The following is a 55,207-nucleotide window of genomic DNA, read 5'->3' as shown; positions in this document are numbered from 1 at the left end:
TAACGCAGGCGCGCCTCAGATCCGTCGATGCGCAATGTGCAGTTCCTGAACACCTGCAGCACAGGCTGGCCGCCGCCGACCGGAGCCAGTGTGAGGCCCAAGTCCCGCAACGGCTTCATCACAGCGACGGTGCGAGAGCCATCTGGGTCCGGCCCCCTGAGAGCCGCCCATGCCTCGAACAACCCCATCGCGCTCTCCCAGCCCGGCCCTGGGGTGAAGTGCGCCAGAAAGAACGGCTGGTCGCAGCCGTACTCACTCAGCTCGCCGAGCAAGATGTCCCCCTGCAAGAGCTGCCACTGCGTCACTACGTGCCCCCGATCAAAGGCGCCCAGTCTCGGTCGCCCCGTCACCGCTTCGGCGCTTCGCGGTCCCGGCTTTCGAGCTCTGCCAGGTGCGCCAGCGCCGGAAGCGCCGCCACCAGGGCCTCGACCTCGTCGTCGGCGAGGTCGTCGATCAGCCGCGCGAACGCATCGACGCCCGACTGGTGCCGCGTCTGGACGTACGACGCGCCGGCCTCGGTCAGACACACCAGTGTGACCCGCTTGTCGGAGGCGTCGCCCCTCCGCTCGACGAGTCCGGACTCCTCCAGTACCCGGACCAGCACGGTCATCGCGGGCTGGGTGACACCCTCGATCGCGGCCAGATCGGTGATGCGTCGCGGGCCGGTCCTGTGCAGGGTGGCCAGGGTGGCGGCGGACGTGATGCTCATGTCGCGCGGAAGGCGTCTCACGGTCGTGGTGGCCAGCCCGTAGAGGGCCGACCCGATCGCGGTGGAAGCGCTACGGGTGGTGCCTTGACGGCGGCTCATGCGTGAAGCATACAATATTTATATGAATGCTTTATCTATCTCTGGCCCCGAACGCGGTGCCCCGGCCCCGCACCCGGCGCACCATGCGGCGGTCGCCGTCGGCACCATGGCGGACGCCGTGCGCCGCGCCCTGGCCGAGGACCGCGCCGAGGACGACATCACCACCCGCTGGGCGGTGCCGGACGGCATCCACGCCCGGGCGCGCGTCGTCGCCCGCCAAGACGGCGTGATCGCCGGCACGGCGATCCCCGCCGAGGTGTACCGGCAGCTCGGCAGCGACGTCGTCGTCACCGAGCACGTTCGGGACGGCGACCGCGTCCAGACCGGGCAGGACCTGCTCACGCTGGCAGGACCCGCACGAGAGATCATCACCGGCGAGCGGACGGCTCTGAACTTCCTGCAACGCATGTCCGGCATCGCCACCACCGCCGCAGCCTTCGCGGAGGCGGTGGCCGGGCTTCCGGTACGGATCCTGGACACCCGCAAGACAGCGCCCGGGCTTCGAGCGTTCGACAAGGCCGCGGTCGCCGCCGGCGGAGCGGACAACCACCGGCTCGACCTCGCGGCGATGGTCCTGCTCAAGGAGAACCACATCGCCGCGGCGGGCGGCGTGAGCGCCGCGATCGCGGCAGTGCGCGCGTGCAACACGCGGGGCGTCGCCGTCGAGGTGGAGGTCGAGTCGACCGTCCAGGCCATCGAGGCGCTGCGCGCGGGAGTCGAGTGGATCATGCTGGACAACATGTCCATCGAGGACATGCGGCACATCGTGGCACTGCGAGGGCCGGAAGGGCCCCGACTTGAGGCGTCCGGATCCATCACGCTGGACACGGTCAGAGCCGTCGCGGAGACCGGAGTCGACGCGATATCCGTCGGTGCCATCACTCACAGCGCGCCGGCGTTCGACCTCAGTCTGCTGCTGACGCCGACGGCACCGGCGGATGGCGGACACCCGGCAAGGGTCGGATGAGGCCGGGGCTCCGCCAGCGTGGACGGGCTGGATCGCCTGCCATGGCCGGCGGCGGGCGCGTCCTGTCCCGCGACGGTCGGGTCGTCGCCCACGAAGCCGGAATCAGGACGTGGTGAAGGTGTGGTCGGCCGGGTCCGGCGGGAGTCGTCGTCCAACCCCCGGGCCGATGTCCTGGCCGGATGTCACGGTGGTCGATGCGTGCGTGCGGCGCGACGGCCGGGGCGGCAGTCCCACGGCCGTCACCGACGACGACCCCGCGGCGACGGACGCGGACCGGCGTGCGGTCGCTGCTGCGGCCGGCACCTCGCACGCGGCGTTCCTCGGCCCGGAGCGGAGGCCGGACGGTGGCCGGCCGGTCCGGTTCTTCACCGCCACCGCCGAACTGTCCGGCTGCGGCCACGGCACCGTCGCCGCGCAGGCGGTCCGGTTGACCCGCACCGCGCTGGGCGAGCTGAACGACCGCCAACACACCGGCGGGCGCACGTTCGACACCGTCGCGATCCGCCGCCCCACCGGCATCGAGGTGTGGTTCGACCAGGGCCTCGTCGCGCTGCGTCACCCGGCACCGGACGAGCGCGCCGCGATCGTCGCCGCGCTCGGGCTCACCGCGGACGACCCGCATCCGACCGACGCGCCACGGATCGCCGCGCCCGGCGCACCCCGCCTGCTGGTACCGGTCCACGACCGGTCGGCGCTGTTCCGCGTCCGCCCAGACCTCGGCAGGCTGACAGCGGCGTGCCGGCGGTACGGGCTCCTCGGCTGTTTCGTGTACGTGCCGCCGGTGGGCGACCGGCCGGGTGCGGCGCGGATGTTCGCGCCGGCGATCGGTGTCGACGAGGACGTCGCCAACGCCAACAGCACCGGCTGCCTGGCCGCCCACCTGCTCGACACGACGGGCGCGCAGACGGTCGCGATCGAGGTGGAGCAGGGTGATGCCCTCGGTCGACCGGCCAGCGTGCTCGCTTCGGCCCGGCGCGGGCCGGCGGGCATCACGACCCGGGTCGGCGGGTTGGCGGTGGTCCGCGGCGGACATTGAGGCGACGCCTGGGGTGTTCCTTTCCGATCACCGGATCGTCGGTCTGGTCGGGCCGTTGGCTGACGCGCAGTGGGCGTGGACAGAGCCGTTGTTGCCGGACCGGGCGTCGAGGCGGGGCGGTCGGGAGCGGGGTCACGGTGTGACGGGGTGTGGCGGGGCGGGGTGGTCAGGGGCGGGGGCGCGGTGTGGGGCCCGCCTGCTGGTAGAGCGTCACCAGCACGCCGTGCACCGGCTCGTCCGGCGAGTCCTCCTCCGCTTCGTCGACCAGTCGGGCCAGGGCCTCGGCCAGTCGGGCCGCCTTGGCCGGGCTGAGCCGGATGTGGCGCAGGGACAGCGTGTGTTCGACGGGGGAGCGGTCCACCTCCTGGGCGACGGCGCCGAGCAGGGCGGCGATGCCCTCGGCCTGCGGCTCGGCGACGTTGAGGCGCTCCGCGGTCCGCCGGTAGTACTGCTCGGTGCCGCCGCGGACCTGCCGGGTCCCGGCCTCCTGGACCAGTCCCGCCTCGCGCAGCACCTTGAGGTGGTGGGAGACGCTGCCCTTGTTCACTCCCAGCTGTGCGGCCAGCTTGCTGATCGTCGACGGTCGGCCGCTCAGGGCGAAGAGCAGGCGCTGGCGCAGGGGGTGGGCGAGCGCGGCGTGCTGCAGGGGTGTGTCGATCTGCTGGGCGTCGTCTGCTGATGGCTGGTTCACGGAATCAAGTGTTAAGTGCTGTTGACGCTTTGGCAAGCCGCTGGTCTACTTCCTTGCCATGACTGCCATCACCGCGATTCCCGCGCTGGACACCGCTGCCACCACCACCGCCGTCGAGTCCATCGCCGCCCTGCTCGCCGAGAACTACGTCTTCCCCGATGTCGCCCGGGACTTGGCGGACCTGCTGCGGCGCCGCAGCTCCGAGGGCGCCTACCCGGCCGGAACCGCCGAGGAGCTGGCCGATGCGGTCACCGCCGATCTGCGGTCCGTCAACGGCGACCTCCACCTGGCGCTCAAGTACCACGCGGAGCCGGTTCCGGAGCACCGGGGCGCCGCGGTGATGGCGGAGATGCGCCGGAAGTTCGACGACTCCCTGGGCGGGGTACCCCGCGTGGAACTCCTCGACGGCGGCGTCGCGCTCCTGGAGCTGGCACCGCACATGTTCCCGCTGGACTGGGCGGCGCAGCCGCTGACCGCGGCGCTCTCCCTGGTGGCCCCGGCCCGCGCCCTCATCATCGACCTGCGCCGCAACGCCGGTGGCGACCCCAACACGGTCGCCTTCGTCTGCGGCCACCTGATCGACGGCCGCACCCATCTCCAAACCCTGCTCAAGCGCCAGGGCGAGGTGGCCGAGCAGTTCTGGACGCCCTCGTTCGTGCCGGGCGCCCGCTTCGGCGGCAGCAAGCCGCTCTACGTGCTCACCAGCGGGGACACGTTCTCCGCGGGCGAGGAACTCGCCTACGACCTGCAGCAGTTGAAGCGCGCCGAGATCGTCGGCGAGACCACCCGCGGCGGCGCCCACCCGCGCGAAGGCTGGACGGTGCACCCGCACCTGGAGCTCTCCGTGCCGGTCGCCCGCGGCGTCAACGCCGTCTCGGGCACCAACTGGGAGGGGACGGGCGTGCGCCCCGACGTCCCGTGCGACGCCGGGGACGCGCTCGACCGCGCGCTGGCCCTGGCCACGGCCCGCCTGGCGGCCTAGACAGCCTCGGGGCCGGGCCGTCGGGTGGGTCGCGTGGCCCGCGGGACCGGGTGGGGCACCGTACGTGCCGGAATCCGGTTTGACGTCCGACCTGGTCGGCTGGTCAGGTCGGGTCATGGAAACCAGCACGACCAGTGATCGCGTACCCGCAGAAGCCGTCGAGCTGCTGGAGGCACTCCTCAGCGGTGACACCCCCGCCCACCGCGCTCTGCGGGCGCAGATCCCGCACCTGCGGGTGACCGGGCACTGCACGTGCTCCTGCGCCAGCATCGGGCTCGGGCTGGACGAGACCCTCGCACAGGCCGCTCCCGTCACCGGTGGTTCCGTCGTCGCCGACGCCGAAGTCCTCGGCGCCGACGGGCAGCCCATCGGCGGAGTGCTCGTCTTCGCCCACGCCGGCTACCTGTCCTATCTGGAGACCTATACCTGGCTCGACGAGGAGATCACGCGGTTCCCCCCGCTCGATCGGGTCCGCTGACGGTCCGGCGGGCGTGCAGGACGGCGGCGCCCAGCGGCAGGGGCGAGTGGTCCACCAGGCGGAGGCCGGCGTCGGCCAGCAGACGGGCGTAGTGGTCGGCGCGGCGTTCGCGACCGCCGGTGTTGCACATCATGTGGAGGTCCCACGCCGTCGCCAGGGAGGTCGAGCCGTCCTCGGGCAGGAGGCGTTCGATGACGAGCAGGTCGGCGTGGGCGGGCATGGCGCGGGCGCAGTGGCGCAGGATCTCGCGGCAGCGCGCATCGTCCCAGTCGTGCAGCACCCGGGACAGCAGGTAGACGTCCGCGCCCGGCGGGACGTCCGCGAAGTCGCCGCTGCGGTAGGTGCAGCGCTCGCCGCAGCCCGCCGCGTCGAGCAGCCGGCGCGCCGCGTCCACGGCGTGCGGGCGTTCCAGCAGGACGCCCCGCAGGTGCGGGTGCGCGGCCAGGACGCGTCCCAGGAGTTCGCCGTTGCCACCGGCGACGTCGACGACGGTGGCCGGGCGCGCCCCTCCGTCCGCGGCGACAAGGACCGGGTGGGCGGGGACCGGCTCGAACATCCGCGAGCTCGCGGCCATCGACCGGTCGAACAGCTCGGCGAGCTCAGGGTCCCGGGCGAAGTGCTCGAAGTGGTTCTCGCCGAAGAGGTGGTCGAAGCCGGCCTCGCCGGTGCGCACGGTGTGGCCCAGGGCGCCGAAGGAACGGTAGAACGGGCCGCCGTACATCAGGGCCAGCGGCCGCATCGAGCCGGGGGCGTCGGTGCGCAGCAGGGCGCCGAGCTCGGTGAGCCGGAAACCGTCCCCCTCCCTGGCCGTCACGCCCACCATCGCGAGGTAGCGCAGGAGGGTCGCCAGGCTGCGCGGGTGGGCTCCGACCGTACGGGCCAGTGCCTGCGGGCCCGCCGGGGTGCGGGTGTCCAGGGCGTCGGGCAGCCGCAGTTGTGCGCAGACCGCCAGGGCCTGGGTGGTCCACGCGCCGGTCAGCAGCTGCAGGAGCGCTTCGGCCGTCCGGTCCGCGCCGGTGTGTCCGGCTCCCGTGTTCCCGGCGTCCGCGCCTTCCGTACCTGCGCCTTCCGTACCCGCGCCTTCCGTACCCGCGCCTTCCGTACCCGCGCTTTCCGTACCCGCGCCTTCCGTGTTGAGGTGGGCGGCGAGCACGGTCGGGTGGTCGCCCCGGGCGTGGAGCTCGACCCGCCGGTACCCGGCCGTGGCGTGGGCGGGGGCGGCGAAGTAGAGGACCGTGCCGTCCTCGTGCGGGTTGTACCCGCCGCCGTCCGGTACGGCGCCGTACCGGGCCAGGAGCGAGCACAGTCCGCTCAGCACCAGCGGGTCCGGGCGGGCGACCTCGAAGGCGACGTGCGCCTCGTGCCGGTGGGCGCGTTCGTGCGCGGCGATCGCGGCGAGGTCCGAGCCCGGCGGCACGGTCAGCGCGAACACCTCGACCGTGCGCTGCTCCCGGCGCGGCCCGGGCACCGGCGGGCGCAGGATCCTGACGTCGAGTTCGGCCTCGCGGCGCCCGTGCCGGCGGGCCAGGCGCTGCCGCACGACGGTGCTCGGGTACGAGGGGGTGTCCGGGGCCAGCCCGGAGGCGGTCAGGTGGGCGCGGAGCGTCGCCTCGTCGGGCGGGAAGACGAGCAGTGCGGCGTGCGCGAAGCGGCAGTGGTCCGCCAGCGCCCGCAGCTCCGGGCCGGCGAGGCCGGGCAGCAGGAGGCGGAGCAGGGTGGCGGTGTCCTGTTCCTCGACGAACGCGGCCGCCTCGCGCAGGCGGGCCGCGTCGTTCGGGGGCGCCGGCAGCACGGGCGTCGGCAGCACGGGCGGGGGCGCAGTCGTCAGGGGCACAGTCGTCAGGGGTGTTGCCGTCATCGGGGGCGTCCTACTTCCGGTGGTCGGGTCCCGGCGGTTCGGACCGCGGTGCCGGGGGAGGGGCAGGAACAGCTGGGGGCAGGAACAGGTGGGGGCGGGAACAGGTGGGGCGGGAACAGTCGGGGGCGGGAACAGTCGGGGTCACACGCCGACGTAGTTCTCGGCGAACCAGTCCTGGTGGGCGCGCGAGGTGCGCAGGGATTCCAGGCGCGAGCGCCGCATGGATTCGTGGAAGAACGATTCGTCGTCCGGGCGCGGATCCGCTCCGGAATCCGCCCGGGTGTCCGGGCCCGAGACCGGGCCGGAGTCGGTGTGCAGCAGCCGGATCATCCAGTGCGAGAACTCCTGCGCGCGCCAGATGTGGGCCAGGCACCGCCGGGAGTAGTGGTCGAGCGCCGTGGCGTCACCGTGCGCGAGGTCGTCGACCAGAGCCAGGGCGAGGAGTTCGGCCTCCAGCACCGCGAGGTTGGCGCCCTTCGCCGCAGAGGGACTGATCAGACTCGCGGCGTCGCCGGCCAGCAGGAGCGAGCCGTGGCGCAGCGGTTCGACGACGTCGGAGCGCAGGTCGACGACGGCGCGCTGGAGGATCCTGCCGCGGTGCAGCGGTCGGTGGTCGTCGGAGCGCATCCGCAGGTCGAGTTCGTCCCAGATGCGTTCCTCGCTCCAGGCGTCGGCGGGGGTGCCGCGTTCGCACTGCAGGTAGTAGCGGGTGACGTCCGGCGTGCGGGCCATGTGCCCGGCGAAGCCGCGCCGGTGGGTCGCGTAGCCGACGGTGTCGAGGCTCGGGGGCGCTTCGGCGAGCAGTCCGAGCCAGCTGATGCCGTGGTCGGGGTGGTGGCGCAGCGTGCCCGGGGGCAGCGAGCGCCGGGCCGCGCCGTGGCGCCCGTCGCACCCGGCGACGTACCGGGCGTGCCACCGGGTGCGGCGGCCCTGCGCGTCGCGGGCGTCGACCGTGGGCCGGTGGCCGTCGGCGTCGTGTACGGCCAGGGCCTCGGCGCCGAACCGGATCCGCCCGCCGGCGTCCAGGTAGTGCGCCATCAGGTCGGTGACCAGGTCCTGTTGGGGGTAGACGGTGTGGTGCTCGCGGCGGCCGAGCCGGTCGTAGTCCAGCCGGAAGGTGCCGGTGTCGGTGCGGAACTCGCAGGCGCCGTGCGGGCGGCCGTGCCGCAGCAGGCCGTCGGCGAGGCCGTGGCGCTCCAGCGTGCGGACGGTGTTCGGGGCGAGGAACCCGGCCCGGGCCCGGACCTGCAGGGCCGCCCGTTCGGCGCGTTCGAGGACGACGCAGTCGATCCCGTGTGCGTGAAGGATGTTTCCGAGGGTCAGCCCGGCGGGCCCCGCACCGAGGACGACGACGTCGGCGGACTCCCGTTCCGTTGAGCTGTTCTGACGTGCAGTCATAAACAGTGGATGGTAGTTGTCGGAGGATACACAAGAGCGCCGAAATCACCTGTACCGGTTAATAGGAGGACTATTCGGGATGCCACCCGGTGTGAGAGCGCCGCCGAGACCCGACCCCCCTACCCCCGCGCCGTCCCCCGGACGGGTGAACCCGGGGGCGTCCGGCGGGTGCGGCTCGTTGAACGGGCATGGCGAGCGGGACGGACGGCGGCAGGGCCCAGGGGCCGGTGGTGTGGGCGTTGGTCGTGCGCCACGTGGCGCAGGGGCCGCCGGTCGCGGAGCTGATCGTGCAGGTCGGTACGGACCTCCACACCGAGTTGGTGGAGGCCGCGATCGACAGCGGCTTCGTGGTCGCCGCCGGTGAGCCGCCGGTGACGACCGGCGCCATCGAGGTCGCCGACGGCCGGATCGAGCGGCTGGTGCTGGTCGGCGGCCGCCAGGGGTGGGAGCCGGGCTCACGGGTCGAGGTGTCGACCCGCTGGCTGGCGGCCGCCGAGGAACGGGGCGAGGCCGTGGTCGTCATCGTGCCGCCGCCGCCGACCCGCCCGGCCGGCCCGGACGAGTCGGTCGAGCCCGGCGGGGCGGATCCCGGAGCGCGGGTCGACGCCTTCACCCGGTGGCTCGAAGCGCACCGGGCGGCGGGCCGCGTGTTGCACGGGGCGGTACTGGTGCGGGGAGAGTGGTGACCGGGGCGGTACTGGTGCGGGGAGAGTGGTGACCGGGGCGGGGCGGGTGGTGAACGGCGGAACGGGCGCGCGCCGATCCGGCAGCGGACGCGGACGATCCGCCAGGACGGGGTGGCGTGGAACAGCTGACACGTGACCCGCGCTTCGCCGAACTGACGCTCCTGGTGGTGGACTTCGAGGCGCTCACCCCCGCCGGGCGTCCGGCCGAGCCGATCGAGGTCGCGGTCCTCGCGCTGCGCCCTGCCGGCGGCGGGCTCGTCGAGGCGGGACGGTCCGAGGCACTGATCCGCCCGCCCGCCGACGTCCCCGTCACCGCGTCGGACGTACGGCAGACCGGCATCACCGCGAAGCTGCTCGCCCACGCGGCCCCGGCCGCCGAGGTGATGGCCTGCCTCGACGCCCACCTGACCGGCCCGCCGTACCGGATCGTGGCCCACCACGCCGCCACGGAGGCCGGGCTGATCGCCCACCAGGCCGCGCACTGCCCGGTCCTGGCGGGCACCCGGCTCCTGGACACGATCCGCCTCGCCAAGGCGGTCCTGCCGGGGCTCGGCTCCTACCGGCTGGACGCCCTGCTCGGGCACTACGGCATCCCCAGGCCGGTCGGCCGCCACCGGGCGATGCCGGACGTCGAGGTCACCGCCCGGGTGCTGGCCCGGCTGCTGTCCGACGGGTGCGTAGCCGGCCGGTGGCACACCCTCCTCGGCCTCGACGCGGTGGCCGGCCGACCGCCCAAGCGGTTCGCCGCGCCGCCGGCCACGGAGCAGGACGCTCTGTTCTGAGAGCCGGGAGCCTCGGAGCCGGAGGACAGGAGGTGACAGGCCGGGGACGACCCCGGCCGGGCCCTCGTCGAACGGGCCCGGCCGGGGTCGGGATCGCGGTCGTCCGGCCCGGGCCGGCCCGGGGTCAGGCCCCCGCGTCGGGGGCGACGAGGTGTTCGGCGAGGAACCAGACCTGGGTCTCGCCGGTGCGGATGACCTGGGAGACCAGGAGGTCCTGGGTGCCGTCGTCGCCGAGACCGGCCGTGCGGGTGGCGGCGTCGCGGGTGTCGGCGAGGATGGTCTCGTGCGCGTCCAGGAGCCGCGAGAGCATCGAGTGCACGCCCTCGATGCCGTCCGGCGGGCGCGGGACGCCGGTGATCAGGGCGGCGTGGCGGGGGTCGCCGACGGCGACGCCGCCGAGGCTCTGCACCCGTTCGGCGAGCGCGTCGACCAGCTCCAGCTGCTGCTGGGCGTGCTTGTCGAAGAGCAGGTGCAGCTGGTACGCCGTCGGCCCGCGCATGCCCCAGTGGCTCTTCTTGTAGAGCGCGTACAGGAACTGGGTGTCCGCGAGGACCCGGTTGAGCCGCTGGCACGAGTACTGGCGGGCGTCGTGGGAGAGGGCGATCGGCAGCTGGGCGACGGTGCCGAACTCCTGGATCTCGGGGCCGTGCTGGTGGAGGTGTGGCTGGCTGGTCATGGTGGTCCTGGGTTCCTCGGGGTGGGAAGGGGAATGGGTCTGGGGCGGCCGGCCGGCCGGCCGGTCGGCGGGGTCAGCCGGTCACGGTCCGGACGGCCTCGCGGATCACGTCGACGACCCGCTCGGGGTGGGCGAGCATGACCAGGTGCGAGGAGTCGACCTCGACGGCGGTCGCGCCGGCCCGGCCGTAGCCGAACCGCTGGACGTCGGGGTTGATGGTCCGGTCGGCGGTGGCGACGATCCCCCAGGACGGCTTGGTCTTCCACGCGGCGGTGGGCGCGGCCTCGCCGAACGCGGCGGCGGCGAGCGGCCGTTGCGAGACGGCGAGGACGCGGGTCAGCTCCGGGTCGACGTCGGCCGCGAAGATCGCCGGAAGACGGTCGACCTCCACCGAGACGTCGGTGCCCTCGCCCTCCCCGCCCGGCAGCGGGAAGGGGGTGTAGACCAGCGCGGAGGCGAGCTCGGAGTCGGGGAAGCCGCCCTGCAGTTCGCTCAGGCTCTCCCCCTCCTGCAGCGCGTAGCCCGCCAGGTACACGAGCGCCCGCACGTTCTCCTCGGCGCCCGCCACGGTGATCACGGCGCCGCCGTAGGAGTGGCCGACCAGCACGACCGGTCCGGGGATCCGCCGGACCACCGAGGCGATGTAGGCGGAGTCGCCGACCAGACTGCGGTTCGGCACGGCCGGCGCCACCACGTTCAGCCCGTCGGCCAGCAGCTGCGGGATGACCCGGGCGAAGCTGGAGGCGTCGGCGAAGGCGCCGTGCACGAGCACGACGGTGGGAGTGTCAGGGGTCGTCATTGTCGAGTCCTCGGATTCTCTGAAGCCCTACGGAGCCCTACGGAGCCCTTGAAGCTTTACGGAGCTCTGCGAAGCTCTACGGAGCCCTCGAAGCTCTGCGGGGCGGGGCGTGGGCACACCGACCGGCCGGCCGGAGCGGCGTGCGAAGCGGCATCAGACTAGGAAGACGCAGGCCCGGCGCCTGTTCCGACGGCGCACCGAGTGCAGCCGGTGGGCGCACCCGCCGCGAGCAGGGGGCGCACCCGACGCGAGCCGGTGGGCGCACCCGACGTGGCGGCATCGACGCAACAGTGCGCGGATCGACACGTGCCGGTGCACGGCCCGGACACCTTCACCGGTATCGCTTCCTAGCCTGGTCCGCGGATCCGTCTTCCCTGGTTCCGGGCGGTGCGCAGAGCCCGGGGCGGGATCCCACGCCGCCACCGTCGCCACCGTCGTCGCGGTCGAATCGCCCGGCCCCGCCCGGGTCGGGAACGGCATCCCGCCCGTGCGCCCGTCACCCCGTACGGCCGACCCCTGTCCCGCCGCCGCCACCGATACCGACACCGCCACCGATACCAACACCATCACCGATACCGACGCAGGAGCACCCGTGCCCGTCCCCCAGCCGCTGCCCAGCCCCCAGTCCCGCCCGGACGCCGCCAGCACCGAGCTCCTCCTCGACGCCCGGCTCGTCCTCGGCGAGCACCGGTCCGTCGACATCCCCGTGCGCTTCGAGTACCACGCCGACGACCCGCTCGCCGTCGCCCTCGAATTCCTCGGGCCGGCAGCCGACGGAGGCATCTGGCAGTTCGCCCGCGACCTCCTGTGCGAGGGGCTGCAGAAGCCCGTCGGCCTCGGCGACGTCCGCATCTGGCCGCCCTGCACCTGCCACGGCCGCACTGCCCTGCGCATCATGCTGCGGGGCCACGACGGCACCGTCCTGATCGACCTCCCGGCCCGACAGGTGCGCCGCTGGCTGCGCCGGGAGACCTTCGCACTGGTCCCGCAGGGCACGGAAGGGAACCTCATCGACTGGGACACCGAGCTCCGCGGCCTGCCCGACACCGACTGACCCGCGCCGAGCCCGTGCCGAGCCCGCGCCGCGCCGCGCCTCCGCCTTCCGCGGCCCCGGCGTGCCGGTGGGCGGCCGGTGCCCGCTACGATTCCGACGATCTTGGTCGAATGGCGGGGGACGGTTTCGTGAGCAGTGGTCTGAGGTTGATGGGTCTCGTCGAGTCGGTACGGATCCAGGCGGTTCTGCTGCTCTCCGTGAGCCTGGTGAGCTGTGTGCCGGCCTTCACGGCCGCGGACCAGGGGTCGGACCCGGTGAACGGCGTGCTGGTCGGCGTGATCCTCTTCGTGGTGATGTTCTTCAGCTACCTGAAGGCCCGTCGGCCCTGGTACGAGACGCGGCTGGAGCAGCTGGCCCCTCCGCCGCCGACCGCCGAGACGGTCGCCAGGGACAAGACCTTCGACCTGCTCTCCCGTGGCCTCACCGTGCCGCTGCTCCTCGTCCTGGCGATCGGACTCGCGGCCAGTTATGCCACGGGGACCCCGATCGGCATGTTCCTGGCGGGCGTGGCGGCCGCGATGCTCTGGCAGTCCCGGTGGCTGGCGGCCGAGCAGGAGCGGCTGGGCGGCCGGGTCCTCTGCCTCCACACCCCGCTCCACGTCGCGGCCGACGACCCCAACCGCGCCGTGTACGTCCAGTCCCGCTTCTGGATCGTGCGACCGGCTTCCTGACGAGTCAGAGCGTGAGCATCGCCGCGGCGATCTCCTCCGCGGCCGCGTCGGGGATCGCGGTCGCGGCCTGTTCGAGCACGAGCAGCCGCGCGCCGGGGATCTCGCGCAGCGTGTACGCCGGAGCCTCGGGGTCGACGGTCGTCGACGTGCCGCTGTCGCGCAGGTCGTAGCGCACGACGCGCCGTCCGCCGTCGGCGCTGCGTCACCTGCCGGCCTAGTCGCGGGTGCGCGGAGCGCTCGCGCACCGCACGCTGGAGACGGTCGGCCCGTTGCCCGAACCCCCGAGCGGGCACGGGCCGTCCCCTTCCGGGCCGTCGTCCGAACGTCCGCGTTCGATGCCCGGCGCCGTGCGCCCGCCGGGGCCGTTCGCACCCGGCTGATTTCCCGAAACCCGCCCCGGGCCGCCTCTCGCTCTGGCATGCTCACCCGAACGGCAGCGTGCGCCGGGTGACCGACTCCTCACACAGCGTCAAGGGCGGACAGTGCAGTACACGATCAGCGCGACGGCGTTCCTCGCGATCCTCATCGTCATCCGACTCCGGCGCCGCACCGAGGCCCGCACCCGCAGCGACGAGGCGTTCACCGTCTTCACCGCCGTCGTCTTCGGCGTCCTGATCGCCGCCACCGCCTGGGGTCACGCGATCCTCCGGCTCGTCGGCATCGCCGTCGAGGCGACCCACTGACCCGGGCCGCCATCCGGCAGGGGGCCCGGTCGTCGGGCTCCGCCCCACCCCCGATGAGGGCGGAGCCCGACGGCTGACCGCAGCCGCCTCCCGGGCCTCCCGGGCCTCCCAGCCTCCCGGGCCGAGCGCGCCGAGCGGCGCCGCGGGTACCGCGTGCGGGGACGGAGCGGACGGACGGGACGGACGGGACGAGCGGCTGGTGCGGTGAATCCAGGAAATCCCCGATCGGTGGGGCCGGTCGAATGATTCGATGGTTTTCACATTCCGGTGCGAGGGGGAACGGACCGTGATACGGATCAACCTGGGCGCCGAAGGCCTGGGGGGCGTCAGGTTCGCCGTGTCCCCGCTGGACTCCGCGAAGGACCTGATCTACTCCCTCCGGCGGACCCCACAAGCGCTCAGCGCCGACTGGCGGGCCCGGACCAGGGAAGCGTTGGTGCAGCACCGGCTCGGCCTGCTGGGTGCCGTGGGCGGCGGCGGCCCGTGCGGCTACGCCCCGGACTTCCTGCGGCCCGAGTCGCAGGGCTTCGAGACGAGCGTCGACGCGGCCCTGCACCGGGTCGCCACCGCCCCCACCGAACGGATCGGCTACGAGCTGGCGTTGGCCGTCAACGGCCATCCGTGGGATCCGGCCTCGGGCGAAGGTGCGCCACGACCGCTCCTCCAGGCCCTGGACCGCGGCGAACGGTCCTTCGCGCACCGTCTCGCCGACGAGATGGCACAGTTCTGGCACGCGGCGCTGGAGCCGTCGTGGCCCGGCATCCGGGCCCGGCTGGAGGCGGACGTCAGCGCCCGCGCCACCGCCATCGCGTACCACGGGCTCGCCGACACCCTCAACCGGCTGGCGCCGAACCTGGCGTGGTGCGACGGTGGCCTGACCCTCCGCCTGCGCCCCGGCAGCCCCCACGGTCTGACGGTGGACGCCCGCGCGGTGGTCCTGGTGCCCAGCGTCTTCGTCAACCAGGCGATCTTCTGCGCCGGGGAGCCGGGGGCGCCCGCCCCGCGCACCCCGCTGATCATCTATCCGGCGGCCCCGGCCGACTGCCTCGCGCCGTCGGGCGAGGACCGGCTCATCGGCGCGACGAGGGCGAGGATCCTGGCCGAACTCAGCGAGCCCCGCTCCACCGCGGAGCTGGCCCAGCGGCTGTACCTGGCCCCGGCGACCGTCTCCTACCACCTGCAGATCCTGCACCGGGCCGGGCTGGTCACGCGCGAGCGCCGGTCCCGCCGCGTCCTGTACCAGCGGCTCGGCGTCCGCCCCCGGCTCGGCGTCCGCCCCCGGCTCGGCGGCGGCCTGCTCTGATGCCGTGTCCACGGACACCGGCAGCGCCGCGCTCGTGCCCGACCCCGCGCTCGTGCCCGACCCCGCGCTCGTGCCCGGCCCCGCGCTCGTCGAAGGCGGTACGGCCGTACGGCGGCGCGGCGGGGCGGAGGCCTTCCGGCGCGGCGCTACCGTCGTGAGGATGATGGCAAGCGATGCCGACCGGCGGTGGTCCGAGTCCATGCCGGCGGCCTACGAGCAGTACCTCGCACCGGTGCTCTTCCGCCCCTTCGCCGAGGACCTGGCCGCCCGAGCGGCGGCACTCCACCCCCGAAGGATCCTCGAACTGGCCGCCGGGACAGGCGTGTTGACGTCGGAGCTGCTCGCGGTGGCACCGCCGGCCGAGGTGACGGCCACCGACCTGAACGAGGCCATGGTGGCCTTCGGGGCGGCCCGGGCCCCGGGCGCGGTGTGGCGGCAGGCCGACGCGCAGCGGCTGCCGTTCCCGGACGGCGCGGACGCCGCGGACGGCGGCTTCGACCTGGTGGCCTGCCAGTTCGGCGTGATGTTCTTCCCGGACCGGGTCGCGGCCTTCGCCGAGGTCCGCCGGGTGCTGGCCCCGGGCGGCCGGTTCCTGTTCAACACCTGGGGCCCTCTGGGCAGCCACGCCTTCGATTCCGCCGTCCAGGCCGGGCTGGAGCGGGCCTTTCCGGTCGACCCGCCGCAGTTCCTCCCCACCGTCCCGCACGGCTACGCCGATCCCGCCGCCGTGGCCGTCGACCTCGCGGCCGCCGGGTTCACGGTGGAGGAGGAGCGGGAGCTGACGCTGGAGGGCCGGGCCGCGTCGGCCGCCGACGTCGCCCTCGGGTTCCTCACCGGGACGCCGGTGCGTGCGGCCGTCGAGGAGCGCGGCGACGATCCGTCCGTCCGGGCCGCCGTCGTGGCGGAGGTGACGGCCCGTCTGGGTCCGGGGCCGGTCACCGCCCCGATGACGGCGTACGTCTTCCGCGGCGTGGCCTGACCGCAGGAGGACGGGCCGGGCGCGAGGACGGCATCTGACGGACCCGGCCCGGGCGCGGTGGTCCGCCGGGCGCGCGCCGGTGCGCCGGTACGGCTCAGGCGGGTTCGCCGTCGGCGGGCACGACCGAGCGGGCGGCGGAGAAGAGCCGGGCGCAGCGTCGCGCCATGGCGTCGGGCGACTGGTCGGGGTGGTTGATCCACCAGCGGACCAGGGCGGTGCACAGACCGCGCCAGGCGTACCGGAGGGCGTCGGCGTCCAGGGGGTCGTCGGATCCGGCGGCCCGGAGGAGACCGGCGGCGCCGTCGGCGGCGAGGTCGTCGATGGCGTCGCGGTAGTGGGCAGCGCGGTGGGCGGCGTCGCTGCCGGGCGGCAGCGAGGGGTCGTAGAGGACGAACCACGCCTCGCGCTGCCCGTCCAGTGCGGCGAAGAGGGCGTGCAGGACGCGGAGGGGCGTGGGCGGCGCGTCGGTGTCCGGCTCGGCCATCGCGGTGCGGATGGCGTGCAGCAGGCGGTCGCCGACCGGGTCGAGGCAGGCGAGGTAGAGGTCCTGCTTGCTGCCGAAGTACTGGTGCAGCAGCGGCTTGGTGACGCCCACGCGGGCGGCGATGGCGGCGACGGTGGTGGCTTCGAAGCCGTGGCGGCCGAACTCCTCGGTGGCCGCGGCCAGGACCTGCCGTTCGCGGTCGGCCCGCGGTACGCCCTTGGTGCCGGCCCGGGTACCGGTACGGGTGTCGGCCCGGGAGTCGGCCCGCGTACCGGCCCGGGTGTCGGCCTTGGAAGGGAGCGTTGTCATGGAACCGATCTTACCCTAGGGTAATTTACCAATGGGTAAGTTCCCTGGACCCCGCTGGAGCGCCGCCATGCCTGCCGCCCCGTCCGACCCCGGATCCCCCCGCACCCGCTCCTGGTGGGGCTGGGGTCACGCCGACGCCCACCCCGACGACGCCGAATGCGCCGCGCTGGGAGCCCTCCTGCCCGGCACCCTGGCCCGCCCGCTGCCGGTACCCCGCATCGCGGACCTCGCCATCGCCCGCCCCGCCGTCACGCCCCCGTCCTCCCTGGCGCACCTGGTGACCGCAGACCCCGGGGCCCGCGCCGCCCACGCGATGGGCAAGGCCTATCGCGACGTCATCCGCGCCCTGCGCGGCCGGCCCGGCCGGATCCCCGACCTGGTCGCCCACCCGACCGGCGACCAGGACGTGGCCGACCTGCTGGACTGGGCCGGCACACACGGCGTGGCCGTCATCCCCTTCGGCGGCGGCTCCTCCGTCGTCGGCGGCGTGGAGTACCGCGGCGACGCCCACCGCGCCGTCCTGTCGCTCGACCTGACCTCGATGGACCGGGTCCTGGAGATCGACACCGTCGGCCGCACCGCCCGCATCCAGGCCGGAGCCCTCGGGCCGGTCCTGGAGGGCCGGCTGCGCCCGTACGGTCTGACCCTGCGCCACTTCCCGCAGAGCTTCGAGTTCTCCACCCTCGGCGGCTGGCTCGCCACCCGGGCCGGCGGCCACTACGCCACCGTCCGCACCCACATCGACGACTTCGTGCAGTCCCTGCGCGTGATCACGCCCGCCGGAGCCGGCACCTCCTGGCGCCTGCCCGCATCCGGCGCCGGTCCGTCGCCCGACCGCCTCTTCCTCGGCTCCGAGGGCGCGCTCGGCGTCATCACCGAGGCCTGGATGCGGCTGCAGGAACGTCCCCGCCACAAAGCCTCCGCCTCGGTGGCCTTCGGCGACTTCCACCGCGCGCTGGACGCCGTCCGCGCCATCGCCCAGACCGACCTCGCCCCGGCCAACTGCCGTCTGCTCGACCCCGGCGAGGCCCTGCTCTCCGGCGCCTCCCGCGACGGCTCGACCGTGCTGGTCCTGGGCTTCGAGTCGGCCACCGGCCCCGTCCGCGACCGCCTGGCCGACGCCCTCGACATCGCCCGCGCCCACGGCGGCCGCACCTCGCCGCCCGGCCCCGACCGCGGCTCCCCGGCCCGTACCAACCCGGCCGACGCCCACACCGAACCCGCCGGTGCCGACACCGACCCGGCCGTCAGCGCCTGGCGCTCGGCCTTCCTGCGCATGCCCTACCTGCGCGACGGCCTGGCCCGGATGGGCGCCGTCGTCGAGACCTTCGAGACTGCCGCCACCTGGGACAGGATCCCCGCCCTGATCGACGACGTCCGCACCGAGGTGGCCGCCGCGGCCCGCAAGGCCACCGGACACCCCGCCACCGTCAACTGCCGGCTCACCCACGTCTACCCCGACGGCGCCGCCCCCTACTTCACCGTCGCCGTCGCCGGCCGCCCGGGCGACGAGGTCCGGATCTGGGACGACATCAAGGCCGCCGCGAACGACGTCCTCCACCGCCACCGCGCCACCATCACCCACCACCACGCCGTCGGCCGCGACCACCGCCCCGCCTACGACCGCCAGCGCCCCGACCCCTTCGCCCTCGCCCTCCGCGCCGCCAAGACCGCCCTCGACCCCCACCACATCCTCAACCCGGGCGTCCTGCTCGACTGACCGGGGCTCGCCCCCACCCGCCCCGAGCCGGACGGCGGCGCTGTTCGCCGGTCTCCCGGGTGGAGAGGGGTGGTTCCGGTGATCGGGTTGTCAGTGGCCGGTGGGGAGGGAGGCGGTGAAGGCGAGCAGGCGGCCGCGACGACGCCACCGCCGGTCGGCCGGTCCGCCGGCCAGGCTCCGGCGCGCCACCGCCCGATCCGGCGCGGCCCCGGGCCGCGCACGCCGAAGGCCCGGCCCCCCGGTCGGGGGCCGGGCCGATGCGGTCGGCGGCGCGTCAGCGCCTGCGGATCGCGCCCTCCGCGCGCAGGTCCGCCAGCCTGGGGTAGCCGTCGACGGCCATGATCAGGTCGGCCTCGGCGAGCAGCGAGCGCAGCACGTGCACGATGCCGTCCACGCCGCCGACCGCCAGGCCGTAGGCGTACGGGCGGCCGACGCCGACCGCGGTGGCGCCCAGGGCCAGCGCCTTGACGACGTCCGCGCCGGTGCGGACGCCGGAGTCGAACAGCACCGGCAGCCCGTCCGCCGCCGCCACCACGTCGGGCAGCAGGTCGATCGCGGCGAGCCCGCCGTTGGCCTGCCGTCCGCCGTGGTTGGAGCAGTAGACCGCGTCCGCGCCGCCGTCCTTCGCCCGGCGGACGTCCTCGGGGTGGCAGATGCCCTTGAGGATGATCGGCAGGTCGGTGATCGACCGCAGCCACGCCAGGTCGTCCCAGGTCAGGGGGTTGCCGAAGATCCGCACCCACTCGACGACGGCCGCCTGGAGGTCGTCCTCGGGCGCCTTGGCGAGCCTGGCGCGGAAGACCGGGTCGGAGGTGTAGTTGGCCAGTGCGTGGCCGCGCAGCTGCGGGAAGTTGACGGTGGTGAGGTCGCGCGAGCGCCAGCCGGTGATCCAGGTGTCCAGGGTGACGACGATGCCCTTGAAGCCGGCCGCCTGCGCCCGGTGCACCAGGCGTCGGTGCTCTCCTACGTCGCCGGCGGCGCCGGGGACGAGTCCACCCAGCGGGCGAACGTGTCGGCGTTCGAGCGGTACGGCCTGGTGCCGCGGATGATGGTCGGCGCCGGAGCGGGGGGCGCCCCGAGAAACGCAGGAGCCTTGTGTGACGGAATGTCAATAATGATGCTCCATGCCGTGGCCGGTCGCCCCGAATGTATAGTGACGGCCGGAGACGGGGGTCCCACGTGAGCGACAGGAATCGATCGAAGCACGCCGACCGGACGACGACCGTGCTGCTCGGAGTGATGGCCGAGTGCCCGCTGCTGCTCTGCCCGCTGGTGATCTGGCACGGCAGGTCATGGGCGCCCGCCTGGTGGGTGGACGCGACGCTGTACCTGGTGGCCGCCGTCACCGCAGCGGCCGTGCTCCTCGCGGTGCGCCGCCCGGTGCCGGTGCGCGGCGTCCGGCGTGCGTCCGCCGTGGTCGGCGGAGCCGCCGGCCTGGCGGCGGTGGTCGCGGCCACCCTCTTCCTCGGTGACTCCCACGTCTCCTCCAGCGGCTGGCTGCTCGTCGGTGCGGTCGTCGCACTGGCCCTCCTGTGCAACCAGTTGACCCTCGCCGCGACCACGCGCTCCTGACCGTCTCCCACCACGTCAACCGATCGCCCTGGGACCCGGGCCGTCGGTACGAGAGGCCCGTGCGATGAACGACCCGCTGCGCGACCTGCAGCAGATGAGCGCCTTCCTGGGCGACCTCACCCATGCGCTCGCCGAGACCCGCGACATCCTCCCCCAGCGCTCCGAGGGCACCGACCGCACCGGTTCGGTGACCGTCGTGCTCGGCCCGGAGGACCTCCCGCTGTCGATCACGGTCGAGGCCGGCTGGCAGCAGCGGCTGTCACCGGAGGCGCTCGGCGGCGCGGCGGTCGAGGCCGGGCAGGCCGCCGCCGTCAACCGGCTGTCGGTCTGGCAGCAGGACGCCGGAAAGGCGGCCTGGGCGGCCGTACCGGACCGGCTGCCCGACGACCGTGCGGCGGCGGACGCCGTGGCCGAGCCCGCACTCGACCTGACCCTTGCGGTCGGCGACGTCAGCCAGGTCACCCCCCGGCCGCTGGAGCAACTGGCCGAGGACGTGCTCACGGCCCTCGACCGGGCGGGCGCACCGGGCGTCCCCGTGCAGGGCCGCGGCTGCGACGAGGGCGGGCACGTGACCGTGGTGCTCTCGCGCGGTGGACTGGTGTCCTGCGAGCCGGACGGGCGGTGGGCGGCCGAGACCGGCACCGCCGCGCTGAACCACGCGCTGGCCGCCGCCCTCGCGAAGGCCCGCACCGACCTCGCCGCCGCCGTCCGGTCCGCCCGGGAGGAGGCCGCCGCGGGCACCGACCGGATGCTGCGCGAGGCCCTCGCCCTGCTCGCGGACCCGAGCAAGCTCCGCAACTCGTAACGCGGACCGGCCGCAGGGGCCGGACGACCCAGGAAGGGAGCGACACCATGGCCGACGACGACGGCTTCAAGGTCACGACCGAGACACTCCGCACGGAGGCCGGGCTCTGGGACCAGCAGAGCGACGATCTGGGCAAGATCGCCTCGTCCGTCGGCTCGATGTCGATGGACCGGTTCCAGGCGGGCGTCTTCCAGCTCGTCGTCGGCGCCTACGCGGAGGTCCTGACGGCCGTGCACGACCGCTCCCTGGAGGGGCAGCAGAACCTCAAGGCGGTCGCCGACGGCCTGCGCACGGTGGCGGACAACTACGACCACCACGAGCAGAAGACCTCGGCCAACCTCACGGCCATATCCGGCAACTGAAGCGGAGTTCTCGACGTGGCATTCCAAGCGGCGCAGTACCAGGCAACGGTCGACAAGCTCACCTCGGGCCTGGGCGACCTGTCGGCCAAGCTCGACTCGGTGCCCGGCAAGGCGAACGACGCCGCCGACCGGTGGTGGGTGCCCGACTGGCTGGCCGACAAGGTGATCTGGTTCGGGAAGAAGATCTGCGAGATCGGCGCCGGGATCCTGAACAAGATCAAGGAGTGTCTGGAGGGCGCTGCCGCTCCGGTCTACATGATGGTCCACGGCTTCCAGTGGGAGACCCTGCGCGGCCTGGCGAACGGTGTGACCGGCCAGCTCCAGCCGCAGGTGCTGGGCTCGACCGGGGAGTGGAAGGGCCCGGCGGCGGACGCCTACGGCAAGGAGATCCCGCGTCAGGCGGCGGCCGCCACCTCGGTGGGCGGGATCTGCGACAAGACCTCCACCTCGCTGGAGATCTGCGCGGCGGCCGGCCTGACCTTCTACCTGGCGCTGGCACTGGTCCTGGTCAAGTTCATCGGCGCCACGATCGCCGCGATCGCGTCGCTCGGCTCGGTGGTCTTCTCCTGGGCGGGCTTCCTGATCATCCTTGAGGAGGCCGGGGTCAACACCACGGTGATCGTCGCCGCGGTCAGCGCCCTGATGGTGCTGCTCGGTGCCCAGGCCAAGGAGATGGCCGCGCTGCACGGCAACGCCGTCGACAACAGCCAGTTCCCGGGCGGCCACTGGCCGGTGTCGGTCAAGCCCGCCGCCTGAGGTCGGTCTCTCCGATGGGCTGAGCACTCTGATCGGATGTGTCTGTCCGGTCGGTGATCAGTGATGCGATGCGGGACCGGATCGAGCCGTGGAGATGCCGGCCGATCCGGTCCGGCTTCGACGCCGAGACCCCCAAGGCGCGGAACGCCGTCGAGCGGTGCATCAGCCGCCTGAAACAGTGGCGCGGCTTGGCCGTGCGCACCGACAGACCCGCCGACGCCTACCAGGCGCACGCACTCCGCCTCGCAGCCGGACTCATCCGGCTCCGCAGAGGACCGAAGAGACGGGTCCTTGTCCAGGCCGAGGCGAAACGTCGGGGCTAGAGCACGGCGCCGGCCGCGCGTACGTCGCCGAGCGCTCGCCGTGCCAGCGAGCCGAAGCCCTCGCGGTTGTGGGTGTCGATCCACTGGTCGAAGGCGAAGCGTGCGCCGATGGTCCGCCCGGCGCCGCCCGGGGACCGGATCGGCCGGCATCCACGGCCCGATCCGGTCCCACCTCGCACCACTGATCACCGACCGGACAGACACGTTCGATCGACTGCTCCGGCACGGCCGCGGTGCGCGGTGCGAGGGCGTACGCAGCTGTCGGCCTTCCCGTCGAGCGGGAGGGTCCGGCGCACCGTGGCGCCCTCCCGGAGCACGCCCGGCCGGTCCGCGCGGAGCGCGTGCGCCCGAGAGCGGGGTGTGCCCGGCGCGGGGGCGGGCAGGCATGGGGTGCCCCCGCAGCCGACGAAGGAGTCGCCCGTGCCCGCGCCGTCCTACCTTCCCGACATGACCGTGGAGCAGTACCTCGGCCACCTCGCGGACCGGCATCCGGGCTGGCACCGGCTGCTCGACCCGGGGCGGGTCGACGGGGCCGCCACGGCCGACCGGCTCCGCGCGTGGACCAACGAGTTCGACTCGGACAGCGGCGGGCGGGGCGACTCCTACCGGCGTGCCCACCGGGATCCGCTGGTGCGCTGGACCGGCGCCCGGCAGCTGCTGCGCCTGGCCGTGCCGGAGGCCCGCAGTGGCCGCGGGGCGCAGGCCCGGAGCGGCGGCGAGGCGCAGGCGCTGGTGCTGGATGCGCTGGGCGGGGACGGACTGCTGGCGCGCGCCTCGGCCCTGCGCCCGGACCAGGTGCCGGACGGGCTGCGGCTGCTGACCGGTGACATCTCCGGACCGATGGTGGCCGCCGCCCTCGCCCACGGCCTGCCCGCCGTGCGCCAGGCCCCTGACCGGATGCTGCTGGCCGACCGGACCGTCGACGCGGTGCTGCTGGCCTACGGCACCCACCACATCCCGCCCGCCGCCCGCCCCGCCGCGGTCGCCGAGGCCGTACGGGTCCTGCGCCCCGGCGGCCGGGTCGTCCTGCACGACTTCGAGCCGCACAGCCCGATGGCCGACTTCTTCCGCACCGTCGTCGACCCCCGTGCCGCGATCCGCCACGACTACCGGCACTTCAGCCGCATCGACCTGCTGGACCTGTTCGCGCCGCATCCCGTCGCGGTGCGCCTGGTCGACGTCTACGACCCGATCACGGTCCGCGCGGCGACCCCTGACGGAGCGAAGGCCGCCGTGGTGGCCCACTTCGGCGCGACCTTCGGGCTCGCCGACCACCTCGACGACCTCGGCGCCGACGCCGGCTGGGACCTGCTGGCCGACGCGTTCGACCACACCGCGCACCTCGCGCAGCTCTGCGGCCCGCTCGCGGCGCCCGCGCGACCCTTCGTGCGCCCGGCCGCCGGCGGCTGGATCGCCGAGGTCCCCAGGGTGGCGCTGGTCGCCGTGGCCGAGCGTCGGGGCGGCTGAGCGTCGGGGCGGCTGAGCGTCAGTGCGGCTGAGCCCGACCCGGTCGGACCGGGCTCAGCCGGGAGAGTCGGTCAGTCGAGGCAGAACTCGTTGCCCTCGACGTCCTGCATCACGATGCACGACTCGTTGAAGCCGTCGGCCCGCAGGAGCCGCACGCGCACCGCGCCGAGGGCCAACAGTCGTGCGCACTCGGCCTCCAGGGCGGCGAGGCGCTCCTCGCCGACCAGACCGGTGCCGACCCGGACGTCGAGGTGCACCCGGTTCTTGACGACCTTGCCCTCGGGAACGCGCTGGAAGAACAGGCGGGGGCCCACGCCCGAGGGGTCCACGCAGGCGAACGCCGAACCCTGACGCTCCGTCGGCAGGGAGAGGTTGAAGGCGTCCCAGTCGGCGAACCCCGGCGGCGGCGGTGGTACGACGTACCCGAGCACCTCGCACCAGAAACGGGCGACGCGCTCGGGTTGGGCACAGTCGAAGGTGACTTGGACGTGCTTGATCGATGCCATCGGTCCACCGTAGTGGCGCGCGCTCCGCTCCGGGGATCCGGGGTGCGCGTGTCACGGCGGTCGGTGCCGGGTGGGTGGTGGACGGTCGACGGCAGCGTGCCGCGTGCCGCGTGCCGCGTGCTCTGCGGTACGTGCGGTGTGCTGTGTGGTGCGGCGTGCTGCGTCGACCGTCCACCGGGGTGGCTCGCGCCGGTCTGGACAGCGGCGCGGGGGTCGGTCAGTCTTCACCCCCATGACGCTCCCGTTCCCCCAGCAGCAGCAACCCCTCACCGCCGCCGCGCGCACCGCGCTGTTCGAGGCGCTCACCGCGGTCGGCGGCGAGGCCGTCGGCCTGCTCGCCGGCTGCCGTGGCGACACCCCGATACCCGGTGCGGAGTGGACGGTCGCCGAGGCCGCCGCGCACCTGGCGATGGCCAACGAGCTGATGGCCGCACTGGCGGCCGGCGAGGAGCGGCCGTACGGGGACGGGACGGCGGGCTCGCTGGCCGCGGCGAACGAGGCCTCGCTGGCCGAGCGGCCGGAGCGGGACCCGGACGTGCTCGCCGGGGAGATCGCCCGGCGGGCACGGGAGTTCACGGCGGCCGTGGGGCCGCGGGCCGGTACCGAACCGGTGCTGACCCCGTTGGGGCCGATGGACCTGGACACCCTCGGCGCCTACCTGCTGACCCACATGCTCGGCCACCTCTACGACATCGCCGTGGCCCTGGGGCGGCCGCACCCGATCGACCGGCACCGCGTGGGGCTGACGATGCCGTTCCTGCGCGTGGCCATGCCGTGGGTGACGGACCCGCGTGCCGCGGCCGGCCACAGTGCCTGCTACCGGCTGCGGGTGCGGGGCCTGGACGCCTTCGCGGTGACCTTCACGGACGGTGTCGCCGTGGTGAGCCCGCAGCCGCCGTGCCGCCCGGACTGCACTATCCTCACCGAGCCGGTGGCGTTCCTCCTCATCGCGCTGGGCCGCTACACCGCCACCGACGCCCTCCTCCGGGGCAAGGTGTTCGCCTGGGGCCGCAAGCCCTGGCTGGCCGCGGGCTTCCCGGGGCTGTTCGCGGCCCCCTGAGGAGGCCCTGCGCCCGGCGGCGGCGCAGCCGGGTCAGGCGCTGGTCTCCGTCTGGCGCGAGCAGGGGAGCGGCCCGTCCTCGGAGCACATGGTGGTCCGGACGCGCTGCACGTAGCGGTGCACCAGGTGGCGCAGCACGTGGACGGTGGCGGCGACGTCCGGGTCCGGGACGCCGTCGAGGGCGTCGGCGAGCCCGGTGATGTTGGCCTGTTTCAGTCGGTCGAGTACGGCCCGTCCCTCGGCGGTGAGTTCGACCTGGCGGGCCCGCCGGTCCGTCGCGTCCCGGGTGCGTTCCACCAGCTGCTGGCCCTGCAGGCGGTCGATCTGCCGGGTGACGTGGGAGGGCTTGACCATCAGCCGGTCGGCGAGGTCGCCGATCCGGCTGGCGCCGTCGGCCTCGGAGAGCGCGCGCAGCAGGTAGATGTCCGAGCGGGCGGCGGTGATCCCGGCCCGGGCCGTCTGACGTTCGTGCTGCTGTGTACGCGTCAGCAGGTAGGCCAGGGTGGCCAGTACGGCCTCCAGGTCCGAGGCGGTGGTCCGTTCGTCTTCGGGGTCTTCGGCGTCCGGCATGGGGGAACTGTAGCGATCCGGTGCGGGCCGTGAGGGTGGCCCGGGGGTCCGACCGGATTTCGGACAGATTCGTTCGCTGGGGGGACGGGGCCTTTCGTTGCAACGGAGTGCGAGTTAGCGTGACGGTGAGTTAGTTGCTTAGGGCACGTAAATGGCCCCGGTTGCACCTCGGCCGCACCACCCCCACGGCGCCACCCACGGCACAGAGCACGCCGCACACAGCGCACTGCACAGCACAGCACTGCACTGCACACCGCACAGCACTGCACACCGCACAGCACACCGCACACGGCACACCCCCACGCGGCGCCACCAGCTGCGCCACGCAGGCCCGAGCTGGCGACACCCAGCTCCGAGAAGGGAGCCCCCTCATGGCCACGGCCGCCCAGACCCCCGGCATCACCCACCCCGCCGCCCGCGGCGCCTGCCCCTTCGACCCGCCCCCCGCCTACCAGCAGGCCCGCCAGGAGGAGCCGGTCACCCGCGTCTCCCTCTGGGACGGCGCGCCCAGCTGGCTGGTCACCCGCCACGAGGACGTCAAGGCCGTCCTCTCCGACGCCCGCTTCAGCTCCGACTCCACCCGCCCCGGCTTCCCGTTCATCAGCGCCGGCGCCCGGCAGCTGAACGCCGGTCAGCCCACCTTCATCAGGCTGGACGACCCCGAGCACGCGCGCCTGCGCCGGATGCTCACCGGCGAGTTCATGATCAAGAAGGTCGAGGCGATGCGCCCCGAGGTCCAGCGCATCGCCGACGACCTGCTCGACCGGATGACCGCCGGACGCACCGGCGCCGACCTCGTCCACGAGTTCGCCCTGCCGCTGCCCTCCCTGGTGATCTGCCTGCTGCTCGGAGTCCCCTACCGGGACCACGACTTCTTCCAGGAGTGCAGCCGCGTCCTGCTGCGCCGCGACTCCTCGCCCGAGGAGGTCGACGCCGCCCGGGACCGGCTGGCCGACTACCTGGTCGAGCTCACCGAGACCAAGCGCGCCGAGCCCGACGACGGCATCCTCAGCCGGCTGGTCGCCCGCGGCGAGCTCAGCACCGAGGAGATCGGCGCGATGGGCCGGCTGCTGCTGGTGGCCGGACACGAGACCACCGCGAACATGACCGCGCTGTCCGTCCTGGCCCTGCTGCGCAACCCCGACCAGCTCGACCACCTGCGCCGCCACCCGGAGTCCGTCCCCGGCGCGGTCGAGGAACTGCTGCGCTACCTGACCATCGTGCACTCCGGCCTGACCCGGGTCGCCACCGAGGACGTCGAGGTCGGCGGCGTGCGGATCCGGGCGGGCGAAGGCGTCATCTGCATGATCAGCACCGCCAACCGGGACACCCTGGAGTTCCCCGGCGGCGACGAACTCGACCTGACCCGCGACGCCCGCCGCCACCTCGCGTTCGGCTTCGGCGTCCACCAGTGCCTCGGCCAGCCGCTCGCCCGCCTGGAGCTCCAGATCGCCCTCGACACGATCCTGCGCCGACTGCCCCGACTGCGCCTGGCCGTCCCGTTCGAAGCGGTCCGCTTCCGCGGCGAGATGCTCATCTACGGCGTCCACGAGCTGCCGATCGCCTGGTGAACTCCGGCCCGCGGGCCGACAGCACCACCGATCGCCATCGTTCGCCGACCGTACAGTTCACCACCACCAGGGCCCCGACCGGCCCTGCCCCGAAGGGAACCCGCATGCTCGTCCACATCGACCAGGACAAGTGCTGCGGCGCCGGACACTGCGTCCTCGCCGCCCCCGAGGTCTTCGACCAGCGCGACGAGGACGGAATCGTCGTCCTGCTCGACGCCCGGCCGCCCGCCGACGTCCACCAGGCCGTCCAGGACGCCGCCGCCGTCTGCCCGGCCGCCGCGATCCGCCTGGAAACCGCGTGAGCGCACCGCGCCGGATCGCCGTCGTCGGAGCCGGCGCAGCCGGACTGCACACCGCCGAAGCGCTGCGCCGGGCCGGCTACGACGGCCGGCTCACCCTGATCGGGGCCGAGGACGCGCCACCGTACGACCGGCCGCCGCTGTCCAAGCACCTGCTCTCCGGACAGTGGCAGCCCGAGCGGCTCACCCTGCGCGACCCCCGGGCCCTGGAGGAGCTCCGGCTCGACCTGCGCCTGGGGGTGCCCGCCCGGCGCCTGGACCGCCGCACCCGCACCGTCCACCTCGCCGACGGCCGGGAGGTGCCCTGCGACGCGGTCGTCATCGCCACCGGGGTCCGCCCGCGCCGGCTGCCCGGCGCCGAGACCCCGCTCGCCGGCGCGCACGTGCTGCGCACCCTCGCCGACGCCCTCGCCCTGCGCGAGGACCTTCGCGCCGGGGGCCGGCTGCTCGTGGTCGGCGGCGGACTGCTCGGCGCCGAGGCGGCGGCCACCGCCGTCGGACTCGGCGCCGAGGTCACCTGGCTGGTGTCCACCGACACCCCGCTGGCCGCGGTCCTGGGCACCGAGACCGCCGCCCTGCTCACCGGCCTGCACCGCGAACACGGCGTACGGATCCACCGGGGAGCGGCCACCGGCCTGCTGCACCGCGACGGCCGCGCCACCGGCGTACGGCTGGCCGACGGCACCGACCTCGTGGCCGACACCGTCCTGATGGCCGTCGGTTCCGAACCCGCCACCGACTGGCTGGCCGGCAGCGGCCTGCGGCTGGACGACGGCGTGGTCTGCGACGCCCACTGCGCCGCCGGGCCCGGCGTCTGGGCGGCCGGCGACGCCGCCTCCTGGCCGGACCCGCACACCGGCCGCCACCGGCGTCTCGAACAGCGCACCAACGCCACCGACCAGGCCCTGCTCGTCGCCCGGAACCTGCTGGCCGGGCCGGACGGGACCCGGCAGGCCTACACCCCGGTCCCGTACCTGTGGACCGACCAGTACGGGCTGCGGATCCAGGCGTACGGCCGCCCCGGCGACGCCGACCGCTTCGAACCGGTCGAAGGCAGCGTGGCGGAGCACCGCTTCGCCGCCGCCTGCGTCCGCGACGGGCGGGTCGTCGGCGCGGTCGGGATCGCCGCCGCCCGTGCCCTGCGCGGGCTGCGCAGCCAGGTCGCGGCGCACGGCCCCTGGCCGCCCGGGGAGGCCTGACCCCGCACGGCCGGGACACCCTCGACCGGATCCGCCGCGAACGCTCCGCCCTCGTGGCCCGGCGCAGCACCCGTCTGACCCCCGACCAGTGCCGGCAGTTGGAGGAGGCCCTCCCGCTCCTGGAACTGCTCCTCGACGAACCCGACCCACCCCGCCCCCCGGCCGCGTAGCGGCCCCGGGCCCGGCCGACGCCGGGCCCCGGGCCGGACGTCAGACCCGGGCCGGCTGCCCACCCGACTCGGCGACGACGTGTATCTCATGGACGGCGTTCCGGTCGCCCGTGAGCGGCTGGACGCGCCCGGCGGAGTCGGTGGCCCGGCAGCGGATGCGGTGCCGGCCCGGGGCGAGGTCGTGGCGCAGGCGGAAGCGCTGCCAGGCCGGGTCCGGGCCGCGCCGGTCGAGCGCGGCGGGCTGCCAGTCACCGTCGTCCACGGCGATCTCGACGGACGTCACCTCGCTGGAACTCCAGGCGTAGCCCGCGAGTTCGCAGCTCCCGGCCGGGACGGTGCGCCCGTCGCCCGGGGTGAGCAGCTTGCTGCTGACGTCCTTCTCCCGCACCGGCCGGGACTCGCGCTCGCCGGGCAGGACGCGGGTGTACAGGCGGGTGGTGAAGAGGTGGTCGGGGCGGTCGGCGGCCAGCACGATCCGGCTCAGCCACTTCACCGAGTTGGTCCCGAACATCAGGGGTGCCACCGCCCGCACCGGGTAGCCGTGGTCCGGGTGCAGCGGTTCGCCGTTCATGGTGTGCGCGAGGACGACCTCGGCGCCCGCCTGCTCCACGGGGAGGTCCTTGAGGTAGCTCACGCCGCTCTCGCCCGCGAAGTCGCCGGTGTCGGCGCCCTCCAGCCAGACGTGCCGGGCCTCCGGGCGCGGGCCGGCGAGTTCCAGTACGGCGGCGAGCGGGACGCCGGCCCACTCCACGTTGGTGACGGCGCGGGTCGGCACGGTGGGGTGCAGCGGGTTGCCGAAGCACTCGTGGACGGCGGTGAACCGGCGCTGCGGCAGGCCCAGGAGGGCCGGGAGGTCCAGCCGCAGCGGCCGCTCCACCAGGCCCTCGACGGTGAGCGACCACGTCGCGGGGTCGAGCTGCGGGTGCGGCCCGAGGTGGTTGCGGACGAAGACGTCCTCGACCGGCGTGAGGAAGAGGTCGGGTGTCGCCGGATCGGTCCTGATCATTGCTCATGCCCCCGTGTCGAAAGAATCGTTGTGCGCGATCGACAGTACAAGGAGCAACTGACACCCCCCCCGGGGCGGGGGACCGGTCGGGGACCGCACGGGCACCTGTCGGGGACCGGCCGCGCGACCGGCGCCGGGTCCGCCTGGGTGATCGGCCCGGCGGCGGGAGCGGAGGCGCGGCGTGTCCGCCGGGCAGGGCGTGGCGGCTCTGCGAGCCTGTTCCGCGGCCCGCTGCCGGACGAGCCGCACACCGGCGCCGATCCGACCCGAGGAGCCCCCCTTGCCGCACCGGTCGCCCGTTCCCCGGCTGACGGCCGCTGTCGTGGCCCTGCTCCTCGCCCTCTCCGCCTGCTCCAGCGCCGGTTCCGCCTCAGGAGCGCGCCCGGCCGACGCGCACGGGAGTTCCCCGCCGGCGGACGTGGTGGCCGCGGGCGGTCCGCTGGTCGGCGATCCCACCCTCGTCCCCGGCGAGCAGTCCTGCGCGGCCGCGGAGGGCAACGCCCCGTGGTACCCGACCATCGCGGCCTTCGAGGTCCACGACTCGAACCGGACGCACCGGTACGGGTGCGCGCACTTCGGGGGCGCCCCGTCGAACAACCAGGTCTACGCCTACGGTTCGCAGCAGGTCTACGCCACGCCGTACAACATCGTGGACCGCGGCCCCGACGAGCTCTACGTCTACGGCGGCGGTTACGGCGACGGCCAGGGCGCCTCCGGCTCGTTCGTCTCGCGGGTGGAACCCGGGACGTACAACGAGGTCTGGCGCCAGGTGCTGATCAACACCAACGCGACCGACGAGTGGGACTACCCCGGTGTCCTGAACGTGCTGGCGGACGGCAGCCTGGTGGTCGTCTACGGCTACCACATCGCCCGGATCGACCCGCAGACCGGCCGGGTCCTCGCCCGGACCACGCTGCCCACCGGCCGGTCGGCCCCGCGCGACACCGCGTACAACGGCTACGACGCGCTGCCGGACGGGACCATCGTCGCCAAGACCGTCAACCGGCAACCCGGCTGCACGGAGCAGGGGTTCAGCGCCTTCCTGAACTGCCCCGACCCGACGGCCGTGCCGCCCTCGATCATGGTGGCGATCGACCCGAAGACCCTCCAGGTGATCTCCCAGGTCACGCTGCCCGAGATGATGGGCGGCCGGATCACCACGGCGACGCTCGACGGCACGCAGGAGATCTACCTGCCGGGCGCCACCAAGCTCTACCGCTACTCGTACCAGAACAACGGCTTCGCCCCCGACCCCTCGTGGGGGCCGGTGCCCTACCTCAAGGACGGGCAGACCGCCGCGTCCGCCATGGCCGTCATCAACGACTACGTCGTCGCGATGACCAACGGCGGGAAGCCGACCTCGACCCCGATGAGCGTCGTCGCCGTCTCCCAGAGCGACTCGACCAAGGTGGCCGACATCCAGCCGTTCGCCTCCAGCGGCACCAAGAACAGCTTCATCCCGTCGATGGTCTCGGTCGACCCGGAGAACGACCGCGTCTACGCGATGGACGCCGGGGCGGGCGAGCTGGCCGGGATCGACCTGTCGAACGGCACGCTGTCGGTGGCGTGGACGCAGGACCAGACGACCCTCAGCTTCACGACCCTGATCGGCCCCAAGGACCAGCGCGTGCTGATCGGGACCGACATCCCGGTGAAGTTCTTCCAGGGGCTCAAGAAGTACACCACCGAACAGGTCGTCTGGCGCCGGGCCCAGGACGGCGCCGAACTCGCCCGCTCCAGCCAACTGCCCAAGATGACCCAGGGGATCCTGGTCACGCCAGGCTACGCCGGACTGCAGTATTTCCTCACCGCGGACGGTCACGTCACCGGCCTCCAGGTCGCACCGAAGCCCGCCTCGCCGACGCCGTCCGCTCCCGGCAGTTCCGCGAAGTCGCCGTCGGCGTCACCGTCCGGGTCCCCGGCACCGTCCGGGTCGCCCGGGTCCCCGTCGCCCGTGTCATCGCCGTCCGTGTCATCGCCATCCGTGTCCCCGTCGCCCGTGCCCTCCGAGCCCTCCTGAACGGCGGCCGACGAGAGAAGGGATCCGCTCGTGATCGAGAAGCTGGACGGACTGCCGGAGAACGTCATCGGATTCGAGGCCGGTGGCAGGCTCTCTGCCGAGGACTACCGGGACGTGCTGCTGCCCGCGCTGGAGGAAGCGGCGAAGCGGGGCGCGGTGCGGTTCGTCATCGTCATCCGGGAGTTCCACGGCATGACCGGCGGCGCACTGTGGGAGGACCTCAAGATCGGGGCCGAGCACCTGCGGGCCTGGAAGCGGATCGCCCTCGTCACGGACATCGAGTGGATGACCCACGCGACGGCCCTCTTCGGGTGGATGACGCCGGGCACCACGAAGACCTTCCCGCTCGCCCAGCAGGACCGGGCGATCGCGTGGGCGGCCGAGGACTGAGCCGGCCTGACCCGGCCTGGCCCGGCGTCAGCCGCCGGGCCGGACCTCAGTCGCGGGCGGCGCGTGACCGGTCGGTCAGCCGCTGCTTCCAGCCCCTGGGGGGAGGCCAGGGCACGCCCCACGCCGCGAGCTGGTCGCGGCGCCACCCGCCGGCCGGGGTGCGGGCGGCCTCGATCTCCGCGGGGGTCGGGCACACCACCGCGTCCTGGCCCGCCGCGTCCTGGTCCACCGCCACGGTGGCCGCCGTGGCCGGCGGGGTCGCCGGACCAGGCGTGGCCGCCGGGGCGGCGGCGCGGCCGATGCTCAGCCGGAACGGCCGGGTGCGCCAGTCCCAGCCCCGGCTCAGGATCAGCGCCGCGAGGTCCATCCAGTTCGGGCGTTCCCCGCCGGCTGCGGCGACCACGTGCGGCCACCCCAGCACCGTCCCGTCTTCCAGCAACGGGCCGATGAGGCCGGCGAGCCCGGGGTCCGGCCGGTGTTCCTCCAGCAGCGCGCGGGTACGGTTCCCGTCGGTGACCAGGAGCCCCCAGCCGCGTTCGCGGCACAGCTGCGCCATGGCCCGGTACTTGGCGACGTTGACGGCGGTGGCCATCTCGAACAGCGCCTTGACCTCGACCAGGACGCAGCGCCCGTCGGTGGTGGCGACGAGCAGATCGGGGAAGTAGGTGCGCGGGCGCCCGTCGAACTCGTAGCCGATGGCCAGCGGCTGCTCCTGGTAGTACGCGATCTGCGGGGCGAACGACAGGAGTTGGATCAGGTGGAGCTCGCTCTCCGACTCGTACGCCACCGCGCGTCCGAGCTTGGGGCAGTGCCACGACCCGGAGCGCGGATCGTCGTCGTCGGCCTCGCGCAGCGCGGACAGGTCGCTGCGCGGGGGAGCGCTCTCGGGTATGCCGAACCACTCGATCCGGCCCGCCAGGCGCTCCCACCGGGCGGTGGCCCGCTCGATCCGACCCTGCCGGGTGGCCTCGCGGCGCTGTGCGTCGTGGCGCAGCGTACGGATCGTCATGGCCTGGGCCGCGAGGTTGTCGGCGGGCAGCTTGCCTGCACATTCCCCCCACGGCTTCTGACAACAGGCTGGAGCATGCCCGCGCTCCCACTCGGTGATGCGGCGGGCAGGCGTCCCCGTAGGAGTGACGCACCATCACGGGCGTCGGTTCGACGCGAAGCCCCGCCGCGACGGTCGGCGGGCCGGGGTCACAGCACGGTTGCGGCGACCGCTTCCCGCAGGGCGGCCCGTGCGCTGTGGGTGATCGGGTCGCCGTGTCCGAAGAGCGCCGTTTCGGCCTCCAACTCGGCAAGCCGGTGCAGCGACTCGACGGCTCGGGTGCGGTCGGTGTTGAAGACGCCCATCATGGTCCGGCCGACGTTGGCGACCGCGTCTCCGGTGAACAGCACCTTCGGCCCGGGCAGGTGGAGCGCGATCGACCCGTCCGTGTGTCCGGGCACGGCGACCACCACGGCCCCGCCGCCGAACTCCAGCACATCGCCGTCCTCCACCTCCCGGTCCACCCGGCAGGGCGGGGCCGCCGGCAGGGGCGGAAGCGCCGCCCTGATCGGTACCTCGAACTCCTCCAGCACGGGAGCCGCTCCGGCCTCCTGCCCCCGGATCACCGGAGCCTCCAACCGATGCGCCACCACCTCCGCGCCGTGCCGGGCGGCGAGTTCGGCAGCGGATCCCGTGTGGTCCTCGTGCCAGTGAGTCAGCACGATCCGCCGCAGTTCGCCGTCCAGCGCTTCCTCGATCCGTGCCGCGCAGTTCGCCGTGCCGGAGTCGATCAGAGTCACCTCGGAGCCGTCCCGCCACAGGTAGGCCGAACCCACCGGGAACCGGAGCATGCGTAGTCCTGGCAAAACCTCGGTCACGTCCATGGCCTCAGCATGCGTGGCCGGGCCCGGCTCCGCGTGTTTGTTCGCTGACGGCTCACCAGTGCGCGGGATGCGATCGAGGGGAGAGGCCGGTCATGGTCAGGGTCGACGATGTGATGAGCCGCCCGGGACGGACACCTGACGTGCCGGTACCGGCGGTGCCTCGGTAGGGTGCCGGGATGATCGCCGTACCGGAGGAGTTCGCGCGGAGCACCGTCGAGCGCGAGGGGGAGGCCGGGGCGCGGTGGCTCACCGAGGTGCCCGGGATCGTGGAGGAGCTGTCGGGGCGTTGGGGGTGCGTGCCGGACGGTGCGGTCATGCACGGCGGCGTCGGCGTCATCGTTCCGGTGCGGGGGCGCGGCGGGGAGCCCGCGGTGCTGAAGGTGTCGTTCCCGCATCCCGGCAACGTCCACGAGCCGGACGCGTTCGTGGCGTGGGCCGGGCGGGGCGCCGTCCATCTGCACGAACGCGACGACGCGCGGTACGCGATGCTGCTGGAGCGGGTCCGGTCCGGGACCCTGGCGGAGGTCGAGGACGGCGACGAGGTGGTGACGGTCGCCGGGCGGCTCAACCGCCGCCTGGCCGTCCCCGCGCCGCCCGGCCTGCCCCGGCTGCGCGAGCAGGCCGCGGCCTGGGAGGAGCAACTGCGCCGGGACGACGAGGAACTGGCGCGGCCGCTGCCGCGCCCGGTGCTGGACGCCGCCGTCGCGACCGTCCGGGAGCTGGGCCCGGTCCAGCCGGACACCCTCGTCCACGGCGACCTCCACGCCGGGAACATCCTGCGCGCGGGCCGCGAGCCGTGGCTCGCCGTCGACCCCAAGGGGTACGTCGGGGATCCCGCCTACGACGGCGGCACCCTGCTGAAGTCGCGCGCGCTGACGCTCCTCGACGCGGACGACCCGCGCAGGGCCGTCCAGCGCATCCTGGACGTGTTCGCCGAGGCGGCCGAACTCGACCGTGAACGCGTGCGGCGGTGGGCCCACTTCCACGCCGTCCAGGCCGCGTTCTGGGGCCGTCGGCACGGGTTCCGGATCGCCCGCGGCGGCCCGCGACTGGACTGGCTCACCGCGTTCGCCGACCGGCTGGCGGAGGTGCTCACCGAGCGGTAGCCCACGTCCCCGGTTCCGTCTCGCGGCACTACAGTGGTCGAACCGGTGGACGCCCTGGGCGAGTTGACGCCGACCCGGCCGTGGCGCGCGTGCCCTGGGGAGGGGTGGCCCATGTCCGAGACGGAACAGACGGAACAGACGGAACAGGCGGGACGAGCAGAACAGGCGGAACAGGCGGAACAGGCGGAACAGGCGGGATCGGCGGACCGGCTCGGGTCGGGGCCGACCCTGCTGAGTCTGCTGACGCTGGCGGGGGACTTCGTCGTCCCGGGCCGCCTCGCGCCGGGCGGAGCGGACCGGCCGGTGAGCCGGCTGGTCGTGCTCGACGAGCTGGAGCCGCCGGCGTCCCAGGACGATCTGCTCGTCGCGGTCGGGGTCGATCCGCACACCGAGGAGGCGGGCGCCCTCGTCCGCCGGGCGGGGGAGGCCGGCGCGGCGGCGGTGCTCTTCCGTCCGGTGGAGACCGGCTCCGGGAACGAGGCGCTGGGCGCGGCCGCCGCCGAGGCGGGGACGGCGGTGCTCTTCCGCAGCCGGTGGACGGACTGGCCGACCGTGATCGGGATCCTGCACGCGGGGCTGTCGGTGACGCCCGAACCGAGGATCGCCGGTGTGCCGCTGGGCGACCTCCCGCAGCTGGCCAAGGCGATCGCGCTCCGGGTCGGCGGCTCGGTGACGATCGAGGACACGGCGTACAACGTCCTCGCCTACTCGCCCATCGGTCAGGACGTGGACTGGGTCCGGATCTGGACCATCCTGGGGCAGAAGCCGCCGGCGCACCGGCGTGACGACCTGCGGAACGCCGGGTTCGACCGCGACCTGCTGCGCTCGGACCGGGTGCTCCACCGCAAGGCGCAGGGCGAGGCCCCCGAGCGCCTGATCGTGCTGGTCCGGGCGGGGGACGTCCCGCTGGGCTCGATCTGGGTGGCGGCGGAGGGCGAGCGGCCCCTGGACACCCCGGCCAACCGCGAGGCCCTGCGCGCCGCGGCGCGGGAGGCCGTGGCCCACCTGCTGCACGACCGCGCGCGGCGGGAGGGGCAGGACCGGCTGCTGCTGGAAGCGGTCCGGGGGCTGCTCGACGGACAGGGGTCCGCCGAACTGCTGGCGGCGCGCACCGGGCTGCCGGCGGCGGAGCGGTGCGCGGTGCTGTCGGTCGGTGCCGGGCCGGGCGGCCCGCAGGACGTCCGGGCGCGCGGCCGGCTGGTCGATGCGGCGTTCCGGCACTGCACCGGGCGCGGCGAGGTGTCGGTGGTGGTGCCCTCGGCGCGGGGCGTCCTGGTGCTGCTGGGCGGGCTGGCGAAGGACCCGGCACGGGCCCGCGAGCGGGTGGGGCTGCTGGCCGGATCGCTGGCCCGGGAGCTGTCGCGGCAGCTGGGGCTGCGGGTACGGGTGGGCGTCGGCGAGGTGCAGGACCGGCTCGACGGGGCACCCGAATCCCGGCGGACGGCCGAACTGGCGCTGGGCGGGCTGCTGTTCGGCCGGAGCGCGCCGGACGTCGCCAGGGTCGGGGAGGTCGCGGACGCCGTGGCGCTGCTGCACTTCGCGGACGCGCTGCGGGCGGCGCGACAGCTGCCGGTGGAGACGCCGGTGACGCGGCTGCTGGCGTCCACCCGCAAGGCCGAGGTCCCGCTGGTCGACACCCTGGGCGCCTTCCTGGACCAACCGGGGGAGAAGGCCAGGGCCGCGGAGGCGCTGGGCGTGGCCCGCAGCACCTACGCCCACCGCCTGGACCAGACGGTGGTGCGGGAGAGCGGCATCGACCTCGACGACCCCGACGCCCGGCTGCTGGCCCAGCTCCAACTGCTGCTGCTCAGGCGCTCGGTGGCCGACGAGGGCTGAGGCCGTCGTCCCGCGCGGGGACCTGCGGGGTGCTTGTCGCCCGCTGCGGGACTTCGTCGTCCGGTGCGAGGACGGCGCGGCACGTTCGTCGTCCGGTGCGAGGACGGCGCGGCACGTTCGTCGTCCGGGGCGAAGGCGGGCCGCCGCTGCCCGCCCGCCGTCGGCCGGCACGGAGGCGCCGCCGGAAACCCGGGTCGTGGGATGAGGACCTGCCCGCCGGCTGACGGGCAGTCTGGTCGCACGGCCCGCCGGAGCACCCCGGGGCCGTGCGACCGAGACGACCGGACGGAGTGTGCCACCATGGCGAACCCCCAGCTGACGGCCCTGCACGGGCCCGAGCGCCGTGAACTCATCCTCCGCGCGGCGGTCCGCCAGGGCCTGCTGGACCCGGAGGACGCGCAGCTCGCGGGCTTCCTCGACCTGGACGCGGTGGCGGCCACCGTCGACGCGCTGCACCGCGCCTTCCCCGACTCGGTCGAGGTGCTGCACGCCTTCGCGGCCAAGGCCAACAGCCTCGTCCCGGTGCTGGCGCGGCTGCGCGGTCTGGGCATGGGCTGCGAGGTGGCCAGCCCCGGCGAGTTCGCGCAGGCGCTCGCGGCCGGTTTCGAGCCCGGACGGATCGTCTTCGACTCCCCGGCCAAGACCCGTCGCGAACTGGCGCGGGCGCTGGAGCTCGGCGTGGCCGTCAACGTCGACAACTGGCAGGAGCTGGCCCGGGTCGACGAGCTGCTGACTCCCGGGCACGCCGGCAAAGTCCAGAGCGAGTCCACGATCGGCGTGCGCGTCAACCCGCAGCTCGGTGCCGGCGCCATCGGGGCGATGAGCACCGCCACCGCGACCTCCAAGTTCGGTATCGCCCTGGCCGACGAGGGCAACACCGCCCGGCTGGTCGAGGCCTTCCGGGCGCGGCCCTGGCTCGGCCGGCTGCACTGCCACGTCGGCAGCCAGGGCTGCCCGCTGGACCTGATGGCGGACGGGGTCGCTGCGACCGTCGCCCTCGCCCGGCGGATCAACCGCGAGCTGGGCCGCCGTCAGGTGGTGGGCCTGGACATCGGCGGCGGCCTGCCGGTCAACTTCGCCGACGACCGGGTGATCCCGGACCACCGGGACTACGCCGAGCGGCTGCAGGCCCGCGTGCCCGACCTGTTCTCCGGTGAGTTCCGGCTGGTGACCGAGTTCGGCCGGTCCGTGCTGGCCAAGAGCGGCTTCACCGCCGCCTACGTCGAGTACACCAAGGAGTCCGGCGGGCGGGCGATCGCGATCACCTACGCCGGTGCGCAGGTGGCCACCCGGACGGTCTTCGCACCGGACTCCTGGCCGCTGCGGGTCACCGCGCACGACGCGACCGGGGCGGCCAAGCACGGGCAGCCGGTCGAACAGGACGTGGCCGGGCCGGCCTGCTTCGCCGGGGACCTGGTCGCCAGGGCCCGCCCGCTGCCGCTGCTGGAGCCCGGGGACCTGGTCGCGCTGCTGGACACCGGGGCCTACTACACGTCCACCCCGTTCTCCTACAACAGCCTGCTGGAACCCGCCGTGCACGGGGTCACCGTGGCGGCCGACGGCGCGGTGCGCTTCGAGACGCTGCGCCGCGCGCAGACCGTCGAGGACCTGCTGGGCCGCACGGGCGGGTGAGGACGCCCCTCCGGCGGCCGGTCACGGTCCGTCGCGGACGAACCACGGGCGCCGGCCCTGGCCCGGCGGCCCGGCCGGGGCCGGGACCGCGGTGTCGGAGCGGTCGCCGGGCACCTGTATGTTGATCACCTGCCGGCCCTGTCGGTGTCCCGCGCCGGGGTGTGTCGACGCGCGGGTCCGGCCCGGGCGGTGACCGTTCCACGCCGCAGACCGGGCCGCCTGTCGGCCGGGGAGTCGAGAAGTCGTGTGCCGGGGGGAAGACGCCGCCCCGGGGGTTGACCACCGCTCCCCGCCTCGTCATCTCGTCGTTCGCGAAGGATCTGGTATGACCGCTCCCGTCCCACCCGACAGACCGCAGGCCGAGAAGGCTTCCCCGGAGGATGCCGAGAAGCGCGCGGCCGTGGCGGCCGTAGAGGTGGCCGTGGCGGCCGTCGAGGTGGCCGACGTGGCCGTAGAGGTGGCCGAGGTGGCCGCTGACGTGGCTCCTGGCGAGGCGGCCGGCGCCGACCCGTGGGCGCCGCTGAACCCGGGTCAGGGCGAGGCCCAGCGGCCGGGCGAGGCCACGGTCCCCGCCCCCGCGGCTGCCCCTGCCCCCGCGGCTGCCGCTGCCCCCATCGCGGGCCCGGCTCCCGTCGCGGCCCCGACGCCGGTCGCGGTCCCCGGCCAGCACCCCGGCGGCGTGCCGTACTGGCCGCCGTACCCGGTGCCGGCGCCGCTGCCCCGCAACGGCCTGGGCGTCGCGGCCATGGTGCTCGGGATCGTCGGCGCCGTCCTCAGCCTGGCCGTCATCCTGTTCTGGCTGTCCTGGCTGCCGGCCCTGCTGGCCCTGGTCTTCGGGATCATCGGCCTGGGCTACGTGCGCAAGGGTGTGGCGACGAACAGGGCGATGGCACTGGCGGGTGTGATCCTGGGCGTCTCCGGCCTGGTGGTCTCGGCCGGAGCCGGGGTGTTCGTCATGGCACGGGTGCACGCGGCGAACGTGGAACGGCGGGCGGAGGCGGACGCCGCCCGGGCCCGCGCCGAGGCCGAGTCCCGGGCCGCCCAGGAGCGGGCGGAGAAGGTGAAGGAGCAGGCCGAGGCCGACCGGAAGAGGATCGAGGCGGAGCAGCAGAAGGCGGCCGAGGACCTGAAGGCCCGGCGCCTGTCGTTCGGCCAGTCCTACACGTACCCGGACGGCCTGAAGGTCACCATGGCCGCGCCGGAGCCGTACGTCCCGAGCGGCACCGTGTTCGAGGTCCCCAGGAACGCCAAGATCGTCCAGGTGAGGATCACCGTCGTCAACACCGGCTCCCAGGAGCTCTCGCTCTACGGCTCGGGGAGCCCCACCGTCAGGGACGCCAACGGCGGCCTCGTCTTCACCCTGATCGACGGCAGCAACCGGATGAAGTTCCTCCCCGGCTCGCTGTCCCCGGGCCAGGAGGCCACCGGTGCGTCCGCGTACGCCCTGCCGGAAGGCGCGGCCGACCCGTTCTCGGTCCGGTTCGACTACGGCACCGGGCTGCAGCGCAAGGACGTCACCTGGGCCGGCTCTCCGGGCTGACCCGTCCGGCGCAGCGTGGCGCGCGGGTCGGGCGGGGGGCTGCGATCTTCGGAGGACGCCCGGCCCCGCGTCCGACCGCCGGGCCCCCGCCCCGAGACCGTGGAGGCCCGGATGTGGCAGGCACCCCCCGCCCCCGTCAGCCGTGAGTGGCTCCCCGTCCTGGACATGCCGGCGTCCGGCCCGCAGAACCGCTGGACGGTGCTGCTGCGCGCGCTGCTGCTGATCCCCCAGTTCGTGGTGGTGTGGGTGCTGTCCGTGGTGGCGTTCTTCGTCACCGTCATCGGCTGGTTCGGCGCGCTGGTGCTCGGCCGGCTGCCCGGCTTCGCCGCGGACTACCTCACCGCGTACGTCCCGTACGAGACCCGCGTGACCGCGTACCTGATGCTCACCGTGGACCGCTACCCGCCGTTCCGCTTCCACGCCCCCGAGTACCCGGTGCAGGTCGGGCTGCGGCCTGGCGAGCTGAACCGGCTCGCCGTCCTGTTCCGCATCATCCTCGTCATCCCGGCCTCGATCGTGCAGGGCCTGGTGGAAGCGGGGTGGTGGATGGTGGCGTTCATCAGCTGGCTGGTGGTGCTGGTGCTCGGCCGGATGCCGCAGCCGCTGTACGAGGCGACGACCGCGATCCTGCGCTACCGGACGCGCTACGCCGCCTACCTGGTGATGCTCTCCTCGGCCTACCCCAAGCGCCTGTTCGGCGACGAGCCGGGCAGCGAGCCGGACGGCCCGGTGTCGGCCACCCGTCCGCTGGTCCTCAGCGGCGCCGGGCGGGGCCTGCTCGTCGTCTTCATCCTCCTCGGGGTGGTCTCCTGGACGACCAGTTCGATCACCGCCTCGGTGGACTCGGACGACAACGACGACGAGGTCACCAACCCCACCCAGCACGTCATGGCGCCCCTGGTGCCGGGCCCCGCCGACCGTGCCGCCCGGTGAGCGAGGGAAACCCGGTGAGCGACGGAAACCGGTGAGCGGCGGGAGGCCACGGTGAGCGCCGGGAGGCCACGGTGAGCGGCGGGGAGCCCGGTGGGCGACGGGTCGCCCACGCACCGGCGGTGCCGCGAGCGGGCCGGCGGGCCCGGCGGTGGAGCGGGCGCCGACCCGCCTGACGATCTTCGCTAGTCTGATCGGATGACCGACAAGTTGGTGAACCGTTACCGCCAGGCCGTGGAACCGCTGCTGGCGGCGGGGGAGCGGATCCTGGACGTGGCCACCTTCTACCCGGTGGCCGGCGCCAAGGGCCTGGGGGACGGGGCCGGCGCCCGGCTCGGCAACAAGCTGGGGCGGATCGGTGCGGTGTCGGGGGAGGCCGGCAGCCTGGCGCAGGGCTTCCCCAGCGGTGCCGGCGCGGCGATGCACAAGCTGCTCCTGGTCACCGACCGGCGGGTCGCGTTCGTCTCGACGGGCGACATCCGGAAGGCCGCCGACGTGCTGTGGCACGCCCCGCGCCATCTGGTCACCCGGATCGAGCGCCGCCCGCGGTTCCAGGCGATGGCCCGGTTCCGGCTGCACTTCGCGGACGGCTCGGCGGTCGCCGCCTACACCCCGCGGCGGCGCACCGTCGAGAGCCTGGCCGACCACCTGGGACGGTAGGCGGCGGCCCCGGCGGGGGCCCGCAGGCCACCGCCGGGGCCGCCCGCCGAGCGGGCCGTTACTTCGGGCAGGTGTCCTGGGTGACCTTGCCGCCGGAGGTGCCGGCGGTGGCCGGGTCCACCGAGAGGCACAGGCCCGTCCACTGGTTGACGAACTTGTAGGCCGTCTTCCGTTCGCCCCCGACCTCGACCGAGGTGGGGACGACGTTCCACAGCTGGCTGCCCGAGGACCAGCGGGTCTCGCACCCCCACCAGAACAGCTGCGTACCGGGCCCCGGCGGGGTGCCGTTGTTGTAGGGGACGGTCAGGCAGGTGCCGTTGCTCGCCTTGAGCCAGTAGAAGCCCTTGCCGTTGTAGGAGGGCTTCTCGGCCCCCCACTGGTGGCTGCTGGGCGCCGACGACTGGCACGCGCGCTGGGTGACCAGGCCCCCGGTCTTGGAACTGTCGAACTCCGGGCCCCGCACCATGCAGCGGTGGTACTCGGTGTCGACGTACGTCTTGTCGGCGTTGACCTGCCAGATGGCCTGGTGGCCGTCCACGACGGCATTGGCCTGGTTGCGGGCGATGATGTCGTCCACCAGCGCCCAGCCGGGGAAGTCCATCAGGACGACGCCCAGGTGACCGTTGCCGCCGCCGTTGTTCAGGTAGTCCATCAGCTTGAAGTTCACGCCCGGGATGTGCGTCGGGTACTTGCCCGCCGTCACGTACCCGCCCGCGTAGACGTACGGCACCGTGAGGGGAGCGGTGGACGCGGACGTGTACGTCACGAACATCTCGCCCTTGCCGTCGTCGACCGCCTTGTCGATGTTCGCCTTGACGTAGTCCCACTTCCTGGACACGTCGGGTGCGTCGTAGTGGTCCTCCTTGTGGTCGTTGAAGGTGTTGAGGCCGTAGTTGTCGCTGTCGATGCCGTCGAAGCTGCCCAGCACGATCTTGCCGCGGGCCTGCGAGAGGCGGGGAACGCCCGTCCTTCCCGCCCCGCTCACCGAGGCGGTGTAGAAGAGGTCCGGGTAGCGGGCGACGTAGTCCTGGAAGATGGCCTCGCGCCGGGCGTTGTCGACCGTCTCAGGGTCGTTCTTGCAGTCGAACAGACCGCCGCCGCTGAGCGGGCACTCGGCCCGCAGCCGCATCACGATCGTCTCGCTCCTGTGCTGGTCGAGGAAGGCCTTCGCCCTGCCCAGCACGTCGTCGAAGTTGGCGTTCTGGTAGAACGACCCGTGGTGGACGGCGAAGTACTTGTTCTCGGTGACGCGGACCCGGATGTCGATGGCGCGGATCCCCCGCTCCAGCTGCGCCGTCAGGGTGCCCGCGCTGTCCCCGAAGTCCTGCTGCGTCTGCACCGAACTGCCGCCGTGGACGGCGAGCGTGTCGTGGGTGCCCGGCAGGGACATCGCCGCCAGCCAGGTGTCGCCGGCGACGCCCTTCATCCAGTCCGCCCGGGTCGCCGGCCCGAGGTTGTCGAAGGCGTCGTTGTTGGACTTCCCGCTCGCCCCGGCGACCCCGGGCGCGAGCAGCGCCGCGCCCGCGGCGACGCAGACCGTCACCAGGTGCGCCACCCGCCGCAACCCCCGCCGGGGCCCGGGGCGGGTGTCGTGAGAAGAGGAACGAGGCATGGAACTCCCATCCGATACCGGAAAAACCGCGGTCGTCCCGGTCAACGGCGCCTGTGACTGAGCAGGTTCAGCCGGACGTACGCCTCCTCCGCCCGGCCCGGCCCGGCGGGGTCGCGGTCGTGCCGGAACCGGGAGCCCGTCGGCGGCGGCACTCAGCTCCAGCACACGTGGAACTCGGTGGGCAGCGACTGCAGGGCGGCCAGTTCGGCGGCCAGGTCGGGCGCGGCTGCCTCGACGGGCCGGCCGTCCACCAGCGGGGCGGAGCTGTAGATCTTGCGCAGGGCGAAGTGCCGGCCCACCTCGTCCGCGGGGGCGCGGCCGATCGTGACCCGCAGCCGGTGCGGCTCGTAGCGGATCATGGCGCTCTCCTCCCGGGTGGCCGCGCAGGCGTCGAAGGCGGACCACAGCTCCGGGTCGGTCAGCCGGGCGAGCCGGGCCGGGGTGAGGGCCGGGCCGTGAGCCCCGTCGTGAGCCCTGTCGTCGAGCAGTCGCAGGGCCAGGTGCCGGACCACCGAGACCGGCCCCACGTTGTCCCAGGAGGTGTGCAGCCGCGCTTCCGCGCCGATCAGGCGGACGAGTTCGGCGGCCGTCGGGCGGTCGGCCGACACCACGGCGTCCCGGATGTCGAGCCGGCTCAGCAGCACGGCGGGGTCGGTGTCCAGACGCCCGGCGGCGCGCCCGCTGCGCACGTACGAGTCGAGGTGGTCGAGGCTCAACAGGCCGGAACGGCCGGTGAGCGGAGTGGGCGGATTCCCGCCGAGTGCACCGACGACGGCCTCGGTGCCGATCCCGTGCTTCTCCAGCACCGGCCGGACCGGGTCGGTCCGCAGCAACTGCAGTCCGATGGCGTGGTGGTCGAGCCCGGCGACACCCTCGAAGGTGTGGCTCAGCGGCAGGTGACCGATGTCGTGCACCAGCGCGGCGACCCGCAGGAGTTCGTCGTCCGGACGGAAGTGCGCGACCAGCGCGAGGACGCCGAGGGTGTGCTCAAGCCGGGAGTACGACTGCAGGGTGCTGAGCGTGGAGGCCCCGCCGTGCGCGACGAAGTGCAGCCGGCGCAGCGGCTCGGTGCGGAGCAGGTCCACCTCGACGGGCTTCAGCCGGACGGGTATCCGCCACAGCGGGTCGGTGAACACGGGGGCCAGGCCGACGACATTCGTCGGGACCGGCGGTGCGGTTTCCACATCCGGGCCCTGATGCTGGTTGTCCATCAGGCCACCTTAGGAGGACGCTTCCCCGAACGTGCCGGCCTCGGTGCCTTCCGTACCGTCGGACGTTTCCGGAAGGGAGGAGACCCAGCCGTCCACCGCGGCCCGCACGCGAGCCTGCACATCCGGTAGATCGGCGCAGCCCTGGTACGTGGAGATCCTCCGCACGATTCGGCGCATGTACGCGTAGTCGCCGGCCAGTGCGACCTGCGCGGCCGCGTTGGCCGTGCCGACGGTCAACCAGTCGTCGCGGAAGTCGAGTTGCGTCCACGGCGCCGCTTCGCAGGCCCGCCTCGCTGCCGCTCTGGTCCGCGGATCGTGACGAGCGGCGGCCGACAGGGCCAGCGTGGCGCACACCGCCGCGCGGAAGCCGCTCGCGGTCCCGTCCGCGGAGAGGTGCTCGATGAGTTCTGCGGAGGCCTCGGAGACCGCGTCGGGACCGGTCGTCCGAGGTCCGCCGTCCGGGAGGATCTCCAACAGGGAGAAGAGCTCTCTGCAGGCGCTCTCGGGATCGTCGGCGAACTCGTCGAGCATGGTCCGGGTCAGTCGTGCGACGGCTTCGGAGCAACGGCCGGCGTCATACGTGGCCAACATCCGTACGGCACCGATGGCGTCCCTGTCGAGCGCGTGGGATTCCCCGTCGCAGCTCGCGAGCACCGTTCTCTCCGCCACCGAGGCCGCCACGTCGACCTGCCCGGTCCACAGCAGCAGGCGCGCGAGAGCGAGGTCCTTCCCGAGCTCGTCTTCGGCGGCCATCGCCGCGAGTACGCCGTCGACCTCGGCGCGCAAGCGCGTGGACAGCAGCCGCGCCACGACGTCCAGCCGGCTGTCGGCCTCCGTACGCCGGTCGAGCAGGGTCCGCAGCAGGGGCGCCGGGTCCGGCAGCCCGCCGATCTCGAACAGGACCAGGCTCGCGTACAGCCTGACGGCGGGGTCGTCGGGGTCCGCCGCCATCGCCGGGAGGTGGTTCCTGACGGCCTGGTGGAAGCCCGAACGGTCGGCGCACCGCAGGAGATCGGCGAACTCCTTCGGGGCAGCCCGTACGCACAGGGCCAGGACCGGATCCACCTCCGTCGGCTCGCCGGCCACCGCTCGGATGACCTGCAAGGACAGGGCGGGATCACCGGCTCTCAACTGTAACCGGAGCAGTTGGCTGATCTCCCTCCCGCGGCGGTTCGCGGTCCACTCGTCGAGGCCTTCCCGCTCGTGCAGCTCCCGCCTCAGTTCCTCCGTAAGGGCCCGGAGCACATCGGCGCAGATCTCCGGAACGGGATCCGGCACGCCGGCCTGCACGAGGACTTCGATCGAGGAGATGGACAACCGGTCCGGATCCGCCGACAGTTCCCGCACCGCCGCGACGGCGGCCGAGGTCGCTCCGGCCGCGACCAGCCGGGCAACCGTGATCTCGTTCGCTCGCTCGGACTGCAGCAGGCGCACTGCCCTCCCGGGATTCCCCAGGGCGGTGAAGGCATCGGCGAGGAAACCCTTGGTGGCCGCCGAGCCGGCTTCCCGGTCCTCGGCAGTCCCGAGCTCGTCACATGCCTGCTCGGCCAGTTCCGCGGCCATGGCCTGCGCCGGGGGATCCTGCACCCGCGCCAGGACGGAAGCGACGACGGCGCGCGGATCCGACCTGTCGAGGTACACGTTGCCGCCGCGGGTGACTCTCGTCTCGACGCCCGCCGGGGACTGCGCCAGCAGCTCCGAGGCTGCGCTCAGCATCGACTCGACGCCGGAGAGGCGGCTGAGCGTGGGCAGCGTTTCGCACCGGGAGTTGAAGGACAGGGACGTGTCCCTGAGAGTCGCTTCGAGTGCCCGGTGCGCCGGGCCCGTGTCGGGGAGCGCACACAGCACATCGCTGAAGAGGCCGAAGTGGAAGTGCGAAGGGGTGCGATCGGCCAGGCGGTGCACGATCCGGATCCGCAGATCCTCCGGAAGCTGGAGCCCGTCGGCGAGAAGACGACCGGCCAGCAGGGCGTACCGGTCCGGGGTGTTGCCGTCCAGTCCGAACAGCACCTCACTGGTGTAGAGGGTGTAGTCGTCGTAACGGTCGCTGCGGTCCATCAGGAGCACGGCGAGCCGTTCGGCCGCGCGGTCACCCCGTTCGTGGGCCCAGCACGCGATGGTGAGCACGGCCAGCTCGTCACGGGTCTCCGCCAGCGCGGCCGAGAGGAGTTCGTCGGTCTGCCAGTCCTCGCCCGGCCAGGTGTCGGGGAGCGCTCTGGCCGCGTCGCGAGCCACCAGGAACTCGGCCAGGCTCCGGTGGGCCCAGTGCAGTTCCCCCCGTGCGGCGACGCCGTGGAACAGCCCGGTGCCGGACAGCAGCGCACCGATCGCCTCCGCCCAGGCCGCGAAGAAGTCGGGTGGATCGGGCACCCGGCTCTTCGCCCACGCGACGGCGTCCGCGGTCGTCACGGCCGTGTCGGACGCGAGCGTCATCCGCGCCAGGTGTGTCAGCATGCCCGCACGAAGCCCGTACAGCCGGTCCGCGAGGGACTCGTCGCCGCCCTCCTCGACGACCGTCCTCCGCCAGGCGGAGCGGCGTCCGCCCTCGGCGTCCCGCCGGAACAGGTACCCGATCAGGTCCTCGTAGAGACCTGCCCGGCCGACCGGGAGGTCGCCGCCCGGCAGGTCCCGGTACACCATGAGGGCGATCGACGCGAGCAGCGGCGTCCTGATGATCTGACGCAGGCCCTTGGCATCGATCTGCCGGAGGAAGCCGTTGACCCTGTCCTCACCGGCGGCTTCGTCGGCCTCCGCGTCGAGCCAGCGGCCGGCCAGCAGCCGGAGCTGGGCATCGTCGAAGGGAGCCAGCCGGTACACGGCGACGTCGTCCTCACGCAGCGACGCCACCTCCGCCGCGGGCAGCGGGCGGGTCGCCACGATCCACCGGAAGGAACTGACCGGCCTGCGCACGTCCGCGGCGATCACGTCGAGCACCCGTCGGCGGGCGGACACGTCGACGATCTCGTCCAGGCCGTCGACCAGCACCAGCCACCGGACGGCGTGGACGGACTCCTCGAAGAGGTCGACCGGCAGACCCGACGAGAGCAGCCCGCCGAGCCTCCGGTGCGCCGAAGCGCGCAGCAGGACGGGAAGCGGCTCCGGACCGGCGAGATCCTGGGGCGCCACCCGCAGCGGCAGGACCGTCCGGTCGAGCAGGACCTCGTCGTCCTCCTCCCCGGTCGTCCACGACCGGGCGAGTCTGCGGGCGACGTGGTGGAGGAAGGTGGACTTTCCGGCCCCCGGCTGTCCCTCCAGGACGACGTGACGGTGCCGGGTCAGCACCTCGTCGGCGGTGATCGGCGCACTGACCTTCAGGTCCGAGCTGCTGACCGTCTCCTCGACCCGCTGGTACACGTAGGTGTCGTCGAGCGACAGCCCGGGCCTGTCCCGCAGACGGTAGTGGTGGACCGGGGAGGCGTTGAGCTCGGCCTCCAGCAGCGCGTGGAGCGCCCGGGACTGCCGTACGGCCTCCAGATCGGCGGACGAGCGGTCGACCCGGACCTCGGTCAGTCCGTCCCGGGTGAGCGGCAGGCCGATGGCCTCGTGGAGGAACGCCACCTCCTCGCGCGTCAGGGCTTCGTACCACCGGTCGACACGGGCGGCGGACAACTCCCCGGTTCCCTCGTTCTCGTGGTGGTCGGTGACCACCCCGATGACACACCCCGCGCTCCACACAGCCGCACCGGACATGCCTTCCCAGGGACTCCGGTCGCCGAAGGAGCCGTGGAGGCGCGGCGACTGGTCGACGCGAACGGCCAGCCGGCCCTCACGGCGGTTCGAGAAGGCCGGAGCCCTCCCGTCGGTGACGTGGTTGGCGTCCCTGAAGGCCCCCCTGCCGTCGACGGACCGGCGCAGCTTGAAGAGCGGGAAACCGAGCGACGAGCAGGTGACGGTGCCGTCGAGCGCCGGGACGGCCCCGAACCGCACCGGCGGCACAGCTGCTCCCGGCCCTGCCGACCGGTCCTCGTCGTCGTCGAGGCCCACCACGGCGAGATCGAGTCGATCATGGCTCCACAGGACGGTGCCGCGCACGGTCCACTCGCCGGGCTGGTCCGCCCGGAACCGTACGCGCAGGTCGTCCGCATCGCGGACGACGTGGCCGGCCGTGAGCACGCTCCGGGACGTCACCCGGTATCCGGACCCGCGCTCGTCCCTGCCGTCGACCGTGGTGACCAGGATCTCCGCGGCGCGATCCGGATCCAGCCCCGTGGAGGCCGGGAACCGCCGGCCGGCCGCTCCGTTCACCGCTCAGCTCTCACTTCTCAGCTCTCACTTCCCACTGTGCACCGCTCACCGTGCACCGTGCTCACCGTTCTCCGGCGACGGCGGAGCCGGACACGTGCGGACTCCTGCCCGTGCTCCTGAGACGGGGCTTCAGCGTGAGCTTGAGCTGCTGCGTGTCGGTCTGTCCCATCTTGCCGTTGCCGCCCAGCTCCAGGACCCAGAACTTCACCTTCGCCGTGCCCCCTCCGCCCTTCTCCAGGGCGACGGTCAGCTCAAGCTCGATGTCCCCGAGCTCCAGTTCGAGCTCCTCGTCGGCCGCGGCCTCGATCGCTCGTCCCAGTTGGCTGCGCAGGTCCCGGATCACATCGGACAGCTCGATCACGGCCACTCCCTCGGCGATGTGCAGTGACGGCCGATTGTAGGGCGCGGCAGGGGAGTTGCCATGACGATCAGTCAAAACAACCCCCGCCGATACGGACCGCCCTTGGCCCGCTGATCACAGCGGGCCAAGGGCGCGCACGCCTCAGCTGCGAACTCCTCCAACCGGCCCCGCCACACCGCAAGCTCCGCAGCCCTCATACGACCGGAGAACTACCGACCGCACGACGTGACGAGCCACCTGACGAAGCACTACTGGTGCGCCGTGGCCCGGCGTGGGAGCTCCCGGCCGGGTGCGGGCGGCAGCCCGATCCGAGCCAGGTCGGTGCGTTCGGCGCCGGGCGCATCGAGGGACTTCGCGTGCTTGGCCGCATCGACGGAACCGGGTCCGTGGATGGCGAGTTCGAAGTCCTGGTGCGCCTTGACGTCCGGAGCGAACGGCAGGCGGATCCGCCCGTCCGCGACCAGACGGCGCACCTCGGCCCGGCTCAGGCCGAGACCGAGCTGGAGCAGCCGCTCCACCCGGACCGGCGCGGGCAGCTCGAAGCGCACCTGCACCGAGAGCGGGTTCGGGTCGTCGAGCGCGTACAGCGGCATCCGGGTCTCCAGCTCCCACGTCCCGGTCCAGTCGAGCCGGTACCGGTTCTTCGCCGCGAGCGACGCGCTCGTCACCAACTCCCGTACCGCTGAGAGGTCGTTGATCTCGTAGGCCACCAGCCGGGCCGGCTCCAGCGTCGAGACGTGGACGCGCTCGTGGACGGGCACCTTCGAGGTCCGGTCGCACGTCGCGCAGGTCAACAGCAGCCAGACGTCGAGCAGCTTGCCGCTCGCGTTGACGCGGATCTTCCCCGAGGCGCGGTGCCGCATGCCGGGACAGTCCGGGCAGGACCGGACGACGGTGGGCAGGGCGGACTGACGCACGGCCCACAGGGCCTTGCGGTCGGTATTCATGTGTGTTGGGTGCTTTCAGGACTCAGCAGGAGGGCATGCCGAACTCACTCGGCGGCTCCCGCTCTCTGACGGATGCTCACGAGGGGCGCGACCCATCGCCCCGGGGCCGGTTCGTCAGGCCCCGAGGTCGATCGCGCGACAGGTACGTACTACGTGGCAGTCATCAAAAGTCCATGCGGGCGATCATGATCGAGACGGCGGCCCGCGGCAACCGAATTTCCCCGTGCCCGATCGGCTGGACTGCTCTCAGTAGTTCTGGTTCTCGCTCTCCGTGGTCAGCCACTGGATGTGCTCGTGGAACTGGCGCCCCGCGGTCTGGAACAGGGCGTGCTCGCCGGTCCGGAGGCTCTCGACGCCGAACTCCTCGCTCAGGTGCTGGTCCACCACCTTGATGAGCCCGAACGGGCCGGTGGCCGCCGGGCCCACCATGTGCAGCTCCTCGGCGTCCATGCCGGACGTGTCGGCGGCCACCTTGGCGATCATCCGGTCCATCACGGCGGAGTTCTTCTGCGCGGCGATGAAGTGATTGCCGTAGCCGCCGGTGTCCAGCAGGTACTGGGCCGCGATCCGGACCTGGTCGCCGACGGGCAGACCGGAGGCGTGCCCGGCCCCGGCGGTGTCGAGGGTGCCCTTCAGGCTCTTCGAGTCGCGGATCAGCGGGCCGAGCACGGGGACGTCGGTGTCGCGGAGCTGGGGCTTCGTCCGCTGCAGGTCGATGTCCCCCGAGCCCAGGTCCACGTCGGCGTACACGCCGCCGTGCTTCTTCAGGATGCTGTAGCGGGCGATGTCCGAGGCCAGCGGGTAGGCCTTCTGATTCCCCGTCGTGGCGGTGGTGTAGATCTCCCGCACCCGGTCGTCGAGCGCCTCCTCGATGCTCCGGAACTTCAGCTTCCCGGTCAGCCTGACACGGAGGGTGTCACCGGTACGCCAGGTGCTCTTCCGGTCGGTCCACAGGTTGATGATCCAGTCGGAGTTCTGCGCCCTCGCCGCCCAGCTGACGATCTGGTCGAGCGCGGGCTTGCTGATCGGCTGCCCGATCCAGATGAAGTGGACCTCCGGCGGGATCCTGGGCCGGTCGTCGGCGTGGTTGCCCGCCACCGCCGTCCGCAGGGCGTCGAGGTAGGCGGGCACGGGGGAGAGCTCGGCCAACCGCTTCAGGAGCAGCTCCACCGCCTCGTGGTTCCCCTTCGCCAGCGAGGTCAGGGCGTAGTCGAAGACGTCGTCGGCCTGGTCCGAGTCCAACGGCTGCCGCCCCGCCCCGTCCTGGCCCTCGCGGGTCAGGTTCAGCGGAGCCCGCTGCACGGCGGTGCCGTGGTCGGCCGCGCAACCGGGACCGTGCGCGTGGCGCTCCTGCTCCATCATCCGGGCCACCGCGGCGTTGCCCACCGAGCGCTGCAGGGCCGTCACCTCGCCCGGGCTGCGCGGCCTGCCCGGTGCGGGCGCCGCGGACACCGCCGGAGCCGCCGGTACGGCCGGCCTGCGCCCCGCCTGCCGGGATCCCCGCTCCGCGGGTGCCGACCGCTGCGCCCCGGTGACGTGTTCGCGCATCGCGTGGTTCTCCTCGATCGTGCCCGGGGGCGAGCGGGTGCCGTGGGCGGGCGGGGCCGTGGGTGGGTGTCCGGAGGCAGTAGAGCAAGTCCGTGCACGCGCCACCAGGGCCCCGCGGCTGTCGTGGGGGCAGAGCCGTCTGCCCGTCCGGGCACGGCGCGGGCCCGGACGGTCGGTGCGGGGCTCCGACGGCGGTGATGTGGGCGGGGGCCGACGGCGCGGGTGCTGGTGCGGGCGGGTGCGGAGGTGGGCTCTGCCCGTGGCGAATCTGCGGCGGGCAGAGAAACCGTACCCGCGGGCCTCCCCGGGGCAAGGGTGGAGAACGACGGAACACCAGCCTCGACCGAGGAGACCGGATGACTGCACTCGGCACGCTCTCGCCCCGCGCGGACGAGGGCGGCACACCGCCCAGCCGCTTCGACGACCAGCTCGCGGCGCAGCTGCTCGCCCAGCGGATCGTCCTGCTCGGCACCCAGGTCGACGACGTGTCGGCCAACCGGGTGTGCGCACAGCTGCTGCTGCTGTCGGCGGAGGACCCGCACACCGACATCTGCCTGTACATCAACAGCCCCGGCGGGTCGGTCACCGCGGGCCTCGCCATCTACGACACCATGCGGCTCCTCCCGAACGACGTCTCGACGCTGGCGATGGGGTTCGCCGCCAGCATGGGCCAGTTCCTGCTCACCGTGGGGGCGCCCGGCAAGCGGTTCGCGCTGCCGAACGCGCGGATCATGATGCACCAGCCCTCGGCCGGCATCGGCGGCAGTGCCGCCGACATCGTGATCCAGGCGCAGAACCTGCAGTACACCAAGAAGGCCATCGAGCGGATCACCGCCGAACACACCGGGCAGAGCGAGGAGACGATCGCGCGCGACGGCGACCGCGACCGCTGGTTCACGGCCGAGCAGGCCAAGGAGTACGGGATCGTGGACCGGGTGGTGGAGTCGCTCGCCGACATCCGCCCGGCCGTCTCGCGCCGACGGATGGGGCTGTGACATGGGCTCGTACACGGTTCCCTACGTCATCGAGCGCACCGCGCAGGGCGAGCGGTCCTACGACGTCTTCAGCCGGCTGCTGAACGAGCGGATCGTCTTCCTCGGCACCGAGATCGACGACGGCGTCGCCAACGTGGTCATCGCGCAGCTCCTCCACCTGGAGTCGGAGAACCCGGAGCGCGAGATCTCGATCTACCTCAACTCGCCCGGCGGATCGTTCACTTCGCTGATGGCGATCTACGACACGATGACCTTCGTGCAGGCGCCGATCTCCACGTTCTGCGTCGGCCAGGCGGCGTCGACGGCGGCGGTGCTGCTGGCCGGCGGGGATCCCGGGCGGCGCTTCGTGCTCCGGCACGCGCGGGTGCTGCTCGGCCAGCCGGCCAGCGGCGGGCGGCAGGGGACGGTGTCCGACCTCAGCCTCGCGGCCGAGGAGGTGGTCCGGGTCCGCGCGCAGGTGGAGGAGGTCCTGTCCCGGCACACGCACCACGACGCGGCGACGCTGCGCGCGGACATGGACCGGGACAAGGTGTTCACCGCCGAGGAGGCCGTCGCCTACGGGCTGGCCGACGCGGTGCTGAGCCGGCGGGCCGCGCTCGTCTGAGCCGCGTCCGTGTGAGTAGCGCTCGTCTGAGCCGCGTCCGTCTGAGTCGCGGCGTGGACGGCGGCCGAACCGGCGGCCGAACGGGTGGCCGAAGCGGCGGCCGGTACGACGGGGGTGTACCGGCCGCCGCTTCGGGTGCTCCGGCGGACGTCAGGCGGCGAGGCAGAGCCCGTCGTACTGCGCCGAGGGCGTGGTGCGCCCCAGGCCCGTCCGGCCGGCCCGGGCCGTACGGCTGCGGGCGTACCGGGCCAGGTCGTCCTGGGCGAGCGAGAGCAGGTCGCCGAGGCCGAGCCCGAGGGCCCGGGCGGCGGCCGCGAGCACCTCGGAGGAGGCCTCCTTGCGGCCGCGCTCCAGCTCCGACAGGTACGGCATCGAGATCCGGGCCTCCTCCGCGACGTCCTTCAACGTGCGTTCCTGGGCCAGCCGTTCGCGGCGCAGCACACCGCCGACGAGGTCGCGCCACAGCGGCTCCCTCGGCGCGGGCTCCGGTGCGGCTCCGGCCGGCCGCTGCGGGGTGCGGGCGGCCCCGTCGGGCGCGGGCGGCGAGGCCTGCCGGCGCAGGGGGATGACGCGGGCTTCGTTCGGCGCATGAGTGCTCACCCTCTCAGCCTAGGGATCCGCGGCGCCGTGGGAAGACGGCGGCGTTCTGCCCTGGGTGAAGCCGCGCGGACTCGGGGGCGGGTCGGTGTCGGCGGCGGTTGAACCGTGACCCACTTTGGACGGTTGAGTTCTGACCCTCGCGTCGTCGGTGGTCTTGTTCAGTCGTTGTCGGTGGTGCGGGTGCGGCCGAGTTCGCGGCCGCGCATGCGGTAGGACTCGCCTTTGAGGGAGTGGACCTCGGCGTGGTGGACGAGTCGGTCGATCATGGCGGCGGCGACGGTCTCGTCGCCGAAGGTCTCGCCCCAGCGGCCGAAGGGCTTGTTCGAGGTGACGATCACGCTGGCCCTCTCGTAGCGGTTCGAGATCAGTTGGAAGAACAGGTTCGCTGCCTCTGACTCGAACGGGATGTAGCCGACCTCATCGATCACGATCAGCGGGTAGCGGCCGAGCTTGACCAGTTCGTCCTGGAGGCGGCCGGCCTGGTGGGCGGCGGCGAGGCGGTCGACCCACTGGGCGGCGGTGGCGAACGCGACGCGGTGGCCGGCCTGGCAGGCCCGGATCGCGAGTCCGGTGGCGAGGTGGGTCTTGCCGGTGCCCGGCGGTCCGAGGAAGATCGCGTTCTCTCGGGCGGCTATGAAGTCCAATGTTCCCAGATGGGCAAGTTGTTGGCGCGTCAGGCCACGCAGGTGGGTGACGTCGAGTTCTTCGATGGTCTTGATCGCGGGGAAGCGCGCCTGCCGGATGCGGCCCTCGCCGCCGTGGCTGTCGCGGGCCGAGACCTCGCGCTGCAGGCAGGCGACGAGGTATTCGAGGTGGGTCCAGGACTCGGCCTGGGCGCGTTCGGCCAGGCGTTCGGCAGCGTCCAGCAGGGCGGGCGCTTTCATCGCGCGGGCGAGGAAGGCCAGGTCGGCGGCGGTCTGGCGGCCGGTGCGGGAAGCCTGGCCGTCCGCCTTCGCCGCAGTAGCGGCCCCGGCGGTGCGGGCGGCCATCAGGTGTCCTCCTTCCCGGCGCCGCCCTCGATGAGGGTGAACATGCGGTCATAGGTGCCCAGTTCGCGTTGCTCGACGT

The 55,207-nt window shown here is 73.6% G+C and carries 53 protein-coding genes and 2 pseudogenes (1 of these 55 cut by a window edge); 32 read left to right on the top strand and 23 right to left on the bottom strand.

Going from position 1 to position 55,207, the window contains the following annotated elements; translation table 11 throughout:
* Nucleotides 1-305, bottom strand: the 5' portion of a protein-coding gene (locus tag ACIGG8_RS14575) for a hypothetical protein (RefSeq protein ID WP_396548100.1). 4 nt of this gene lie to the left of the window's left edge; only the first 305 of its 309 coding nucleotides appear in the window; the start codon lies at nt 303-305; the stop codon falls past the left edge of the window.
* Nucleotides 306-346: 41 nt separating this feature from the next.
* Entirely contained in the window at nt 347-808 is a 462-nt protein-coding gene (locus ACIGG8_RS14570) for a MarR family winged helix-turn-helix transcriptional regulator (protein WP_396548099.1), read from the bottom strand.
* Here ACIGG8_RS14570 and nadC point away from each other — a divergent pair.
* On the top strand, nt 807-1,775 hold the full coding sequence (nadC, locus tag ACIGG8_RS14565; RefSeq protein WP_396548097.1) for a carboxylating nicotinate-nucleotide diphosphorylase: 969 nt from the start codon (nt 807-809) through the stop codon (nt 1,773-1,775). The genes ACIGG8_RS14570 and nadC overlap by 2 nt on opposite strands.
* 166 nt (nt 1,776-1,941) lie before the next feature.
* Nucleotides 1,942-2,811 (top strand): PhzF family phenazine biosynthesis protein, encoded by an 870-nt coding sequence (locus ACIGG8_RS14560; RefSeq protein ID WP_396548095.1) that lies wholly within the window; start codon nt 1,942-1,944, stop codon nt 2,809-2,811.
* Between the two features lie 166 nt (nt 2,812-2,977).
* Here the strand turns inward: ACIGG8_RS14560 and ACIGG8_RS14555 are convergent, their stop codons facing one another.
* Nucleotides 2,978-3,502 carry an ArsR/SmtB family transcription factor gene (locus ACIGG8_RS14555; RefSeq protein ID WP_396548093.1) on the bottom strand — a complete coding sequence of 175 codons (525 nt, stop codon included), beginning with the start codon at nt 3,500-3,502 and terminating at the stop codon, nt 2,978-2,980.
* A 58-nt stretch (nt 3,503-3,560) separates the two neighbouring features.
* Here ACIGG8_RS14555 and ACIGG8_RS14550 point away from each other — a divergent pair, with 58 nt between their 5' ends.
* Entirely contained in the window at nt 3,561-4,484 is a 924-nt protein-coding gene (locus tag ACIGG8_RS14550) for a S41 family peptidase (RefSeq protein ID WP_396548091.1), read from the top strand.
* Nucleotides 4,485-4,599: 115 nt separating this feature from the next.
* On the top strand, nt 4,600-4,962 hold the full coding sequence (locus ACIGG8_RS14545; RefSeq protein WP_350520383.1) for a hypothetical protein: 363 nt from the start codon (nt 4,600-4,602) through the stop codon (nt 4,960-4,962).
* Here the strand turns inward: ACIGG8_RS14545 and ACIGG8_RS14540 are convergent.
* Together ACIGG8_RS14540 and ACIGG8_RS14535 are read right to left on the bottom strand one after the other, a co-directional pair.
* On the bottom strand, nt 4,928-6,820 hold the full coding sequence (locus tag ACIGG8_RS14540; RefSeq protein ID WP_396548089.1) for a methyltransferase: 1,893 nt from the start codon (nt 6,818-6,820) through the stop codon (nt 4,928-4,930). The two genes, ACIGG8_RS14545 and ACIGG8_RS14540, sit on opposite strands and share 35 nt — an antisense overlap.
* 141 nt (nt 6,821-6,961) lie before the next feature.
* Nucleotides 6,962-8,218 carry a 4-hydroxybenzoate 3-monooxygenase gene (locus ACIGG8_RS14535; RefSeq protein ID WP_396548087.1) on the bottom strand — a complete coding sequence of 419 codons (1,257 nt, stop codon included), beginning with the start codon at nt 8,216-8,218 and terminating at the stop codon, nt 6,962-6,964.
* 188 nt (nt 8,219-8,406) lie between these two features.
* Between ACIGG8_RS14535 and ACIGG8_RS14530 the strand changes: the two genes are divergently transcribed.
* Both ACIGG8_RS14530 and ACIGG8_RS14525 read left to right on the top strand, forming a co-directional pair.
* A complete protein-coding gene (locus ACIGG8_RS14530) occupies nt 8,407-8,904 on the top strand; it encodes a hypothetical protein (RefSeq protein ID WP_396548085.1) in 498 nt (165 codons plus the stop codon).
* A gap of 116 nt (nt 8,905-9,020) precedes the next feature.
* The gene (locus ACIGG8_RS14525; protein ID WP_396548083.1) at nt 9,021-9,686 is read left to right on the top strand and encodes a PolC-type DNA polymerase III; all 666 of its coding nucleotides are present in this window, start codon (nt 9,021-9,023) and stop codon (nt 9,684-9,686) included.
* Between the two features lie 124 nt (nt 9,687-9,810).
* Here the strand turns inward: ACIGG8_RS14525 and ACIGG8_RS14520 are convergent, their stop codons facing one another.
* Together ACIGG8_RS14520 and ACIGG8_RS14515 are read right to left on the bottom strand one after the other, a co-directional pair.
* Nucleotides 9,811-10,362, bottom strand: coding sequence for a Dps family protein (locus ACIGG8_RS14520; RefSeq protein WP_396548081.1), 552 nt, complete (start codon nt 10,360-10,362; stop codon nt 9,811-9,813).
* A gap of 73 nt (nt 10,363-10,435) precedes the next feature.
* Complete coding sequence (locus tag ACIGG8_RS14515) at nt 10,436-11,161, bottom strand: alpha/beta fold hydrolase (RefSeq protein ID WP_396548079.1); 726 nt, start codon at nt 11,159-11,161, stop codon at nt 10,436-10,438.
* A 592-nt stretch (nt 11,162-11,753) separates the two neighbouring features.
* Between ACIGG8_RS14515 and ACIGG8_RS14510 the strand changes: the two genes are divergently transcribed.
* A complete protein-coding gene (locus ACIGG8_RS14510; RefSeq protein ID WP_350520390.1) occupies nt 11,754-12,215 on the top strand; it encodes an SsgA family sporulation/cell division regulator in 462 nt (153 codons plus the stop codon).
* Nucleotides 12,216-12,343: 128 nt separating this feature from the next.
* Nucleotides 12,344-12,886: a hypothetical protein gene (locus ACIGG8_RS14505; protein ID WP_396548077.1), complete on the top strand. Its 543-nt coding sequence runs from the start codon at nt 12,344-12,346 to the stop codon at nt 12,884-12,886.
* Nucleotides 12,887-12,890: 4 nt separating this feature from the next.
* Here ACIGG8_RS14505 and ACIGG8_RS14500 read toward each other — a convergent pair whose 3' ends face one another.
* Nucleotides 12,891-13,061, bottom strand: coding sequence for a hypothetical protein (locus tag ACIGG8_RS14500; RefSeq protein WP_396548075.1), 171 nt, complete (start codon nt 13,059-13,061; stop codon nt 12,891-12,893).
* Nucleotides 13,062-13,368: 307 nt separating this feature from the next.
* Here ACIGG8_RS14500 and ACIGG8_RS14495 point away from each other — a divergent pair, with 307 nt between their 5' ends.
* From ACIGG8_RS14495 to ACIGG8_RS14485, 3 genes are all read left to right on the top strand, one after another.
* The gene (locus ACIGG8_RS14495; RefSeq protein ID WP_350520392.1) at nt 13,369-13,569 is read left to right on the top strand and encodes a hypothetical protein; all 201 of its coding nucleotides are present in this window, start codon (nt 13,369-13,371) and stop codon (nt 13,567-13,569) included.
* Nucleotides 13,570-13,855: 286 nt separating this feature from the next.
* Nucleotides 13,856-14,872: an ArsR/SmtB family transcription factor gene (locus tag ACIGG8_RS14490; protein ID WP_396548074.1), complete on the top strand. Its 1,017-nt coding sequence runs from the start codon at nt 13,856-13,858 to the stop codon at nt 14,870-14,872.
* A gap of 199 nt (nt 14,873-15,071) precedes the next feature.
* Nucleotides 15,072-15,851: a class I SAM-dependent methyltransferase gene (locus ACIGG8_RS14485; RefSeq protein WP_396548275.1), complete on the top strand. Its 780-nt coding sequence runs from the start codon at nt 15,072-15,074 to the stop codon at nt 15,849-15,851.
* Between the two features lie 94 nt (nt 15,852-15,945).
* Here ACIGG8_RS14485 and ACIGG8_RS14480 read toward each other — a convergent pair whose 3' ends face one another.
* A complete protein-coding gene (locus ACIGG8_RS14480) occupies nt 15,946-16,644 on the bottom strand; it encodes a TetR/AcrR family transcriptional regulator (RefSeq protein WP_396548072.1) in 699 nt (232 codons plus the stop codon).
* A gap of 67 nt (nt 16,645-16,711) precedes the next feature.
* Between ACIGG8_RS14480 and ACIGG8_RS14475 the strand changes: the two genes are divergently transcribed.
* A complete protein-coding gene (locus tag ACIGG8_RS14475; protein WP_396548070.1) occupies nt 16,712-18,364 on the top strand; it encodes an FAD-binding oxidoreductase in 1,653 nt (550 codons plus the stop codon).
* Nucleotides 18,365-18,638: 274 nt separating this feature from the next.
* Here the strand turns inward: ACIGG8_RS14475 and ACIGG8_RS14470 are convergent.
* Nucleotides 18,639-19,313: pseudogene (locus tag ACIGG8_RS14470) on the bottom strand (alpha-hydroxy-acid oxidizing protein); the annotation flags it as partial.
* A 3-nt stretch (nt 19,314-19,316) separates the two neighbouring features.
* Here ACIGG8_RS14470 and ACIGG8_RS14465 point away from each other — a divergent pair.
* From ACIGG8_RS14465 to ACIGG8_RS14440, 6 genes and pseudogenes are all read left to right on the top strand, one after another.
* Nucleotides 19,317-19,424 (top strand): annotated as a pseudogene (locus ACIGG8_RS14465) (alpha-hydroxy-acid oxidizing protein); the annotation flags it as partial.
* Between the two features lie 119 nt (nt 19,425-19,543).
* Complete coding sequence (locus ACIGG8_RS14460) at nt 19,544-19,936, top strand: hypothetical protein (RefSeq protein ID WP_396548068.1); 393 nt, start codon at nt 19,544-19,546, stop codon at nt 19,934-19,936.
* Between the two features lie 64 nt (nt 19,937-20,000).
* The gene (locus tag ACIGG8_RS14455; protein WP_396548066.1) at nt 20,001-20,741 is read left to right on the top strand and encodes a hypothetical protein; all 741 of its coding nucleotides are present in this window, start codon (nt 20,001-20,003) and stop codon (nt 20,739-20,741) included.
* Between the two features lie 47 nt (nt 20,742-20,788).
* Nucleotides 20,789-21,103, top strand: a complete 315-nt coding sequence (locus ACIGG8_RS14450; RefSeq protein WP_396548064.1) for a hypothetical protein — start codon at nt 20,789-20,791, stop codon at nt 21,101-21,103.
* Between the two features lie 15 nt (nt 21,104-21,118).
* Nucleotides 21,119-21,859, top strand: a complete 741-nt coding sequence (locus ACIGG8_RS14445) for a hypothetical protein (RefSeq protein WP_396548062.1) — start codon at nt 21,119-21,121, stop codon at nt 21,857-21,859.
* 743 nt (nt 21,860-22,602) lie between these two features.
* On the top strand, nt 22,603-23,649 hold the full coding sequence (locus ACIGG8_RS14440) for a methyltransferase domain-containing protein (RefSeq protein ID WP_396548060.1): 1,047 nt from the start codon (nt 22,603-22,605) through the stop codon (nt 23,647-23,649).
* A gap of 71 nt (nt 23,650-23,720) precedes the next feature.
* Here ACIGG8_RS14440 and ACIGG8_RS14435 read toward each other — a convergent pair whose 3' ends face one another.
* Entirely contained in the window at nt 23,721-24,155 is a 435-nt protein-coding gene (locus tag ACIGG8_RS14435; protein WP_350520411.1) for a VOC family protein, read from the bottom strand.
* 232 nt (nt 24,156-24,387) lie between these two features.
* Here ACIGG8_RS14435 and ACIGG8_RS14430 point away from each other — a divergent pair, with 232 nt between their 5' ends.
* Entirely contained in the window at nt 24,388-25,215 is an 828-nt protein-coding gene (locus ACIGG8_RS14430; protein ID WP_396548057.1) for a maleylpyruvate isomerase family mycothiol-dependent enzyme, read from the top strand.
* 33 nt (nt 25,216-25,248) lie between these two features.
* On the opposite strand, the gene ACIGG8_RS14425 is transcribed toward ACIGG8_RS14430, so the two are convergent.
* Nucleotides 25,249-25,785, bottom strand: coding sequence for a MarR family winged helix-turn-helix transcriptional regulator (locus tag ACIGG8_RS14425; protein ID WP_396548056.1), 537 nt, complete (start codon nt 25,783-25,785; stop codon nt 25,249-25,251).
* A gap of 371 nt (nt 25,786-26,156) precedes the next feature.
* On the opposite strand from ACIGG8_RS14425, the gene ACIGG8_RS14420 reads away from it, so the two are divergent.
* The 3 genes from ACIGG8_RS14420 (at nt 26,157) to ACIGG8_RS14410 (ending at nt 28,854) form a co-directional block, all read left to right on the top strand.
* Nucleotides 26,157-27,356 (top strand): cytochrome P450, encoded by a 1,200-nt coding sequence (locus ACIGG8_RS14420; RefSeq protein WP_396548055.1) that lies wholly within the window; start codon nt 26,157-26,159, stop codon nt 27,354-27,356.
* Nucleotides 27,357-27,460: 104 nt separating this feature from the next.
* Complete coding sequence (locus tag ACIGG8_RS14415) at nt 27,461-27,658, top strand: 4Fe-4S domain-containing protein (protein WP_350520416.1); 198 nt, start codon at nt 27,461-27,463, stop codon at nt 27,656-27,658.
* A complete protein-coding gene (locus ACIGG8_RS14410) occupies nt 27,655-28,854 on the top strand; it encodes an NAD(P)/FAD-dependent oxidoreductase (RefSeq protein WP_396548052.1) in 1,200 nt (399 codons plus the stop codon). Before ACIGG8_RS14415 ends, ACIGG8_RS14410 begins: the two co-directional genes overlap by 4 nt.
* A gap of 210 nt (nt 28,855-29,064) precedes the next feature.
* Here the strand turns inward: ACIGG8_RS14410 and ACIGG8_RS14405 are convergent, their stop codons facing one another.
* On the bottom strand, nt 29,065-30,030 hold the full coding sequence (locus ACIGG8_RS14405) for a molybdopterin-dependent oxidoreductase (RefSeq protein WP_396548050.1): 966 nt from the start codon (nt 30,028-30,030) through the stop codon (nt 29,065-29,067).
* 280 nt (nt 30,031-30,310) lie between these two features.
* Between ACIGG8_RS14405 and ACIGG8_RS14400 the strand changes: the two genes are divergently transcribed.
* Nucleotides 30,311-32,050, top strand: coding sequence for a hypothetical protein (locus ACIGG8_RS14400; RefSeq protein WP_396548048.1), 1,740 nt, complete (start codon nt 30,311-30,313; stop codon nt 32,048-32,050).
* Between the two features lie 30 nt (nt 32,051-32,080).
* Nucleotides 32,081-32,440 (top strand): STAS/SEC14 domain-containing protein, encoded by a 360-nt coding sequence (locus tag ACIGG8_RS14395; protein ID WP_396548046.1) that lies wholly within the window; start codon nt 32,081-32,083, stop codon nt 32,438-32,440.
* A gap of 46 nt (nt 32,441-32,486) precedes the next feature.
* Here ACIGG8_RS14395 and ACIGG8_RS14390 read toward each other — a convergent pair whose 3' ends face one another.
* The gene (locus tag ACIGG8_RS14390) at nt 32,487-33,449 is read right to left on the bottom strand and encodes a Tn7 transposase TnsA N-terminal domain-containing protein (protein ID WP_396548044.1); all 963 of its coding nucleotides are present in this window, start codon (nt 33,447-33,449) and stop codon (nt 32,487-32,489) included.
* Between the two features lie 188 nt (nt 33,450-33,637).
* Nucleotides 33,638-34,312: an MBL fold metallo-hydrolase gene (locus ACIGG8_RS14385; protein ID WP_396548042.1), complete on the bottom strand. Its 675-nt coding sequence runs from the start codon at nt 34,310-34,312 to the stop codon at nt 33,638-33,640.
* Between the two features lie 176 nt (nt 34,313-34,488).
* Between ACIGG8_RS14385 and ACIGG8_RS14380 the strand changes: the two genes are divergently transcribed.
* From ACIGG8_RS14380 to ACIGG8_RS14355, 6 genes are all read left to right on the top strand, one after another.
* Nucleotides 34,489-35,418 carry an aminoglycoside phosphotransferase family protein gene (locus ACIGG8_RS14380; protein WP_396548040.1) on the top strand — a complete coding sequence of 310 codons (930 nt, stop codon included), beginning with the start codon at nt 34,489-34,491 and terminating at the stop codon, nt 35,416-35,418.
* A 111-nt stretch (nt 35,419-35,529) separates the two neighbouring features.
* Complete coding sequence (locus tag ACIGG8_RS14375; protein ID WP_396548038.1) at nt 35,530-37,254, top strand: PucR family transcriptional regulator; 1,725 nt, start codon at nt 35,530-35,532, stop codon at nt 37,252-37,254.
* 300 nt (nt 37,255-37,554) lie between these two features.
* Nucleotides 37,555-38,886: a diaminopimelate decarboxylase gene (locus tag ACIGG8_RS14370; protein WP_396548036.1), complete on the top strand. Its 1,332-nt coding sequence runs from the start codon at nt 37,555-37,557 to the stop codon at nt 38,884-38,886.
* A gap of 325 nt (nt 38,887-39,211) precedes the next feature.
* Entirely contained in the window at nt 39,212-40,426 is a 1,215-nt protein-coding gene (locus tag ACIGG8_RS14365; protein WP_396548034.1) for a DUF4190 domain-containing protein, read from the top strand.
* Nucleotides 40,427-40,537: 111 nt separating this feature from the next.
* Nucleotides 40,538-41,359, top strand: coding sequence for a DUF4389 domain-containing protein (locus tag ACIGG8_RS14360; protein ID WP_396548032.1), 822 nt, complete (start codon nt 40,538-40,540; stop codon nt 41,357-41,359).
* Nucleotides 41,360-41,554: 195 nt separating this feature from the next.
* On the top strand, nt 41,555-42,016 hold the full coding sequence (locus ACIGG8_RS14355; RefSeq protein ID WP_396548030.1) for a hypothetical protein: 462 nt from the start codon (nt 41,555-41,557) through the stop codon (nt 42,014-42,016).
* A 58-nt stretch (nt 42,017-42,074) separates the two neighbouring features.
* Here ACIGG8_RS14355 and ACIGG8_RS14350 read toward each other — a convergent pair whose 3' ends face one another.
* The 6 genes from ACIGG8_RS14350 to ACIGG8_RS14325 all read right to left on the bottom strand — a co-directional run bounded on the left by ACIGG8_RS14350 (nt 42,075) and on the right by ACIGG8_RS14325 (nt 51,940).
* Nucleotides 42,075-43,571: a phosphatidylinositol-specific phospholipase C domain-containing protein gene (locus tag ACIGG8_RS14350; protein WP_396548028.1), complete on the bottom strand. Its 1,497-nt coding sequence runs from the start codon at nt 43,569-43,571 to the stop codon at nt 42,075-42,077.
* Nucleotides 43,572-43,780: 209 nt separating this feature from the next.
* Nucleotides 43,781-44,839, bottom strand: a complete 1,059-nt coding sequence (locus ACIGG8_RS14345) for an HD domain-containing protein (RefSeq protein ID WP_396548026.1) — start codon at nt 44,837-44,839, stop codon at nt 43,781-43,783.
* Between the two features lie 9 nt (nt 44,840-44,848).
* Entirely contained in the window at nt 44,849-49,084 is a 4,236-nt protein-coding gene (locus tag ACIGG8_RS14340) for a trypsin-like peptidase domain-containing protein (RefSeq protein ID WP_396548024.1), read from the bottom strand.
* A 61-nt stretch (nt 49,085-49,145) separates the two neighbouring features.
* The gene (locus ACIGG8_RS14335; protein WP_350520433.1) at nt 49,146-49,445 is read right to left on the bottom strand and encodes a trypco2 family protein; all 300 of its coding nucleotides are present in this window, start codon (nt 49,443-49,445) and stop codon (nt 49,146-49,148) included.
* A 248-nt stretch (nt 49,446-49,693) separates the two neighbouring features.
* On the bottom strand, nt 49,694-50,392 hold the full coding sequence (locus ACIGG8_RS14330) for a DUF1062 domain-containing protein (protein ID WP_396548023.1): 699 nt from the start codon (nt 50,390-50,392) through the stop codon (nt 49,694-49,696).
* A 246-nt stretch (nt 50,393-50,638) separates the two neighbouring features.
* Entirely contained in the window at nt 50,639-51,940 is a 1,302-nt protein-coding gene (locus ACIGG8_RS14325; RefSeq protein ID WP_396548022.1) for a glycosyltransferase, read from the bottom strand.
* 356 nt (nt 51,941-52,296) lie between these two features.
* Between ACIGG8_RS14325 and ACIGG8_RS14320 the strand changes: the two genes are divergently transcribed.
* Entirely contained in the window at nt 52,297-52,935 is a 639-nt protein-coding gene (locus ACIGG8_RS14320; RefSeq protein ID WP_396548021.1) for a ClpP family protease, read from the top strand.
* 1 nt (nt 52,936) lies between these two features.
* Complete coding sequence (locus ACIGG8_RS14315; protein WP_350520437.1) at nt 52,937-53,539, top strand: ATP-dependent Clp protease proteolytic subunit; 603 nt, start codon at nt 52,937-52,939, stop codon at nt 53,537-53,539.
* Between the two features lie 150 nt (nt 53,540-53,689).
* Here ACIGG8_RS14315 and ACIGG8_RS14310 read toward each other — a convergent pair whose 3' ends face one another.
* Both ACIGG8_RS14310 and istB read right to left on the bottom strand, forming a co-directional pair.
* A complete protein-coding gene (locus tag ACIGG8_RS14310) occupies nt 53,690-54,139 on the bottom strand; it encodes a helix-turn-helix domain-containing protein (protein WP_396548019.1) in 450 nt (149 codons plus the stop codon).
* 158 nt (nt 54,140-54,297) lie between these two features.
* Entirely contained in the window at nt 54,298-55,128 is an 831-nt protein-coding gene (gene istB, locus ACIGG8_RS14305; RefSeq protein ID WP_396548018.1) for an IS21-like element helper ATPase IstB, read from the bottom strand.
* Nucleotides 55,129-55,207: the final 79 nt, after the last annotated feature.

The organism is Kitasatospora sp. NPDC085464, assembly GCF_044541955.1.
Taxonomy (GTDB): domain Bacteria; phylum Actinomycetota; class Actinomycetes; order Streptomycetales; family Streptomycetaceae; genus Kitasatospora.
The sequence above is the reverse complement of the archived record's forward strand: the minus strand, read 5'-3'. Positions and strand labels throughout refer to the sequence as shown.

What these genes read in the sequence shown, in the direction of transcription:
- nadC (WP_396548097.1), top strand. Translation starts at nt 807, where the DNA reads ATGCGTGAAGCATACAATATTTATATGAATGCTTTATCTATCTCTGGC.
- ACIGG8_RS14570 (WP_396548099.1), bottom strand. Translation starts at nt 808, where the DNA reads ATGAGCCGCCGTCAAGGCACCACCCGTAGCGCTTCCACCGCGATCGGG.
- ACIGG8_RS14560 (WP_396548095.1), top strand. Translation starts at nt 1,942, where the DNA reads ATGTCCTGGCCGGATGTCACGGTGGTCGATGCGTGCGTGCGGCGCGAC.
- ACIGG8_RS14550 (WP_396548091.1), top strand. Translation starts at nt 3,561, where the DNA reads ATGACTGCCATCACCGCGATTCCCGCGCTGGACACCGCTGCCACCACC.
- ACIGG8_RS14545 (WP_350520383.1), top strand. Translation starts at nt 4,600, where the DNA reads ATGGAAACCAGCACGACCAGTGATCGCGTACCCGCAGAAGCCGTCGAG.
- ACIGG8_RS14540 (WP_396548089.1), bottom strand. Translation starts at nt 6,820, where the DNA reads ATGACGGCAACACCCCTGACGACTGTGCCCCTGACGACTGCGCCCCCG.
- ACIGG8_RS14535 (WP_396548087.1), bottom strand. Translation starts at nt 8,218, where the DNA reads ATGACTGCACGTCAGAACAGCTCAACGGAACGGGAGTCCGCCGACGTC.
- ACIGG8_RS14530 (WP_396548085.1), top strand. Translation starts at nt 8,407, where the DNA reads ATGGCGAGCGGGACGGACGGCGGCAGGGCCCAGGGGCCGGTGGTGTGG.
- ACIGG8_RS14520 (WP_396548081.1), bottom strand. Translation starts at nt 10,362, where the DNA reads ATGACCAGCCAGCCACACCTCCACCAGCACGGCCCCGAGATCCAGGAG.
- ACIGG8_RS14515 (WP_396548079.1), bottom strand. Translation starts at nt 11,161, where the DNA reads ATGACGACCCCTGACACTCCCACCGTCGTGCTCGTGCACGGCGCCTTC.
- ACIGG8_RS14485 (WP_396548275.1), top strand. Translation starts at nt 15,072, where the DNA reads ATGCCGGCGGCCTACGAGCAGTACCTCGCACCGGTGCTCTTCCGCCCC.
- ACIGG8_RS14480 (WP_396548072.1), bottom strand. Translation starts at nt 16,644, where the DNA reads ATGACAACGCTCCCTTCCAAGGCCGACACCCGGGCCGGTACGCGGGCC.
- ACIGG8_RS14475 (WP_396548070.1), top strand. Translation starts at nt 16,712, where the DNA reads ATGCCTGCCGCCCCGTCCGACCCCGGATCCCCCCGCACCCGCTCCTGG.
- ACIGG8_RS14455 (WP_396548066.1), top strand. Translation starts at nt 20,001, where the DNA reads ATGAACGACCCGCTGCGCGACCTGCAGCAGATGAGCGCCTTCCTGGGC.
- ACIGG8_RS14450 (WP_396548064.1), top strand. Translation starts at nt 20,789, where the DNA reads ATGGCCGACGACGACGGCTTCAAGGTCACGACCGAGACACTCCGCACG.
- ACIGG8_RS14435 (WP_350520411.1), bottom strand. Translation starts at nt 24,155, where the DNA reads ATGGCATCGATCAAGCACGTCCAAGTCACCTTCGACTGTGCCCAACCC.
- ACIGG8_RS14430 (WP_396548057.1), top strand. Translation starts at nt 24,388, where the DNA reads ATGACGCTCCCGTTCCCCCAGCAGCAGCAACCCCTCACCGCCGCCGCG.
- ACIGG8_RS14425 (WP_396548056.1), bottom strand. Translation starts at nt 25,785, where the DNA reads ATGCCGGACGCCGAAGACCCCGAAGACGAACGGACCACCGCCTCGGAC.
- ACIGG8_RS14420 (WP_396548055.1), top strand. Translation starts at nt 26,157, where the DNA reads ATGGCCACGGCCGCCCAGACCCCCGGCATCACCCACCCCGCCGCCCGC.
- ACIGG8_RS14415 (WP_350520416.1), top strand. Translation starts at nt 27,461, where the DNA reads ATGCTCGTCCACATCGACCAGGACAAGTGCTGCGGCGCCGGACACTGC.
- ACIGG8_RS14405 (WP_396548050.1), bottom strand. Translation starts at nt 30,030, where the DNA reads ATGATCAGGACCGATCCGGCGACACCCGACCTCTTCCTCACGCCGGTC.
- ACIGG8_RS14390 (WP_396548044.1), bottom strand. Translation starts at nt 33,449, where the DNA reads ATGACGATCCGTACGCTGCGCCACGACGCACAGCGCCGCGAGGCCACC.
- ACIGG8_RS14385 (WP_396548042.1), bottom strand. Translation starts at nt 34,312, where the DNA reads ATGGACGTGACCGAGGTTTTGCCAGGACTACGCATGCTCCGGTTCCCG.
- ACIGG8_RS14380 (WP_396548040.1), top strand. Translation starts at nt 34,489, where the DNA reads ATGATCGCCGTACCGGAGGAGTTCGCGCGGAGCACCGTCGAGCGCGAG.
- ACIGG8_RS14375 (WP_396548038.1), top strand. Translation starts at nt 35,530, where the DNA reads ATGTCCGAGACGGAACAGACGGAACAGACGGAACAGGCGGGACGAGCA.
- ACIGG8_RS14370 (WP_396548036.1), top strand. Translation starts at nt 37,555, where the DNA reads ATGGCGAACCCCCAGCTGACGGCCCTGCACGGGCCCGAGCGCCGTGAA.
- ACIGG8_RS14365 (WP_396548034.1), top strand. Translation starts at nt 39,212, where the DNA reads ATGACCGCTCCCGTCCCACCCGACAGACCGCAGGCCGAGAAGGCTTCC.
- ACIGG8_RS14360 (WP_396548032.1), top strand. Translation starts at nt 40,538, where the DNA reads ATGTGGCAGGCACCCCCCGCCCCCGTCAGCCGTGAGTGGCTCCCCGTC.
- ACIGG8_RS14355 (WP_396548030.1), top strand. Translation starts at nt 41,555, where the DNA reads ATGACCGACAAGTTGGTGAACCGTTACCGCCAGGCCGTGGAACCGCTG.
- ACIGG8_RS14345 (WP_396548026.1), bottom strand. Translation starts at nt 44,839, where the DNA reads ATGGACAACCAGCATCAGGGCCCGGATGTGGAAACCGCACCGCCGGTC.
- ACIGG8_RS14330 (WP_396548023.1), bottom strand. Translation starts at nt 50,392, where the DNA reads ATGAATACCGACCGCAAGGCCCTGTGGGCCGTGCGTCAGTCCGCCCTG.
- ACIGG8_RS14325 (WP_396548022.1), bottom strand. Translation starts at nt 51,940, where the DNA reads ATGCGCGAACACGTCACCGGGGCGCAGCGGTCGGCACCCGCGGAGCGG.
- ACIGG8_RS14320 (WP_396548021.1), top strand. Translation starts at nt 52,297, where the DNA reads ATGACTGCACTCGGCACGCTCTCGCCCCGCGCGGACGAGGGCGGCACA.
- ACIGG8_RS14315 (WP_350520437.1), top strand. Translation starts at nt 52,937, where the DNA reads ATGGGCTCGTACACGGTTCCCTACGTCATCGAGCGCACCGCGCAGGGC.
- istB (WP_396548018.1), bottom strand. Translation starts at nt 55,128, where the DNA reads ATGGCCGCCCGCACCGCCGGGGCCGCTACTGCGGCGAAGGCGGACGGC.